The sequence below is a fragment of the Marinospirillum celere genome, from assembly GCF_900112235.1.
Taxonomy (GTDB): Bacteria; Pseudomonadota; Gammaproteobacteria; order Pseudomonadales; family Halomonadaceae; genus Marinospirillum; species Marinospirillum celere.
Genome location: NZ_FOLH01000004.1, coordinates 172,674 through 230,344 on the forward strand (window position 1 = coordinate 172,674; position 57,671 = coordinate 230,344).

The 57,671-nt window shown below is 50.6% G+C and carries 52 protein-coding genes and 1 pseudogene (2 of these 53 cut by a window edge); 30 read left to right on the plus strand and 23 right to left on the minus strand.

Features of this window, described 5'->3' with window-relative positions; translation table 11 throughout:
* Positions 1-833, minus strand: the 5' portion of a protein-coding gene (locus BM185_RS10440) for a hypothetical protein (protein WP_091963198.1). 1,297 nt of this gene lie to the left of the window's left edge; only the first 833 of its 2,130 coding nucleotides appear in the window; it begins with the start codon at positions 831-833; its stop codon lies beyond the left edge, outside the window.
* A gap of 17 nt (positions 834-850) precedes the next feature.
* On the minus strand, positions 851-2,068 hold the full coding sequence (metK, locus tag BM185_RS10445; protein WP_091963200.1) for a methionine adenosyltransferase: 1,218 nt from the start codon (positions 2,066-2,068) through the stop codon (positions 851-853).
* A 187-nt stretch (positions 2,069-2,255) separates the two neighbouring features.
* On the opposite strand from metK, the gene tkt reads away from it, so the two are divergent.
* From tkt to BM185_RS10460, 3 genes are all read left to right on the plus strand, one after another.
* On the plus strand, positions 2,256-4,262 hold the full coding sequence (tkt, locus tag BM185_RS10450) for a transketolase (RefSeq protein ID WP_091963203.1): 2,007 nt from the start codon (positions 2,256-2,258) through the stop codon (positions 4,260-4,262).
* 242 nt (positions 4,263-4,504) lie between these two features.
* Positions 4,505-4,834: a type II toxin-antitoxin system PrlF family antitoxin gene (locus BM185_RS10455; RefSeq protein WP_091963205.1), complete on the plus strand. Its 330-nt coding sequence runs from the start codon at positions 4,505-4,507 to the stop codon at positions 4,832-4,834.
* A complete protein-coding gene (locus BM185_RS10460; protein WP_091963207.1) occupies positions 4,831-5,325 on the plus strand; it encodes a type II toxin-antitoxin system YhaV family toxin in 495 nt (164 codons plus the stop codon). The genes BM185_RS10455 and BM185_RS10460 overlap by 4 nt, the downstream gene beginning before the upstream one ends.
* A 4-nt stretch (positions 5,326-5,329) precedes the next feature.
* Here the strand turns inward: BM185_RS10460 and BM185_RS10465 are convergent, their stop codons facing one another.
* On the minus strand, positions 5,330-6,439 hold the full coding sequence (locus BM185_RS10465; protein WP_091963210.1) for a Fic family protein: 1,110 nt from the start codon (positions 6,437-6,439) through the stop codon (positions 5,330-5,332).
* A gap of 158 nt (positions 6,440-6,597) precedes the next feature.
* Between BM185_RS10465 and BM185_RS10470 the strand changes: the two genes are divergently transcribed.
* From BM185_RS10470 to fba, 4 genes are all read left to right on the plus strand, one after another.
* Positions 6,598-8,787, plus strand: coding sequence for an OsmC domain/YcaO domain-containing protein (locus BM185_RS10470; RefSeq protein WP_091963882.1), 2,190 nt, complete (start codon positions 6,598-6,600; stop codon positions 8,785-8,787).
* A 75-nt stretch (positions 8,788-8,862) separates the two neighbouring features.
* Positions 8,863-9,897 (plus strand): type I glyceraldehyde-3-phosphate dehydrogenase, encoded by a 1,035-nt coding sequence (locus BM185_RS10475; RefSeq protein WP_091963213.1) that lies wholly within the window; start codon positions 8,863-8,865, stop codon positions 9,895-9,897.
* A gap of 21 nt (positions 9,898-9,918) precedes the next feature.
* Positions 9,919-11,085, plus strand: coding sequence for a phosphoglycerate kinase (locus BM185_RS10480; RefSeq protein ID WP_091963216.1), 1,167 nt, complete (start codon positions 9,919-9,921; stop codon positions 11,083-11,085).
* Positions 11,086-11,345: 260 nt separating this feature from the next.
* Positions 11,346-12,410, plus strand: coding sequence for a class II fructose-bisphosphate aldolase (gene fba / locus BM185_RS10485; RefSeq protein WP_091963219.1), 1,065 nt, complete (start codon positions 11,346-11,348; stop codon positions 12,408-12,410).
* A gap of 53 nt (positions 12,411-12,463) precedes the next feature.
* Here the strand turns inward: fba and BM185_RS10490 are convergent, their stop codons facing one another.
* From BM185_RS10490 to BM185_RS10505, 4 genes are all read right to left on the minus strand, one after another.
* Positions 12,464-14,023, minus strand: a complete 1,560-nt coding sequence (locus BM185_RS10490) for a methyl-accepting chemotaxis protein (RefSeq protein ID WP_091963222.1) — start codon at positions 14,021-14,023, stop codon at positions 12,464-12,466.
* A gap of 66 nt (positions 14,024-14,089) precedes the next feature.
* Complete coding sequence (locus tag BM185_RS10495) at positions 14,090-14,524, minus strand: group II truncated hemoglobin (RefSeq protein ID WP_091963225.1); 435 nt, start codon at positions 14,522-14,524, stop codon at positions 14,090-14,092.
* Positions 14,496-16,265: a putative bifunctional diguanylate cyclase/phosphodiesterase gene (locus BM185_RS10500; protein ID WP_091963228.1), complete on the minus strand. Its 1,770-nt coding sequence runs from the start codon at positions 16,263-16,265 to the stop codon at positions 14,496-14,498. The genes BM185_RS10495 and BM185_RS10500 overlap by 29 nt, the downstream gene beginning before the upstream one ends.
* 37 nt (positions 16,266-16,302) lie before the next feature.
* Positions 16,303-17,229 carry an acyltransferase gene (locus tag BM185_RS10505; protein ID WP_091963231.1) on the minus strand — a complete coding sequence of 309 codons (927 nt, stop codon included), beginning with the start codon at positions 17,227-17,229 and terminating at the stop codon, positions 16,303-16,305.
* Between the two features lie 95 nt (positions 17,230-17,324).
* On the opposite strand from BM185_RS10505, the gene BM185_RS10510 reads away from it, so the two are divergent.
* From BM185_RS10510 to BM185_RS10520, 3 genes are read left to right on the plus strand one after another with little or no spacing between them, the layout of a single operon-like run.
* A complete protein-coding gene (locus BM185_RS10510) occupies positions 17,325-17,699 on the plus strand; it encodes a translation initiation factor Sui1 (RefSeq protein WP_091963234.1) in 375 nt (124 codons plus the stop codon).
* A 54-nt stretch (positions 17,700-17,753) separates the two neighbouring features.
* A complete protein-coding gene (locus BM185_RS10515; RefSeq protein WP_091963237.1) occupies positions 17,754-20,003 on the plus strand; it encodes a sensor domain-containing protein in 2,250 nt (749 codons plus the stop codon).
* 5 nt (positions 20,004-20,008) lie between these two features.
* Positions 20,009-22,411, plus strand: a complete 2,403-nt coding sequence (locus BM185_RS10520) for a mechanosensitive ion channel domain-containing protein (RefSeq protein WP_091963240.1) — start codon at positions 20,009-20,011, stop codon at positions 22,409-22,411.
* Here the strand turns inward: BM185_RS10520 and uvrD are convergent.
* Positions 22,408-24,654 carry a DNA helicase II gene (gene uvrD, locus BM185_RS10525; protein ID WP_091963243.1) on the minus strand — a complete coding sequence of 749 codons (2,247 nt, stop codon included), beginning with the start codon at positions 24,652-24,654 and terminating at the stop codon, positions 22,408-22,410. The two genes, BM185_RS10520 and uvrD, sit on opposite strands and share 4 nt — an antisense overlap.
* Before the next feature lie 151 nt (positions 24,655-24,805).
* Between uvrD and BM185_RS10530 the strand changes: the two genes are divergently transcribed.
* Positions 24,806-27,544, plus strand: a complete 2,739-nt coding sequence (locus BM185_RS10530) for a putative bifunctional diguanylate cyclase/phosphodiesterase (RefSeq protein WP_177203532.1) — start codon at positions 24,806-24,808, stop codon at positions 27,542-27,544.
* Here BM185_RS10530 and hexR read toward each other — a convergent pair whose 3' ends face one another.
* Complete coding sequence (hexR, locus tag BM185_RS10535) at positions 27,545-28,399, minus strand: transcriptional regulator HexR (RefSeq protein WP_091963249.1); 855 nt, start codon at positions 28,397-28,399, stop codon at positions 27,545-27,547.
* A gap of 188 nt (positions 28,400-28,587) precedes the next feature.
* Between hexR and BM185_RS10540 the strand changes: the two genes are divergently transcribed.
* From BM185_RS10540 to BM185_RS10550, 3 genes are all read left to right on the plus strand, one after another.
* A complete protein-coding gene (locus BM185_RS10540) occupies positions 28,588-28,788 on the plus strand; it encodes a PA3496 family putative envelope integrity protein (protein ID WP_091963252.1) in 201 nt (66 codons plus the stop codon).
* A 93-nt stretch (positions 28,789-28,881) separates the two neighbouring features.
* Positions 28,882-29,385 (plus strand): disulfide bond formation protein B, encoded by a 504-nt coding sequence (locus tag BM185_RS10545; protein WP_177203533.1) that lies wholly within the window; start codon positions 28,882-28,884, stop codon positions 29,383-29,385.
* Between the two features lie 103 nt (positions 29,386-29,488).
* On the plus strand, positions 29,489-30,055 hold the full coding sequence (locus tag BM185_RS10550; protein WP_091963257.1) for an Hsp20/alpha crystallin family protein: 567 nt from the start codon (positions 29,489-29,491) through the stop codon (positions 30,053-30,055).
* A gap of 47 nt (positions 30,056-30,102) precedes the next feature.
* Here the strand turns inward: BM185_RS10550 and BM185_RS10555 are convergent, their stop codons facing one another.
* Positions 30,103-31,449, minus strand: a complete 1,347-nt coding sequence (locus BM185_RS10555) for a sodium-dependent transporter (protein WP_245751749.1) — start codon at positions 31,447-31,449, stop codon at positions 30,103-30,105.
* A gap of 352 nt (positions 31,450-31,801) precedes the next feature.
* Here BM185_RS10555 and argH point away from each other — a divergent pair, with 352 nt between their 5' ends.
* The 5 genes and pseudogenes from argH to BM185_RS10580 all read left to right on the plus strand — a co-directional run bounded on the left by argH (position 31,802) and on the right by BM185_RS10580 (position 36,084).
* On the plus strand, positions 31,802-33,196 hold the full coding sequence (gene argH, locus BM185_RS10560; protein ID WP_091963259.1) for an argininosuccinate lyase: 1,395 nt from the start codon (positions 31,802-31,804) through the stop codon (positions 33,194-33,196).
* A 3-nt stretch (positions 33,197-33,199) separates the two neighbouring features.
* A pseudogene (gene lptM, locus BM185_RS10565) lies at positions 33,200-33,289 on the plus strand (LPS translocon maturation chaperone LptM); the annotation flags it as partial.
* A gap of 44 nt (positions 33,290-33,333) precedes the next feature.
* On the plus strand, positions 33,334-34,590 hold the full coding sequence (lysA, locus tag BM185_RS10570; protein WP_091963265.1) for a diaminopimelate decarboxylase: 1,257 nt from the start codon (positions 33,334-33,336) through the stop codon (positions 34,588-34,590).
* 7 nt (positions 34,591-34,597) lie between these two features.
* Positions 34,598-35,428 (plus strand): diaminopimelate epimerase, encoded by an 831-nt coding sequence (dapF, locus tag BM185_RS10575; protein WP_091963267.1) that lies wholly within the window; start codon positions 34,598-34,600, stop codon positions 35,426-35,428.
* Positions 35,425-36,084 carry a DUF484 family protein gene (locus BM185_RS10580; RefSeq protein WP_091963270.1) on the plus strand — a complete coding sequence of 220 codons (660 nt, stop codon included), beginning with the start codon at positions 35,425-35,427 and terminating at the stop codon, positions 36,082-36,084. Before dapF ends, BM185_RS10580 begins: the two co-directional genes overlap by 4 nt.
* Here BM185_RS10580 and yihA read toward each other — a convergent pair.
* A complete protein-coding gene (gene yihA, locus BM185_RS10585) occupies positions 36,047-36,757 on the minus strand; it encodes a ribosome biogenesis GTP-binding protein YihA/YsxC (RefSeq protein ID WP_091963272.1) in 711 nt (236 codons plus the stop codon). The two genes, BM185_RS10580 and yihA, sit on opposite strands and share 38 nt — an antisense overlap.
* Positions 36,758-36,972: 215 nt before the next feature.
* On the opposite strand from yihA, the gene BM185_RS10590 reads away from it, so the two are divergent.
* From BM185_RS10590 to BM185_RS10605, 4 genes are all read left to right on the plus strand, one after another.
* Positions 36,973-37,584, plus strand: a complete 612-nt coding sequence (locus BM185_RS10590; RefSeq protein ID WP_091963275.1) for a c-type cytochrome — start codon at positions 36,973-36,975, stop codon at positions 37,582-37,584.
* A 59-nt stretch (positions 37,585-37,643) separates the two neighbouring features.
* Positions 37,644-38,255 carry a thiol:disulfide interchange protein DsbA/DsbL gene (locus tag BM185_RS10595; RefSeq protein ID WP_177203534.1) on the plus strand — a complete coding sequence of 204 codons (612 nt, stop codon included), beginning with the start codon at positions 37,644-37,646 and terminating at the stop codon, positions 38,253-38,255.
* A gap of 151 nt (positions 38,256-38,406) precedes the next feature.
* Complete coding sequence (locus BM185_RS10600) at positions 38,407-39,315, plus strand: hypothetical protein (protein ID WP_143089512.1); 909 nt, start codon at positions 38,407-38,409, stop codon at positions 39,313-39,315.
* A gap of 72 nt (positions 39,316-39,387) precedes the next feature.
* Positions 39,388-39,951: a chalcone isomerase family protein gene (locus BM185_RS10605; RefSeq protein ID WP_091963284.1), complete on the plus strand. Its 564-nt coding sequence runs from the start codon at positions 39,388-39,390 to the stop codon at positions 39,949-39,951.
* 23 nt (positions 39,952-39,974) lie between these two features.
* Here the strand turns inward: BM185_RS10605 and BM185_RS10610 are convergent, their stop codons facing one another.
* The 5 genes from BM185_RS10610 to BM185_RS10630 form a co-directional block, all read right to left on the minus strand.
* Entirely contained in the window at positions 39,975-41,687 is a 1,713-nt protein-coding gene (locus BM185_RS10610; protein WP_091963286.1) for a potassium/proton antiporter, read from the minus strand.
* 90 nt (positions 41,688-41,777) lie between these two features.
* Positions 41,778-42,218 (minus strand): universal stress protein, encoded by a 441-nt coding sequence (locus BM185_RS10615; RefSeq protein ID WP_091963290.1) that lies wholly within the window; start codon positions 42,216-42,218, stop codon positions 41,778-41,780.
* 12 nt (positions 42,219-42,230) lie between these two features.
* A complete protein-coding gene (locus BM185_RS10620; RefSeq protein ID WP_091963293.1) occupies positions 42,231-43,517 on the minus strand; it encodes a TRAP transporter large permease in 1,287 nt (428 codons plus the stop codon).
* A 3-nt stretch (positions 43,518-43,520) separates the two neighbouring features.
* Entirely contained in the window at positions 43,521-44,096 is a 576-nt protein-coding gene (locus BM185_RS10625; RefSeq protein WP_091963296.1) for a TRAP transporter small permease, read from the minus strand.
* A 51-nt stretch (positions 44,097-44,147) separates the two neighbouring features.
* On the minus strand, positions 44,148-45,203 hold the full coding sequence (locus BM185_RS10630) for a TRAP transporter substrate-binding protein (RefSeq protein ID WP_091963299.1): 1,056 nt from the start codon (positions 45,201-45,203) through the stop codon (positions 44,148-44,150).
* Between the two features lie 170 nt (positions 45,204-45,373).
* On the opposite strand from BM185_RS10630, the gene dtd reads away from it, so the two are divergent.
* Positions 45,374-45,817 (plus strand): D-aminoacyl-tRNA deacylase, encoded by a 444-nt coding sequence (gene dtd / locus BM185_RS10635; RefSeq protein WP_091963301.1) that lies wholly within the window; start codon positions 45,374-45,376, stop codon positions 45,815-45,817.
* A 19-nt stretch (positions 45,818-45,836) separates the two neighbouring features.
* Entirely contained in the window at positions 45,837-46,613 is a 777-nt protein-coding gene (locus tag BM185_RS10640; protein ID WP_091963304.1) for an SDR family oxidoreductase, read from the plus strand.
* A gap of 13 nt (positions 46,614-46,626) precedes the next feature.
* Here BM185_RS10640 and BM185_RS10645 read toward each other — a convergent pair whose 3' ends face one another.
* A complete protein-coding gene (locus BM185_RS10645) occupies positions 46,627-48,549 on the minus strand; it encodes an ATP-binding cassette domain-containing protein (RefSeq protein WP_091963307.1) in 1,923 nt (640 codons plus the stop codon).
* Between the two features lie 44 nt (positions 48,550-48,593).
* Between BM185_RS10645 and BM185_RS10650 the strand changes: the two genes are divergently transcribed.
* Entirely contained in the window at positions 48,594-49,163 is a 570-nt protein-coding gene (locus BM185_RS10650; protein WP_091963310.1) for a TIGR02444 family protein, read from the plus strand.
* A gap of 65 nt (positions 49,164-49,228) precedes the next feature.
* A complete protein-coding gene (gene bamJ / locus BM185_RS10655; RefSeq protein ID WP_091963313.1) occupies positions 49,229-49,927 on the plus strand; it encodes a BamJ family beta-barrel-assembly machinery protein in 699 nt (232 codons plus the stop codon).
* Between the two features lie 79 nt (positions 49,928-50,006).
* Here bamJ and dnaJ read toward each other — a convergent pair whose 3' ends face one another.
* The 3 genes from dnaJ to grpE all read right to left on the minus strand — a co-directional run bounded on the left by dnaJ (position 50,007) and on the right by grpE (position 53,857).
* Entirely contained in the window at positions 50,007-51,146 is a 1,140-nt protein-coding gene (dnaJ, locus tag BM185_RS10660) for a molecular chaperone DnaJ (RefSeq protein WP_091963316.1), read from the minus strand.
* A gap of 97 nt (positions 51,147-51,243) precedes the next feature.
* Positions 51,244-53,178, minus strand: coding sequence for a molecular chaperone DnaK (gene dnaK, locus BM185_RS10665; RefSeq protein ID WP_091963319.1), 1,935 nt, complete (start codon positions 53,176-53,178; stop codon positions 51,244-51,246).
* 94 nt (positions 53,179-53,272) lie between these two features.
* Positions 53,273-53,857 (minus strand): nucleotide exchange factor GrpE, encoded by a 585-nt coding sequence (grpE, locus tag BM185_RS10670; protein WP_091963322.1) that lies wholly within the window; start codon positions 53,855-53,857, stop codon positions 53,273-53,275.
* A 193-nt stretch (positions 53,858-54,050) separates the two neighbouring features.
* On the opposite strand from grpE, the gene recN reads away from it, so the two are divergent.
* Entirely contained in the window at positions 54,051-55,709 is a 1,659-nt protein-coding gene (recN, locus tag BM185_RS10675) for a DNA repair protein RecN (protein WP_091963325.1), read from the plus strand.
* A gap of 28 nt (positions 55,710-55,737) precedes the next feature.
* Here the strand turns inward: recN and fur are convergent, their stop codons facing one another.
* Positions 55,738-56,145: a ferric iron uptake transcriptional regulator gene (fur, locus tag BM185_RS10680; RefSeq protein WP_091963328.1), complete on the minus strand. Its 408-nt coding sequence runs from the start codon at positions 56,143-56,145 to the stop codon at positions 55,738-55,740.
* Positions 56,146-56,360: 215 nt separating this feature from the next.
* Here fur and BM185_RS10685 point away from each other — a divergent pair, with 215 nt between their 5' ends.
* A complete protein-coding gene (locus BM185_RS10685) occupies positions 56,361-56,723 on the plus strand; it encodes an outer membrane protein assembly factor BamE (protein ID WP_177203535.1) in 363 nt (120 codons plus the stop codon).
* 5 nt (positions 56,724-56,728) lie between these two features.
* Here BM185_RS10685 and BM185_RS10690 read toward each other — a convergent pair whose 3' ends face one another.
* A complete protein-coding gene (locus BM185_RS10690; protein ID WP_342713697.1) occupies positions 56,729-57,013 on the minus strand; it encodes an RnfH family protein in 285 nt (94 codons plus the stop codon).
* Entirely contained in the window at positions 57,006-57,446 is a 441-nt protein-coding gene (locus BM185_RS10695; protein ID WP_091963337.1) for a type II toxin-antitoxin system RatA family toxin, read from the minus strand. The genes BM185_RS10690 and BM185_RS10695 overlap by 8 nt, the downstream gene beginning before the upstream one ends.
* Before the next feature lie 104 nt (positions 57,447-57,550).
* On the opposite strand from BM185_RS10695, the gene smpB reads away from it, so the two are divergent.
* Positions 57,551-57,671, plus strand: the 5' end (the start) of a protein-coding gene (gene smpB / locus BM185_RS10700) for an SsrA-binding protein SmpB (RefSeq protein ID WP_091963340.1). 362 nt of this gene lie beyond the right edge of the window; only the first 121 of its 483 coding nucleotides appear in the window; its start codon is at positions 57,551-57,553; its stop codon lies off the right edge, out of view.

The following is a 57,671-nucleotide window of genomic DNA, read 5'->3' on the forward strand; positions in this document are numbered from 1 at the left end:
TAGCGGGATACAGAGCGCTGTTGCTCAATACGTTTTAACAATGCAGCTTCAGCATTATTTTTTTCCAGCGCTGGCCGAAAAGGTGCCAGAAGCATTTCCATCCATTGCTGCAAGCGCTGCTGAGTCACCGGAGCATCCAGGGGCAGCTCATCAAAAACCTGAAGAAGCAGATCCGCATTACAGCCCAGCACTTCAATTTCAGTAATCCAGGCATCAGTTAGCAGTTGAAAATCCAACCAAAAAATCTTGGGTTCCAGTGCATCAACCGGCAGATAAAGCAGACAAACCGGCGTTCGCCGCAAAAGTGCTTCACGAATCATCAGCGAAGCCCCACTTTGCAGGTAACCCGGCTCGTCACCATCCCAAACCGCTATCAGTAGATCGCTAAAGCTTAAAGCCAAACGGTCTCTCAGGCGGTAATTACTTTCACTAAGATCGCCCTTGCCTTCTTCCGGCTGCATTTGCATGGCAACCCCTCGGGCAGCCTTGGGAGCATCTACTGCAACCTGGCTGGCTCGGGGCAAGAGATAATCCAGCTCATAGCCACAGGGTTCAGCCAGCTTGGCCGCCAAGGCATCGGTTCCTGTCGCTGAGCCAGTAATCATACGACAGCGGGGGGTTAAATCCGCATAGATCCCATCAACCGATGCAAAGCTAGTCTCAGCGGCCTGCTTTAGTGTTGTTAATAACTGCTGTAACTGAGATTCCAGAGCTTGCCAGCGGGCCTGCTTAGCCTCTGGAGTCTGCCCATCAGGTTCTAAACGGGCCTGACGATGGCCCGCCACTGCAACACTAAAAACAGGCTGCAATTGCGGCACCTGGGATTCGGGCATAGCCAAACTTCCTTATTTTATAAGCCAGCCTCTGTCCTTAAGAGTTCCGCCTTGTCGGTTTTCTCCCACGGGAAGGCTGTAAAGGTTTCAGTAAATGCCTTGCCTTCAGTATCTGTCCAACTGTAGCTGCTTTCAAAAGGTTCACGACCCAGATGCCCGTAAGCAGCCGTCAATTGATACATGGGATGGAGCAGATCCAGCATCCGCGTAATGGCATAGGGACGCAGATCAAAGTGCTGACGGATCAATTTGGTAATCACCTCGTCACTCACCTTGCCCGTGCCAAAGGTGTTTACAGACACAGAGGTGGGTTCAGCCACACCGATTGCATAAGAAACCTGGATTTCGCAGCGATCAGCAATGCCCGCAGCCACCAGATTTTTTGCGACATAGCGGCCAGCATAGGCAGCAGAACGATCTACCTTGGAAGGGTCTTTACCAGAAAAAGCACCACCGCCGTGACGCGCCATGCCACCGTAGGTATCAACGATAATCTTGCGCCCGGTCAGACCACAGTCACCCACAGGGCCACCAATCACAAATTTGCCGGTGGGGTTAATATGGAACTGGGTATCCTTGTGCAGGAACTCGGCGGGTAGCGTTTGCTTAACAATCAGCTCCATTACCGCTTCTTTCAAATCTTTTTGCGAAACTTCAGGGTTATGCTGAGTGGACAAAACCACCGCATCAATACCCACTACCTTGCCATTTTCATAGCGACAGGTGACCTGGCTCTTGGCATCCGGGCGCAGCCAATTCAACAGGCCGCTCTTGCGTGCTTCAGCCTGACGCTCAACCAGACGATGGGCAAAGGTAATGGGCGCAGGCATCAAAACATCGGTTTCATTGGAAGCATAACCAAACATCAAGCCCTGATCACCTGCACCCTGATCTTCAGGCTTTTGCCGATCGACACCCTGGGCAATATCCACCGACTGCTTGCCGATAATATTGATGACCCCACAAGTATCACCATCATAGCCAACGTCAGAAGATGTGTAACCAATCTCTTTGATAACACCGCGTACCAGGTCTTCCAGATCCACCCAGGCGTTGGTGGTAATTTCACCGCCAACGACTGCCACACCCGTTTTCACCAGCGTTTCACAGGCAACACGAGCCTGCTTGTCACGCGCCAGCAAAGCATCCAAAACAGCATCGGATATCTGGTCAGCCAGTTTGTCGGGATGACCTTCGGAAACAGATTCGGAGGTAAATAGGGCGTACTCGCTCATAATGGCCTGAGGCTCCTGATGGCTTATTGAATAATAAAGACATTCTAACCATGCAATGCCTAGCTTGCACATGAAAATAAGCCAAGATCAGTTGAAGTTTGCTACTGAAGGGAAGATGCGGGAAAATAGCGCCCAAATTATTTGATCCCTTCAGAGCAAACACCCCTAGGTGAGGAGAGCAACACCCATGACTTCCCGTTTTGATCGTGCCAATGCCATACGTGCGCTGGCCATGGACGCCGTACAGCAAGCCAAATCTGGCCACCCCGGTGCACCCATGGGCATGGCAGACATTGCCGAAGTGCTGTGGAATGACTACCTGAAACACAACCCGCAGAACCCGAACTGGGCTGATCGTGACCGTTTTGTGCTCTCCAATGGTCACGGTTCCATGCTGATTTACTCGCTCTTACACCTGTCCGGTTACGACCTGTCCATTGACGATCTGAAAAACTTCCGTCAACTGCACAGCAAAACCCCAGGCCACCCAGAATACGGCTACACCCCAGGCGTTGAAACCACCACTGGCCCCTTGGGTCAGGGCCTGGCTAACGCTGTGGGCATGGCGCTGGCTGAAAAAACTCTGGCAGCACAATTTAATCGCCCCCACCATGAGATCGTGGATCACCACACCTACTGCTTTTTAGGTGATGGCTGCCTGATGGAAGGTGTTTCCCATGAAGTTTCTTCCCTGGCGGGCACTCTGGGCCTAGGCAAGCTGATTGCCTTCTATGACGACAATGGCATTTCCATTGATGGTGAAGTGGAAGGCTGGTTTACCGACAACACCGCTCAGCGCTTTGAAGCCTACAACTGGCAGGTACTGAAGGTTGACGGCCACAAGCCAGATGAAATCAAAGCTGCAATTGAGACTGCCCGTCAGGAAGAAGAGCGCCCCACGCTGATTATCTGCAAAACCATCATCGGTTTTGGTTCGCCCAACAAGGGCGGTAAGGAAGATTGTCACGGTGCCCCTTTGGGTGACGACGAAATTGCCCTGACCCGCAAGGAGCTGGGCTGGGATCATGGCCCCTTTGAAATTCCTGAAGACATCGCCGCCGAGTGGAATGCCCAGGAAAAAGGCCAACAAGCAGAGCAAGCCTGGAAAGACAAGTTTGCTGCTTACCAAAAGGCGCATCCAGAATTAGCCGCTGAATTCCAGCGCCGCATTCAGGGCGACCTACCCGCCAACTTTGCTGAGAAAACCAGCCAGTACATTAAAGACCTGCAGGAAAAGGGCGAAACCGTCGCTAGCCGCAAGGCCAGCCAGAATGTTCTTAACGAGCTGGCTCCTGAACTGCCGGAACTGCTGGGTGGCTCGGCTGACCTGGCCCCCTCTAACCTGACTTTCTGGAAGGGTGCCCAGGCCATTACCCGCGAAGATGCCTCCGGCAACTATGTGCACTATGGCGTGCGCGAGTTTGGTATGGCTGCAATCATCAATGGTGTCGCTCTGCACGGTGGCTTTATTCCCTACGGTGCAACCTTCCTGATCTTTATGGAATACGCCCGTAATGCCCTGCGCATGGCCGCGCTGATGAAACAGCAGCACATTGAAGTCTTCACCCATGACTCCATTGGCCTGGGTGAAGATGGCCCCACCCACCAGCCGATTGAACAGCTCGCCAGCCTGCGCGGCACCCCCAACATGAGCGTCTGGCGTCCTGCGGATGCGGTAGAAACTGCCGTGGCCTGGCAGTCTGCTTTACAACGCAAGGATGGCCCCACCGCACTGATCTTCTCGCGTCAGGGGCTACCCCACCAGCAAAGGGATGCCAACCAGCTGGCCAACATTGCCCGTGGTGGTTACATCCTCAAAGACTGTGACGGTGAACCCGAAGCCATCATGATCGCTACCGGCTCTGAAGTCGGCCTTGCCATGCAAGCCGCTGAACAGCTTAGCGCCCAAGGCAAAAAAATCCGCGTGGTCAGCCTGCCGTCTACCGATGTTTTTGAACAGCAGGATGCCGCCTACCGTCAGCAGGTTCTGCCTGCCGAAGTCGGCACCCGCGTTGCTATCGAAGCATCCCACAAGGACTGGTGGTACAAGTATGTTGGTCTGGAAGGGGCTGTTATCGGCATGGAAACCTTTGGTGAATCGGCACCCGCAGGACAGCTCTTCGAAGAGTTTGGCTTCACCGTTGAGAACGTCGTTTCAACCGTGGAAGAACTGCTGGAAAGTATTGATGACTGAAGGTTAAGTCATCACTAAACAGCTGAAATAAAAAACGGGGCCCTGGATTACTCAAATCCAGGGCCCCGTTTTTTATACCGAGTACACATCAGCCGATTAGGCGGTATATTTGACTCATCCTCGTACCTTGCTGACTCCTGGGAAATAGACACAATTGAAAGGTCAGCCCAACCCTTGCCCAAGCAATGCGTATGCATTACGCTTAATAAATTACTTTTGCATTACCTACAGAGGTGCTGGCCATGGGCACAATTCTTGAAGAAAACTCCACCCTGACGGATCGTTATCAAACGACGGTGCCAGCTTCAGTGCGCCGTGCGCTAAACCTCCAGCGCCGTGACCAGATTCACTACACGATTCGCGACAATGGAGAAGTCGTCCTTTCGCGCGCACAGCCTGAATCTGACCCAGTAGTTACTCAGTTTCTGGCCTTTCTGGAAAGTGACATGCAAGAGCACCCTGAGCAGCTTCGGGCAGTAACGACACACACTCTGGCTGAAGCCGAGCAGCTAACAGCAGGTATTGAGGTCAATCTTGACGAGGCTTTACCGGAAGATGATGACGAGCTATGAGCCAGCCCCTGAAAATCAATGGCTGGACCATCTACGCACACCCCCTCTTTCTGGAGCAGGTTGAACGGCTAAAGAATCAGGTCAAACGTCTTAAAGACAAAGACCCGGAAGGCTATCGTAAAAAATCAGCCAGCAAACGCCTGGCTGCGATCATCAAGCTGGCCTTGCATGATATTCCCCAGGACCCAGCGGGCGCTCAATATCGTCAAGGTCATACGCTGGGAGCAGGCCACACGCATTGGCACCGCGCCAAATTTTTCCAGCAGTATCGCTTGTTCTTTCGCTATGATCTGGAAAGCAAAATCCTTATTTATGCCTGGGTTAATGATGACAAAACCAAGCGCGCCTTCGAGAGCAAGCAGGATGCTTATACTGTTTTTTACAAAATGCTGAAAAATGGCAACCCACCGAATAGCTGGGCTCAACTAAAGGCAGAGGCTGCTTCTGAGAGCGAAAACGCCAAAACAGTGCTTGCCGGTAAAAGCCAGTAACAGTTTACTTATAAATACTATAGCGCCTACTCCGCCCGCCACCGGGCAGTGGCTGCAAGCAGCCTTTTTCCACCAGGTCGCTCAAATCACGGGTTGCTGTGGCTTTACTGACTTTAGCCAGGGACTGGTATTTGCGGGCATTGATGCCTTCTTGAAATTCTTCACCGGCGGTATCCAGCAGGCGGTTCAGCACCTTGATTTGCCGCTGGTTCAATAGCGTCTGGGCGTGGGCCTGCCAGAAACGGGACTTTTCCAATACTCGATCCACTCGTATCAGCGCCTGCTCCAGGGCTTCCTTCAGGGTGTCGATAAACCAGATCAGCCAAGCAGTGATATCCAGTTCCCCTTTCTGGGTTCGCTCCAGGTAAGTGTAGTAATCAGATCGTCTGGCCATAATGGCCGCGCTCAGGGAATAAAAACGCACCGATTGACCTTCGGCCTGCGCCAGCGCTCGATCTGTAACTGCGCGAGTAACACGGCCATTGCCGTCATCAAAGGGGTGGAGCGTGATCAACCAAAGGTGAGCAATAGCAGCTCTTAGCAGTCGGTCCAGGTCTGCGGGCGGCTGATTGAACCAATCAATAAAGCGGTCGAGTTCTGCATCCAAACGACTGCGTGGTGGTGCCTCAAAATGAACAGTAGGGCGATCTAGGCGGCCTGAGACCACCTGCATAGGCTGCTCGCCCCGCAAGTCACCAACACGAATTTTCGATACCAACCCTGCCCCTTCAGGAAAAAGCTGGGCTTGCCAGCGGCAGAGTAGCTCAATAGAGAGAGGGGCTTCGGGCTGATGGGTTGCTTCCAATAGCAGCTGCACCAGAGACTCGGATTCCGGGGTGGTTCTGCCGGTTAGACCCGCTTTTTCCAGGCCCAGGTGCCGAGCAACCGAAGACCGCACCGAACCCACATCCAGATGTTCACCTTCAATCTCACTGGTACGAATAGCATTCTGAATCAGGGCATCCATTTCTACATCCAGATCCACTGCACCAGGAGCCGCTTGGGTCAGCCCTAAAAGCCGACCCTGCAGCAGCCGGATTTCATCAAGGCGCGGCTTGAGGGCCCTTTCATCCCATCGGAATTGAGGCCAGTCCTGTTTTTCCCAAATATACATGAGCCGAATACACCGCCTAATTGGATCAGATAATGAGCCGATTATGCCGATTATTCGGCTCATAAGCCAGCACCCAAGACGCAGCCTGTCAAAAAATGGATAATGGCGGCCATCAGCTGATACAGCGAACGCACACACCCAAGCAGGCTCTTTACCCCATGGAAATCAAAGTTAATTTTCTCGACAACCTTCGCCTTGAAGCCAAGTTTGACGATTTTACAGTTATTACCGACCAGCCGATTCGTTACAAGGGTGATGGCTCAGCGCCCAGCCCTTTTGATTACTTTCTAGCCTCTTCGGCAATGTGTGCCGCCTATTTCGTCAAGGTCTACTGTAATGCGCGGGATATTCCCACGGATAATATTCGTCTGTCGCAGAACAATATTGTTGATCCTGAAAACCGCTACAACCAGATTTTCAAAATTCAGGTGGAGCTACCAGAAACGCTTTCTGACAAGGATCGCCAGGGTATTCTGCGCTCTATCGAGCGGTGTACGGTGAAGAAGGTGGTGCAAACCGGCCCGGAATTTCAGATAGAAACCGTGGAGAATCTGGATGAAGATGCTCAGGCCCTGTTGATGGCCGAGCCTAATCCCGACCAGCAAACCTGGATTGAAGGCAAGGATCGCCCGCTGGAAGAAACCATTGCCCGCATGTCGAAAATTCTGGCTGACCTGGGCATGAAGATTGAAATTGCTTCCTGGCGCAATATCGTTCCCCATGTTTGGTCGCTGCATATTCGGGATGCCGCCTCGCCCATGTGCTTTACCAATGGCAAGGGCGCGACCAAGGAAGCAGCTCTCTGCTCGGCACTGGGAGAGTTTATCGAGCGCCTGAACTGCAACTTCTTTTATAACGACCAGTTTTTTGGGGAAGAAATTGCTCACAGTGATTTTGTTCATTACCCCAATGAACGCTGGTTTCAGCCCGGCCCTGAGGGCGAACTGCCCAAAGAAATTCTTGATGACCACTGCCTGAGCATCTACAACCCGGAAGGCGAGCTGCTAGGCACACACCTTTTCGATACCAACTCGGGGCGCAAGGATCGTGGCATCTGCTCGCTGCCCTATGTGCGCCAGTCCGATGGCAAGGCGGTTTACTTCCCTTCCAACCTGATTGAAAACCTTTACCTGAGTAACGGCATGAGTGCAGGTAATACTCTGGTCGAAGCCCAGGTGCAGTGCCTTTCGGAAATTTTCGAGCGGGCGGTGAAAAAAGAAATTCTGGAAAATGAGCTGGCTCTGCCCGATGTGCCAAAAGAAGTCTTGGACGGCTATCCTGCCATTCAGGAGGGCATTCGTGCCCTGGAAGATCAGGGCTTTCCGGTGCTGGTTAAGGATGCCTCTCTGGGCGGCCAGTATCCGGTGATGTGCGTGACCCTGATGAATCCACGCACCGGCGGGGTTTTTGCCTCCTTTGGTGCCCACCCCAGTTTTGAAGTGGCACTGGAACGCAGCCTGACCGAGCTTTTGCAGGGTCGCAGTTTTGAAGGCCTGAATGACCTGCCGCCGCCGACCTTCAACTCCATGGAAATCACTGAGCCGAATAACTTTGTTGAACATTTCATAGATTCCAGCGGCCTCGTCTCCTGGCGTTTTTTCAGCAGCAAAGCGGATTATGAATTTGCCCACTGGGACTTCTCGGGTAGCAATGAAGAAGAAGCCGCCACCCTGTTTGGGATTTTGGAAGAACTGGGGTACGAAGCCTATATGGCGGTTTATCAAGACCTGGGAGCTCCGGTCTGCCGGATTCTGGTGCCCGGTTTTTCAGAGGTTTATCCAGTGGAAGACCTGATTTGGGACAACACCAATCAGGCCCTGGATTACCGCGACGATCTACTCAACCTGCATCGCCTGAATGATGAGCAACTGGCTGATCTGGTCGAGCGTCTGGAAGCAAGCCAGCTCGATCCCTATATGGACATCGTCACCCTGATCGGCATCGAGTTTGATGAGAATACCCCCTGGGGGCAGCTCACGATTCTGGAATTGAAACTGCTGATTCACCTGGCTCTTCAGCAACATGAAGCTGCCCTGGATGAAGTTGAAACCTTCCTGCAGTTCAACACCAATACTGTGGAACGACAGCTCTTCTACCGTGCCGTTCAAGCAGTGCTGGAAATCACTCTGGATGACGAGCTACAACTGGAAGATTTCCAATACAATTTAGGACGCATGTATGGCGAGGAAGTGATGGCGGCGGTCGTCGGCTCAGTACAGGGTGAGGTGCGCTTTTATGGCCTGGAACCCACCAACCTGCAACTGGAAGGCCTGGACCGCCACCTGCGCCTGATTGACAGCTATAAAAAACTGCATGCGGCCCGCGCCAGGAGTGCAGGCCAGGCTTAAACGAAAGAGGTTTGCGACTTGGGCCCGGATGCGGGAAAATAGCGGTTTTTATTCAGGAAAGGCGTTCACCCTCTTATGCCCCAGCAGCCTCGTTTGGCGATCAATGGTTATGGCCGTATTGGCCAATGCATTCTGCGTGCTTTTTTTGAGCGCGAAGACTGCCGGGGTATGCAACTGGTCGCACTGAATGAGCTATCGGACCTGGAAACCGTTGCCTATCTGACTCGCTATGACACCATTCATGGGCGCTTTCCTGGCAAGGTAAGCACGGCTAGCCAGCAGCTACTAATCAACGACCAAGCTTTACAGGTATTCTCACAAAGCCAGCCTGAAGATCTGCCCTGGCAAGAGCTGGATATCGACCTACTGCTGGAATGCTCGGGCAGCTTTCGTGACCGTGCCACAGCCGAACGCCACCTGGCCGCAGGGGCCAAGCGACTGCTATTTTCCCAGCCTGCCGAAGCGGATGTTGATGCCACTATTATCCACGGCATTAACCAGCAGGAACTAAGTGCAGACCACCAGGTGGTTTCTGCAGGCTCCTGCACCACCAACTGTGTCGTGCCTGTTTTGAAGCTGCTGGATGAGGCTTTTGGCATTGAACATGGCACCACGACCACCATTCACTCAGCCATGAATGACCAGCCGGTGGGGGATGCCTATCATCAGAACAATCTGCGTCTGACCCGTTCGGCTATGGCCTCGATTATTCCGGTGGATACGGGTCTGGCCAAGGGTGTTAGTCGCCTGCTACCGCATCTGGAAGGACGCCTTGAAAGCCTGCACCTGCGCGTTCCCACTCTGAATGTTTCGGCCATGGATATGACGCTCTGTCTGCAAAGAGATACCGATATCGCCGAGATTAACCAACTGCTCAAGGATGCCAGCCAGGGCTCACTCCAGGGCATTCTGGGCTATACCGAAGAGCCGCATGCTTCGGTTGATTTTAATCATGATCCCCACTCAGCGATCCTGGATGCCACTCAGACCCGGGTTTCAGGCAAACGCCTGGTCAAACTTCTATGCTGGTTTGATAATGAATGGGGCTTTGCCAACCGAATGCTGGATATCGCACTTCATTGGCTGAACACACCTTCTTCTAAAAACTAATAGCGACCAAGAGGACTACCCATGCAAGTCACCAAGATGACCGATCTGGATTTGAAAGGTAAGCGCGTACTGATTCGCGAAGACCTGAATGTGCCTGTCAAAGAAGGCAAGGTCACCTCCGATGCGCGTATTCGCGCCAGCCTGCCTACCATCAAAGCCGCGCAGGAAGCCGGAGCCAGCGTACTGCTAATGTCGCATCTGGGTCGCCCGGAAGAAGGTGTTGCCGATGACAAGAATTCTCTGGCACCTGTAGCCGAGCATCTTTCTGGCCTACTGGGCAAAGAAGTCAAACTGGTCAAAGACTATCTGAATGGCGTTGAAGTCCAGCCCGGTGAAGTAGTGCTGCTGGAAAATGTTCGCTTCAACAAGGGTGAAAAGAAGGACGATGAAGCCCTCTCGAAAAAATACGCTGCGCTTTGTGATATCTATGTGATGGATGCCTTTGGCACCGCTCACCGCGCCCAGGCCTCGACCCATGGTGTCGCGCGTTTTGCGCCAGTGGCCTGCGCCGGCCCCTTGCTTGCAGCCGAGCTGAGTGCCTTGGAAAAAGCCCTGGCCCAGCCCGCCCGTCCGATGGTTGCCATCGTCGGTGGCTCCAAGGTTTCCACCAAACTGGAAGTTCTTAACGCGCTTTCTGATCAGTGTGACAAGCTGATTGTGGGTGGCGGTATCGCCAACACCTTCTTGGCAGCCGCTGGTAAACCTGTGGGCAAATCCCTCTATGAAGCTGACCTGCTGGATCAAGCCAAGACGCTGCTTAATAAAGTGGACATCCCTCTGCCTTCGGATGTTGTGGTTGCCAAAGAATTCTCAGAAACAGCTGAAGCCACCATCAAGTCCGCCGATGATGTGGCTGAAGATGACATGATTCTGGATATCGGCCCCCAATCAGCCGCTGCCCTTTCTGCCTTATTAAAAGATGCTGGAACCATCCTCTGGAATGGCCCTGTGGGTGTCTTTGAAATTCAACAATTCAGCAGCGGCACCGAAGTGCTATCCAAAGCCATTGCTGAAAGTGAAGGTTTCTCCATTGCCGGTGGTGGTGATACCCTTGCCGCCATTGATAAATATGGTATTGCTGAGCAGGTTTCCTATATTTCCACTGGGGGCGGTGCTTTTCTGGAATATGTAGAAGGCAAGGTGTTGCCAGCTGTGGCTGCTTTAGAAGCTGCGGCCGCTAAGAGCTAGCGATAACCCGTACAAGGAATTCGGATGTTGCTTTTCAGGCTGTCCGCAACAGGACGTTGCGGCCGACCCACAAGGAAGTGGGAAGTGCAGAGATTCATCTGGAATGAATTCTGCCAGAGCTTACAGGGACGTATTTACGCGTCCTGAAAAAGCAACTCCGAATTACGTTTGCCGAGCCACAAGGAAACAGCTGCCTTGCTAAAACAGACATAATTAACCGATCAAACTAATTTAAGTAACCAACGAAAAGGTAAACAATCATGGCTCTGATCTCCATGCGCCAGCTGCTGGACCACGCCGCCGAATATGGCTATGGCGTTCCAGCTTTTAACGTCAACAACCTGGAACAGATGCGCGCCATCATGGAAGCAGCCAACCGCACGGATTCCCCCGTGATCGTGCAGGCTTCCGCCGGTGCCCGCAAATACGCCGGTGCGCCCTTCCTGCGCCATTTAATTCTGGCTGCTATTGAAGAATTTCCTCATATCCCCGTGTGTATGCACCAGGATCACGGCACCAGCCCCAGCGTTTGCCAACGCTCCATTCAACTGGGCTTCAGCTCGGTGATGATGGATGGCTCTTTGGGTACAGACGGTAAGACTCCCACCAGCTATGAATACAACGTTGATGTTACCCGTCGCACTGTCGAGATGGCGCATGCTTGTGGTGTTTCTGTGGAAGGTGAGCTGGGCTGCCTGGGTAGTCTGGAAACCGGCCAAGCGGGTGAAGAAGATGGTATTGGTGCCGAAGGCACACTTAGTCACGAACAGATGCTGACTGACCCGGAAGAAGCGGCTGATTTCGTCAAAAAAACGGGTGTGGACGCTTTGGCTATTGCCATCGGCACCAGCCACGGGGCTTACAAGTTCACCAAGCCACCCACAGGTGACACCCTGGCCATCAGCCGCATCAAGGAAATCCATGCGCGGATTCCTCACACCCATCTAGTTATGCATGGTTCTTCTTCTGTGCCACAAGAATGGCTGGAAGTTATTAATGAATTTGGCGGCAAGATTCCAGAAACCTATGGCGTTCCCGTTGAAGAAATTGTTGAAGGCATTAAGCACGGCGTTCGCAAGGTGAATATTGACACCGACCTACGCCTGGCTTCCACCGGTGCAGTGCGTCGTTTCCTGGCTGAAAATCCAGCTGAATTCGACCCACGCAAATTCATGAAGGTCTCTCAGCATGCCATGGCTGATGTCTGCATCGATCGCTATGAAGCCTTTGGCACAGCCGGTCATGCCAGCAAAATCCGTGCACTGAGCCTGGATGAAATGACAGAGCGCTACCTGAGTGGCGAACTGGAGCCGAAGGTCAACTAACTCCGCTAGCTATCAAGAAGTGTAGTCATTTTAGATGGCTGCACTTCTTGAACTTATGAAACCTGCCGAAAACGAATAACCAGCTCGTGCAGGTCATCAGAAACTTCCTTTGATCTTTCTATCTTCTGGCTAGCCTGCTGATTTTTTTCCTTACAACTGGTAGCCAGATCAGCAATCTGCTCAATTTGAGTATTCACATCTTCCGCAACATGGCTTTGCTCTTCCACTGCTGTTGCCATCTGGGTCGCCATTTCTGAAATTCTTTCTACTGCATCAGCAATGGACTCAAGCATTTCTTCAGCTTCAGCAACCTGCCTGACACTTTGCTCAGCCTCTTCCGTACCCTCACGAGCCACCACAACCGAGCTTTTTGCTTGAGTCTCTAAGCTAGCAACAATGGAACGTATGGTATTTGTTGATTCCTGGGTACTGGTTGCCAAATTCCTCACTTCATCAGCTACCACGGAAAAACCACGACCATAATCTCCGGCACGCGCAGCCTCAATCGCCGCATTTAATGCCAATAAATTAGTTTTCTCAGCAATCTGTTCAATAATTTCTGCTGCCGCTGCTATCTCATTCGTTTGTTCAGCCAAATTATCCACTGAATGACTAATCCCAAACACCTTGGCCCTTAGATTCCCTATTGCATCCCGACTAGCTGCAGCCACTTCACGTCCTTTTACTGCCAGCAGTCTGGCTCTATCCGCTGTTGATGCGGTTTCCTGAACATTATTTGAAATATCATTAATTGCCGTAGTCATTTGATGCATTGCCGTTGCAACCTGCTGACTTTGATCATGCTGTTGCGTGATTTCGTGTCGTGCATTCTTGGCCAAACCCAGTCCTTGATGACACTGATGGGCCACTTGCCCCGAAGCATCTTCCATGCGAGTTAACACCGCATCCAAGTGTGCTTTCATACTTAAAATGCCAGCATAAACCTGGCCGCTCGTTCCTTTACTTGATGTATAAGTAGCGGCCGCCAAAGGGTGCATAAACATTCCTTTAAGAACGGCTTGTAGATTTTTCAAAGTTTGGTGATGTTTTAAGTGTAAAAAGGCAATCAAGATAGGCAAAAGTAGAATTTGACTGCCAAATCCCCACCAGGGATTTAGCATAAAAGACAGCAGAAAACCGAGTAACCAAGCAATTGAAATTAGCCCGAAGGCTAAGCTTAAGGGGGGCAGTGCCCAGCTTGGTTTTTTTTGTTTAAGTTTGCTATACAGACGTTCTGCACGCTGAACATCTTCTCTATTGGGACAGGAGCGCACTGATTCATAGCCGACAACTTTGCCTTTATCAGTCACAGGAGTGATATAGGCACTGACCCAGTAATAATCACCGTTTTTACAGCGGTTTTTGACCAGGCCCATCCAAGGCTGTCCTGCCTGTATAGTCTTCCAAAGCAGCTCAAAAGCTTCTTCAGGCATATCGGGGTGACGAACAATATTATGGTTCTGACCAATTAGCTCTTCCCTGCTAAAGCCACTAATTTCTGCAAAGGCATCATTACAATGAACAATGATGCCACGTAAATCAGTACTGGAGATCAGTTTCTGATCTGGTTTCATCAAGGCTTCATTTTGGGTAATAGCTCCGTTATTGCGCATTTTAATCTGACTCCTCAAAGCTCTTTATAAAATAAACTAGAGCACTTGAGTCAGATAAGCCAGGAGCTACTCTTTAGTGCGACACAACTCTGCAGGCATCCACAGGCTTTGCATCATGTAAGCTTTGAATTCCTGGGTGTAGTTCTGTTGATCCAGGGCCACTTGCATGCACTTCAGCCAGGCGTCTCTTTCTTCTGGGCCTATATCTAAGTGAGCATGCGCTTGGGGAATGACGATAGGTCCGTATTTATCACGGTAGCGGATGGGACCACCCAGCCAGCCGCACAAAAACAGGCTGAGCTTATCTTCCAGCTCACTTAGATCCTCTTTATGCATGGCCCGAATAGTAGCAGCCTCCGGCAATTCATCCATGGCTTGGTAAAAGGCCTGACAAAGTTTGCGAAGCCCCTGTTCACCACCAGCGGCCTGGTAGGAAACATCCTCTTCTCCAAAGTAGCGCTGTGAAAGGGGATCAAGTATTCGAGGCGGCGTTTTGCGCATCTTTCAATAAACCTATAAGTTGCGGCAAGGGTAGTGGATAGCTGAAGTGGTAACCCTGGCCAACATGGCAGCCAGCTTCTTCCAAGAGCTTGCGCTGGAGGGCTGTTTCCACACCTTCGGCAACCACTTGCATGCCCAACCCCTTGCCCAAACCGATGACTGCAGAGATGATGGCCGTATTACTGTCATCTTTAACCAAATCCTGAACGAAGCTTTGATCGATCTTCAGGGTATTAACAGGAAAATTACGTAAATAGGCCATGGAGGAGTAGCCGGTTCCAAAGTCATCAATAGCCAATCTAACGCCCAAGCTTCTGAGTTCTTGCATGGTGTTGATCGCTTTTTCCACTTCTTCAGCAACCATGCTCTCAGTAATCTCTAGTTCTACTTGCTCAGGTTGAATGCCAGTAGCTTGAATGGCTTCCTGAATCAGGCTACCCAAACCGGGACGTTGAAATTGGCGCATGGACAAATTAACTGCAACTTGCAGCGGGTAGCCAACAGCTTTGCTCGCAATCTGTGTATCTTGCAAAGCTTGGAATAGAATCCAGCGCCCCAAGGGGTTAATTAACCCTGTGTCTTCTGCCAGCGGAATGAACTCCCCGGGGGTGATCATTCCCTCATCAGAGGGCCAACGGATCAGAGCTTCCATCCCCGTTATCCAACCAGTAGTTAGGTCTTGTTTGGGCTGGTAGTAGAGTACAAACTCTTGATTAGCAATAGCATTGCGCATGCGGGTTTCCATACGTACCCGGCGTGCACTGCTGATATTCAAATCTTCCGAGAAGAAGCGGTAACCACCTTTACCATCTCTTTTCACCTGTTTGAGAGCAGACTCAGCGCACTGCAGCAAAGCATCTTCGTTATCGGCATTATCTGGATAGACAGCGAGACCCAGACTTGCTGAGATATAAACTTCTTCTCCTTCTATATAAAAAGGAGTCTCAAAACAACTTAATAGGCGCTCTGCAACAATACCTGCATCGTCTGGTTTGCGTAGCTCACTAAGGATAAATGAAAAGTCATCACCACCCATGCGAGACAAAAGATCAGCATCTCGTTCTTGCCTTTGCTCCTGACGAGCCAGCAAGTCAGTACATCGGATCGCACCCTGTAATCGATGGGCAATTTCAATAAGTAAGCAATCACCAGCCGCATAACCAAAGGCATCATTGATGAGTTTGAAACGATCCAGGTTCAACAAGACCAAACCGGTTCTTGAGTTATGGCGGTTTGAAATATTGAATTCATGACCAAGACGGTTACGAAATAGCAAGCGATTGGGCAAGTCTGTCAAGGGGTCATAGTGAGTTAAGTGCTCCAGTTCAGCCGCACTGGAATCCTGTTCCGTTAAATCACTGAATAAGGCAAAAAAGTTTTCAATGTTGCCTTTAGCATCCTTGATGGCCTCCAAGCTCAAATGCTGGAGATAAGCGGTGCCTTCAGCCCGATAGGCCCAGATCTCACCTTCCCATACCCCTTTTACTTCCAGCTCTTTCCAAACCTTACTGTAGAAATCAGGATGATGGCGTCCAGAAGGGTTAAGGTCTGTAATCTGACCCAAGGCTTGCTTTTTATCGATACCGGTTAGCTTTTGATAAGCTGGGTTTACATAAAGGATGCGCCTATCAGCATCAGTAATAACTAACGCGTGGCGCAACTTATTTGCTAGAGCAACCAACAAGGGACTCTTCACTGGGTCGTCATGCCGCTGCTCTGTTGGCAATCTTTCCATGCTCATTTCTCTATAATCCTTGTGGTCAAGTCAGACCAAGTTATCAAGCTTTAGACTGACTGTCATTGATCTCAGCCAACTGCTGTAGCTCTTCCTTAAAATGCGCTATTTTTTCATCCTTATGCTTCCAAATACCGCCGATCCAGTCATGAAATTCCTTGCGAAAATCCCTGTCTTCCTGGTAATTGCCTTCACAAATTCGGGTCGGCAGTGGCTGCTGCTCAATATCGATAATAACGCGTCCTACCTGTCCACTTAAGAGCTCCCAGAAACTGGGCGCGCGCTTACCTGGGTAGACAACGGTAACATCCAGGAGGCTATCCAGCTGTTTACCCATAGCATTCAGGGTAAAAGCCACTCCACCGGATTTGGGCTTCAACAAATACTGATAGGGCGAGTTCTGGCGCTGGTGTTTTTGAGGGGTGAAACGCGTGCCTTCCAAATAATTCACCAGAGCCACTGGCCGTCCCTGCAACCGATCGCATGCCTTGCGCGTGATGTCCAAATCCTTGCCCCGCAACGCAGGATTTTTAGCTAACTGCTCCTTAGTGTAGCGGCGCATAAAAGGATACTCCAGTGCCCACCAGGCCAAGCCCAAAAAGGGAACATAGAGCAGTTCACGCTTTAAGAAAAAAGTAAAAAAAGGTGCCTTGCCATGGATGGCGGCAATCAAAGCAGGAATATCCACCCAGCTTTGGTGGTTACTGATCACCAGTACTGACTTATCACGACTCAACTGTTGTTGACCGCGTATATCCCAGTGAGTTGGTGTACAGGCCTTAAAAATGAAGACATTGATTGATGCCCAGGTACTGGCAATCCAGCGTACGGCTTCAAAGCAAAAGTCTCTGAAAGCAGGCACGGGAACCAGCAGCTTCAAAAGGGCAAACACCATCAATGGGACAATACCCACCAAAGTATTGATCAAGAGCAAAACAGACGTCAGGGTTCCAGTCAGGAGATATCGCATCTTTATCCTCAAAGCGTTATTCTATTTTTATTAAGTGTCCATTAACAAAAGCACTTAAGCCTACAAAAAGTATGTTATTTTGTTACGGAGTCAGCATGGCATCTTTACAAGACCAATTAAGTCGTCTGGTCTATTCTACCGAGCAGGGCGATCTATGTCCTGCTTGCAATGAACCAAAAAATGCCTGTAAGTGCGAACAAATCGCTGATCAGGAACGCCTCAGTCAATTAGACGGCATTGTCCGTATCCGCCGTGAAACGGCTGGACGCAAAGGTAAAGGAGTCACAACGGTTACCGGTGTCCCACTAAGCCGTCCAGACCTAAAGAAGCTAACTGCTGTACTAAAAAAACAATGTGGCACAGGCGGTGCACTTAAAGATAATGTTATTGAAATTCAGGGCGATCAAAGGGACAAAGTTCGCGAACTTCTGCAAGCCAGAGGCTTCAAGGTCAAGCTAGCTGGCGGCTAAACAAATCGAGCTCCTGTTGTGAGATTCAAGCTTTTTATTGTTATTGGTCTAGTTATGATCACCGGTTTCCTACTGACTCAGGCAACTGGACAGATTCTTGCATCCCAATTACCGACCCGTTTTTTTGAAGAATATGGTGCGGTAATGCTCGTCATTGATCCGGAAACAGGGGAAATACGCCAAGCCAACCGGGCTGCAGCCAATTTCTATGGTTACAGTATCGAAGACCTGCAACGCATGCGTATCCAGGATATCAATGCTCTGGACCCTGAAGATGTTGCCTTAGAGCGTGAGCTGGCCCGCCAGGAGGATCGTAACTATTTTGTTTTCCCGCACCGTTTGGCCGATGGTGAAATACGAACCGTTGAGGTGTATTCCTGGCCTTTGGAAACCGATGAGGGTGAAACCTACCTCTTCTCGGTAGTTATCGATATTTCCGGCAAAAAGATCGCAGAAGCCAGTATTCTGGAATATAAGGATCGTTTGGAGCGTTTAGCCGAACACCGCTACCAGGCTTTAGCTGCGTCCCAGCAACGCAACTTACAGTTTATGTGGCTGGCAATTCTGACCCAGTTGCTGGTAATTTCTTTACTCGTTTGGAATATTCTCCATCGCCGCCAGGCCGAAAAAAACCTGCAAGAAAAAACCATAATACTAGAAGGATTGCTGAACTCTATTCCTGACTTGATCTTTTTCAAAGACAAACAAGGCAAGTACCTAGGCTGCAATCAGCAATTCGCTAATTTCCTGAAGAAGAATCCTGAACAAATCCTGGGCAGCTCTGATTACCAATTGTTTGAAGATAAGCATGCCAAAGCTTTCTACCAAACAGATACCCAGGTTTTAGCAAACCGCCAACAAGTCCATACCGAAGAATGGACACGCTTTCCTGATGGGAGCAATCGATTGTTAGACAAAATCAAGGCTCCTCTCATTGATAGCCACCAGGATTTCATTGGTGTACTTGGTATCAGTCGAGACATTACTGAACGGCACGAAAGTGAGCAGCGCATTAAGTTTTTGGCTTATTTTGATCCCTTAACCAATTTGCCCAACCGCTACCTATTCCAAGAAAAATTTGCCGAAACCTGCAAGCGTCTTAGTAGTAGTAATGAGCTGGCTGCGCTGGTAATTATCGACCTGGATCACTTCAAGAATATCAATGATGCGCGCGGCCATACCACAGGCGACCGTTTATTAATAAGCCTGGCCAATCGCCTTACTGAACTCTTGCAGGAGCATGAAGCCCTTGCTCGCTTTGGTGGCGATGAATTTGTTCTCTTACTAACCGAAGACATCAGTGAATCCCTTGAACAAAGCAAACTCAAGTTGCAGCAGCGCCTGGAAGACTTCCAAACTGCCTTGGCACAACCTCTTGAGATTAATGATCAGGGAGAGTTCTTACTCAGCAGCAGCTTAGGTGCCACCCTCTTTACCAATGCTGAACCTAGTTTTGACGCTCTACTGAAAGAAGCTGACATAGCGCTTTATGCCGCCAAAGAAGCAGGTCGTAGCACCTGGCGTTGCTTCGAGCCCAGCATGCAAAAACAGGTTGAAAAACGTTTTGAGCTGGAAGGGGAGCTGCGCAAAGCACTGGAAGCCGAGCAGTTTGTGCTCTATTTACAACCTAAAACCAATCGTGATGGACACGTTTATGGAACTGAATCTCTTGTCCGCTGGCAGCACCCTGAAAAAGGCCTGATTCCACCCGATGCTTTTATCCCCTTGGCTGAAGATACCGGCTTGATACTGCCACTGGGTGAATGGGTGTTAAAAGAAACTTTGAAGCTAATGCCCACACACCCCCAGCTTTGTTTTGCTGTTAACATCAGCCCGCGTCAATTTAGAAACCCCGATTTTGTCAACCGTGTTAAGACTCTACTTGAAGAAACAGGTGCTGATCCTAACAAACTGACTTTAGAGGTTACCGAAGGCCTGCTAATTACTGATTTCAAACAGTCTTCTAAACGCATGGCAGCCCTTCAGCAGCTCGGTATTAGCTTCTCAATTGATGACTTTGGTACCGGTTATTCTTCACTTTCTTATTTGAAAAAGCTGCCCATCAATGAGCTGAAGATAGATCGTTCCTTTATCAAAGACCTTCCAGAAGATACCAGTGATGCCCTGCTGGTAGAAACCATGATGGCCGTAGCCCAACACCTGGATTTAGCCGTGGTTGCTGAGGGAGTGGAAACCCAGGCTCAACGGGATTTCCTTTATTCATTGGACTGCAACCTACATCAGGGTTATTTTTATGGGAAACCCGAACCAGCTGCACAACTTCTGGCCCGCTTGAAGGATTGAGATCTATGCCAGCAACCCCTTTGCAATCCCTGCTCAAGGGATTGCTAATCTGTGCTTTGTTATTAGTGCTACCGGTAAAGGCTTCAGGCCCCGTGCAGTCAGCAGAAGCTGACCTGCAACAACAGCTAGCCGATCTACGTCGCCAACAACAACAGCTGGAAGCCCAATCAACTGAGCTTGAAGAACAATTGGAAGCCCTGGGCAATAGCCCTCTGGTCTACCAAGTGCTACAGCAGCAACGCGCCAACTTGCCACGTCTGGATGCTCAACCCGACCTATCTGAAGCCTTGGCCGAGTTACGACTCAGGGAGTTTGCGCTTAGCCAGCAACTACGACTGACTCGAGCACAGGATGAAGATATTTCTCACCTCTTGTTGCAACAACAGCATTTACAGCAACAACGTAAACTGCTGATCAGCCTGCAACAAGAGCAGATAGAGCTACTGGAAACCACTCAGCATCTCAAACAGGACATTGATGAGCGCCTCTTCTGGATACCCAGCAATCCACCCATGACACTGGGTTGGTGGCAACAGCTGCCGGGTAACTTTGTGCAATTAGGAAAAAATCTGGACGATTATCTAGCCCAACCCGAAGAGTTCAGTCCTCGTTGGTCACTATTTTTGCTCTTAGCTATACCAGCACTGGCTTTGTTGATCTGGCGAAAAAAGATCCGGGCCTATTTGGATCAGTTGAATGACCAAGCCTCTGCAGTAGCTGAAGTCCCCGTGTCTCCTTGGCTCACTTCCCAAGCTCTGGCTCTGAATTTTGGGCAACTACTGCCCTTGCCACTGGCTCTTCTGGCCTTAGCCCAGCTCTTGCAACCTCCCTCAGAAAGCAGCTTTGCTCTAGCTGATGCTCTGGTTGCTTTGGCATTGAGTGGCTTGGTGGTTAGCCTGGTTCACCAATTGATTAAACCTTCGGGCCTGGCAGAGCAGCTATTAAACTGGTCACCGGATACCCTGGCTCATTTACGTAGCTTTATTGCCCCCCTGGGCTGGCTACTGATCCCGGCCAGTTTTATTTTGGCTATCCTGGAAAAGCAATACCTGATGCTGCCCGAAGACCCTCTAGGGCCTTTGATTCTGATCGCTTTGGGATTACTGCTGGCCGAACAGTTTGGGCGCCTTATGTGGCGGCTACCCCCGCTCTATTCATCTCCTTTACTGCACTGGCTGATTACCTTACCGCTGGTGACTTTACCCCTGACTCTGGCCACTATCACCAGCCTGGGGTACTACTACTCGGGTTTGCAATTAACGACCCAGCTTCTGGCAACCCTCTATTTACTGGTTGCCTGGGTCATTACCGAAGCGACTCTTTACAAGATCATTCACCAAACCACAGCCCGTTTGGCGCATGAGCGTGAGTTGGAAGAAGAACAGCTGCGCTTGGTTACAGAGCAAGCAGGCTCAGGTGAAGAAATGGCCCTAACCACCAGCCCGCTGCCCAGACTGGAAGTTGACCAGATTCACCAGCAGTCTTTGCGTCTTGCCCGCTTTTTGTTACTGATAGGTTTTGGCAGTCTTTTTTATTGGGTTTGGTCGGATCTTTTCACGGTCTTCAGCTACCTGGACACCCTCAATCTGCCCTTTAGTATTAACGACCTGCTGTTGGCTGCTTTTATTCTGGTGTTCACTCTGTTTTTAGCAGGCAACCTGCCCGGTCTGTTGGAAATTCTGGTCCTTTCCCGCCTGCAATTACAGCAAGGTAGCGCCTATGCAATTACCAGCCTGCTGAACTATGCAATCACGGCTACCGGGCTCGTCTTGGTCCTGGCAACCCTGGGGGTAAGTTGGGATAAGCTGCAATGGTTGATTGCAGCCTTGAGTGTCGGTCTGGGCTTTGGCCTTCAGGAAATTTTTGCCAACTTCATTTCCGGGTTGATTTTGCTGTTTGAGCGCCCGGTACGCATTGGCGATGTCGTCACTCTGGGCAATCTATCTGGGCGGGTGCGTCAGATACGAATTCGAGCCACCATCATTACTGATTTTGACCGTAGAGATATTATCGTTCCCAACAAGAATTTTATCACCGGGCAATTGGTTAACTGGTCACTAGCAGATACGGTCACCCGAATTATTGTGAAGGTTGGTGTGGCCTATGGCTCGGATCTCGATAAGACCCGAGAAATTTTGCTAGAAGCAGCTCAAGTCAATGAGCGGGCGCTCACTGATCCGGCTCCCCAGGTGCTCTTCCTGGAGTTTGGAGATAGCACTCTCAATCATGAGCTGCGCCTTCACGTTAAAGAGCTGAGTGACCGCAATCCGGCCATTGACGAAATCAACCGCTTTATTGATCGCCGTTTCAAAGAGGAAGGCATTGAAGTAGCCTTCCGTCAGTTGGATATCCACCTACGCAACTCTGAAGGTGTCGAAAAGCTGGTTGCAGTCAAGACCCCTAACTAATCCAGAGGGGTCAGGGGCGCAAAGCCTAGCACCAGCCACTTTTCGCCAACGCCATCAAAGTTGATCAGTAGGCGGGTCCGGTCACCTTCACCTTCGGCATGCAGGATAATACCCTCGCCGAATTTTTTGTGGCCAACCCGCTGACCCACACGCAGACCGGAAGTGTCGGCTGAGCCACCAGGGGCCAAAGGGTTGCCAGCACCACCCAGAGTCGCAGGGCGTGGCCGACCACTGGGTGACTGCATGGGGCGACTAACGGCAGCGCGCAGACGCACTTCTTCCAAGAGTTCGACCGGCAGTTCATTCAAAAAGCGGGAGGCCCGGTTAAATTGATCGCGACCAAAAATGCGTCGATTTTCAGCATAGGTCAGGTAGAGGGTTTTCATAGCCCGGGTAATACCGACATAACAAAGCCGCCTTTCTTCTTCCAGACCATCCGGGGAGCTCTCCATCGCCATCATATGGGGAAACAAGCCTTCTTCCATACCCACCAAAAAGACCAGAGGAAACTCCAGGCCTTTGGCCGTGTGTAGGGTCATCAGCTGCACTGCATCCTGGTTCTCTTCAGCCTGGTTATCTCCTGCATCCAGGCTGGCTTCCGTCAGAAAAACCGCCAGAGCTTCCCGGCCTTCCAGATTGACCAGTTTGGCATCCTGGTCCTCTTCAAAGGGCAACACTGGCTCATACTGCTGAACGGCTGAAACCAGCTCTTTCAAGTTTTCTACCCGAGCCTGCCCCTTCTCACCTTTTTCCTTGGCATGAAAATCAATCAATCCGGATTTTTCAATCACCGTATCCACCGCTTCATGCAGCGTCAGACTCAGGGTTTCTTCATCCAGGCTTTCAATCAGCTCAACAAAGGCTTTGACTTTATTCGTTGCCCGCCCCAGCTGTTCTTTTGCCAACAGATCCAAAGTGGCATCCCAAAGGCCGCTGCCTTCATCACGGGCATGCTGACGGAGTTTATCGAGACTGGTATTGCCTATGCCGCGTGTCGGAGTGTTGATCACTCGTTCGAAAGCAGCATCATCCTGGCGATTTACCAAAAGGCGCAGGTAACCCAGAGCATTTTTGATTTCCAGGCGCTCATAGAAACGCTGACCGCCATAAACCCGGTAGGGCATTCCCTGACGCAAAAAGGCTTCTTCCAGAGCGCGTGATTGAGCATTGGAACGATAGAGGAGGGCACATTCACTACGCAGCCCTCCCTCACTCACATGCTGTTGAATAATATCGACAATAAAGCGGGCTTCATCCTGCTCATTGAAGGCCGCATAAACACGAATGGGGTCACCTGCCTTATCATCTGTCCAGAGGGACTTGCCCAGACGCCCGGCATTATTTTTGATCAGTGCATTGGCTGCATCCAGAATAGTCGAAGTAGAGCGGTAGTTTTGCTCCAGTCGCAACAGTTGGGCTTCTGGAAAATCATCCGTGAAGCTTTGAATATTTTCAATTTTTGCACCGCGCCAGCCATAGATGGACTGGTCATCATCACCCACGGCCATAATTCGCCCTTCTTTACCCCGCAGCAGGCGCAGCCAGGCGTATTGCAGACCATTGGTATCCTGAAATTCATCGACCAGCAAGTGGGCAAAGCGCTGACGATAATGACGCTGTAAGGGTTCATTATCACGTAGCAACTCCAAGGCCCGCAGGAGCAACTCAGCAAAATCAACCAGACCCTGGCGCTGACAGATATCTTCGTAAATTTGGTAGAGCTCCAGCATCGCCCGCTCAAATTCGCCCCGAGGCAGAACATGGGCTGCTCTTAAGCCTTCATCCTTCCAACCATTGATCATGCCCTGCAACTGCTTAGGTGGGTAGCGTTCAGAATCCACACCCTGATCTTTTTGGATGCGCTTAATTAAACGCAGTTGATCATCCGAATCCAGGATTTGGAAAAACTCAGGCAACCTGGCTTCCCGCCAATGGGTTCGCAGCAAACGGTGAGAAAGGCCGTGAAAAGTACCCACCCACATGGAACGCAGGCTCATTCCCAATAAAGCTTCCAATCTCAGGCGCATTTCCTTGGCCGCTTTGTTAGTAAATGTAACCGCTAAAATTTCATAAGGCGAAAAACCATCATTACGAATCAGCCAGGCAATACGCTGGACCAGTACTCGGGTTTTGCCACTACCCGCTCCAGCCAGTACTAGCAGATCCTGAGGAGGGGCCGAAACAACTTCCGCCTGAGCAGGATTAAGGTCTTTCAATAGGGGGGAATCGAGCAATGAAGGCATGGATTAGACCTGAAACTTAGCAGAAATGAATGGAAGCTTAGAACGAAATAGTAACATAGTCTGCATAGCCAGCTTGTTTAGCATCTGTTATATATCAGGGTTCAGTGACAACCATTACAAAAATCTGAGCTGCAGAGACACCCTCTTTATTATGGATACACAGCAAGACCTACTGCAGGAGCGCTTAACGTCCTCCTATAGGGATGCCGATCTTTTTTATCGAATTTCCCTGCTTGCCGCGAGTCTGGCACTGCCTTTACTCTGGAGCACTCTTCCAGGTGGTTATTGGCTACCGGCTTGGTGGGCAGGCATGGCACTCCTGTTTGCTGGTGGAAAAACGCACTTTCTACTCCTCCAACAGCGACAAAATACCCATAAGCAGCATCTTGCCTGGCTGCGTTTGGGTGCACTCCTCATCGGTTTTTGGTGGGCGCTGCTGTTGGGCTGGTCTTTACCCCTGCTGCCATCCAAGCCTTTGATTATCAGTCTAGCTTTGGTGCTCTGGGCATCCACCCTGATCACAGCAACCAGCATCTATGCTCATTTTGTTAGTGTTAGCTTTCTTTTCGCCCTACCTGGCGTTGTCACTCTTCTCGCCTTTTCGGGTTTTCACCAACTGCTGCTCCCACCTTTGGTGATGGCACTGCCTCTACTTGCCCTGGCTTTTAATGCCTGGCAAACCCGAAAAACCTTGATTCAGCTGCAAGCGGGTAACCAGCAAATCCTCCAGCTCAATCAGGAACTCGAAAACCAGCACCTTTACCTGGAACAAGAAGTGATGAATAGAACCCAGGCGCTGCAGGAAGAAGTCAGTCGCCACGAAAAAACCAGCAAGGAACTAGAGCATCAACGCAAACGCATCAGCCAAGCAATTGAAGCCAGTCGCCTCGGCCTGTGGGATTGGGATCTGGACACCGACTCCATTTATCACTCTCATTTTGAAGAGATATTTGGCTATGCCGATGATGAAATCCCTCATTTCATGGGCCACCTGAAACCCCTGGTTCATCCTGATGATTACCCACAAATGCGGCGTACTTTGATTAGCGCACTGAAAGGACATAGCGAGCATTATCAGTGCCGTTTCCGCATTCGTCACAAATCAGGACAGTGGCGCTGGATAGAAGATCATGGTGAGGTTGTTGAACGCCATGAAACTACTGGCAAGGCACAACGAATGCTGGGCACCCGCCGGGATATTACTGAAGAGCAGGAAAAAGATGATTATCTGCAACTGGCTTGGCGCGCCTTTGAAGCTTCTGGTGAAGCCACCTATATTGTTGATTCAGATAGCCAGGTCATCTTTGTTAACCAAGCCTTTGTAGATATCACTGGCTACTCGCGTCAGGATGTTCTTGAACAAAGTTTTTGGGATCATCCCTGCTTTGCCGAATATACCCGCATTTACAAAGGCATTTCACGCAGCCTAAGGCATGAAGGGCGCTGGGAAGGCGAATTGACCCAAAAAAGGCGTACTGGAGAAACCTATCCACAATGGTTGCGAGTGATCCGCGTCACCAGCGGCTTTAAACAGGATGCCTACACCATAGGTATTTTCTCGGATCTGACCCACAAAAAAGAAGTTGAAGCCCGCCTTACCTATCTCGCCGAGTATGATGAACTCACTGGCCTAGCTAACCGTAATCAGTTCTATGACCGCCTGCATCAAAGACTGGCAGAAGCACGAATCACCGGGGATGAGCTGGCTTTGCTCATGTTTGATATTGATCGCTTCAAGGCCTATAACAACTCCCTAGGGCACCATGCGGGCGACCTGCTGCTGAAAAAGGTAGCTGAGCGTCTGACCGAATGCCTCACTGATGCTGAAATCCTGGCACGTACAGGCGGTAACGAATTTGCCGTTTTGTTAAGAGCCAATGAGCAGCAGGCCTTGCAGCAAGCTGAGGCCTTCCATGAAAAACTACATCTACCCTTTTATATTGATCAGCAGGAACTGCGCCTGACCCTAAGTGCCGGCTTAAGCTGCTACCCCGAGCATACCCATGAGTTACAAGTGCTCATTAATCAGGCGGATCAAGCCCGCTTGAGGGCCAAAGCAACCGGCGGTAACCGTCTACAGGTTTACAACGAAGACATTCGTCAAAGCAGTCTGGAACAGCTGCGTTTGGAACAGGATTTAAGACGTGCACTGGATGCCGGTCAAATCCAAGTGCATTTTCAACCCAAGCTGGATTTACACACTGGCCTGCTAAGCTGTGCTGAAGCCTTGGCCCGCTGGGAGCATCCGGAAGAAGGCCAGATCCCACCCTCTGTTTTTATTCCTTTGGCTGAGCGCACTGGCCTTATTGGCCAACTGGGCAAGCTGGTACTGCGCATTGCCTGTCAGCAGGCGGCCAGCTGGTATCAAGCGGGCTACAATATTCAAGTTGCAGTGAATATAGCGGCTCAGCAAGTTGAAAGCGGCCATCTGGTGGAAGAAGTCAGCCAGCTGCTGGATGAATTAGCCTTACCTGCCCGCTTGCTACAGTTGGAGCTTACCGAAAGTACCCTAATGGAAGATGCCGAGGCAGCCACCCTGGAAATGCAAAACCTGCGTGCACGCGGCATTTCTCTGGCTATCGATGACTTTGGCACCGGCTATTCATCACTTAGTTACCTGCAGCACTTTCCGCTGGATATTCTAAAAATCGACCGCAGCTTCCTGATGTCCGAGAATGCTCAAACCACCGAGGGCACACTAACACGAGCCATTATTGCCCTGGGCCATGGCCTCGGTATGCAGGTAGTTGCAGAAGGTGTGGAAGATGAAGATCAGCTAGTAGTTCTTAAAGAGCTAGGCTGCGACTATGCACAGGGGTTTGTAATCAGCAGGCCTCAGCCAGCTGAACTGCTGGAAGGCCTGTTTGCTGAACAGAAAAAAAAGCTCTAATCAACGCAGACGGTCAGGCAGCCTCAACCCTTGGAGGCTACGCTTGACGGCTTGCAGATGCTCAACCAGTTTGGGGCCGCGCATTTTGGCGACACCCACAGCCAAGACATCGATCACCACCAGGTGAACGATGCGTGAACTCATCGGTGTATAAATTTCCGTATCTTCAGGTACGTCCATATGCAGGGGCAGGGTTACCATCTCAGCCAGAGGTGATCCCGAAGGGCAAAGGCCAATCACACTAGCACCCGCCTCCTTGGCCAATTGAACACTTTGCATCAAAGCTTTGGTCCGCCCGGTCTGGGAAATTGCCACCACCACATCACCAGCCGTCAGCGTAACAGCCGACATATTCTGCATATGCGGGTCCGAGTAGGCTGCTGTCGACATCTGCAAGCGGAAAAACTTGTGCTGGGCATCAACGGCCACTGCGCCCGAGGCACCAAAGCCGTAAAACTCAACCCGGTTGGCATTGGTTAATAGCTGAATCGCTTCCTGCAGGCTAGGGGTGTTCAGTTTATCCCTGACCTGCAAGAGCACCCCAATCGTGGAATCAAAGATACTGCGTGAGAATTCAGCAACCGTGTCGCCATCATTCATTGAAAACTGGGTAAAGCTACTGTCAGTAGCCAATACCTGGGCCAGTCTTAGTTTGAAATCCTGAAAACCATCACAGCCCAAGGCCCGACAGAAGCGCACTACTGTTGGTTCGCTGACATGGGCTTCAGTCGCCAAATCCACAATTCGCATATGGATCACTTCATTGGGGTTCTTCAATACGTAGTTTCCGACCTTTTGCTCGGAACGACGAAAGGAATCCAGAGTTTTGCGCAGATGTTCCAGAATATTTATCACGGCACTTCGATCTTTAAAGGACTTTAATTTCCCTATTCTACCTGCCACTGGCCGTCAGCATGAACCCATTTTTACACCTTTGGTCAAAAAGAAGTCCAGGCATTGCAATCTTGGCGTAAAAAATGCTATGTAAATTACTAGGTGCTGCTTGTATCTGTTACCTGCATAGCTTCTGGGAGGAGGGTTCCATGAGTCATCATCCATCAGTCGACCAGGTTAAAGCCGACATCCTTAATGTCTTCAAAAGCATCAGCGAAGGAGAGACCCAAAAACAGCAGAGGATAGCTGCAGAGCGCCTGCGTAAGGCCCGGCAGTATATTGAGAACCTGCGTGAACAGAAAAGGTTACGCGAAGAGTTGAGCGATGGCTGGGATCTCGAGCTTCACTAAACGCCATTAATCACGAACAAAGGCAGGGAACTTCCCAGTCGCTTTAAAGTTTAATAAGCTGACTGTATTAATGATACTCAGAAGGAAACTGCCTTGACTGCTTTATCGCTGCGAACTCTATTGGTGCGCCACGGCCTACTATTGGTCTGCGCTGGTGCACTAACCATAGTTGCTCTTGCCTTTCTGTATGAGCAGCTGACCGGCATTCAGCCTTGCCCCCTCTGCTGGCTGCAACGCTGGATCTTTATTGGTTTTGCTGCTCTTAGTCTTCTGGCTTTAGTGTTAGGACGCCTTCCTGGATTACGCTGGCTGTTCATTGCAGCTTTTGCCCTCCTCACCCTAACAGGTATCGGTATTGCCCTTCGGCACCTCTATATCAAACTCAACCCCCAAAGTGTCAGCTGCGGTATGGATGTCGAAACCCTGCTGGACTTCTTTCCGCTACGTGAAGCCCTAACCCAGATGCTGGCAGGCAGTGCCGACTGTGCCCAGCAAGCAGACTTTCTGGGCTTACCACTACCTTCCTGGAGCCTCAGTGGCTACTTACTACTGGGCAGCTTGGCTATCCTCGCTCTCTGGGCCAACAAAAAACGTTAAAACAACCTCTTGAAAAAAACCTCCGCAACCACTATTTAATCCTTATAAAAACCAAGTGATTGCAGTTTCTTAATCAAGATCCCAAGTGGTTAAGGAGGTTGTTATGGACCTTGCAAAACTCAATCCCTGGAACTGGTTCAAACACGAAGAACCTCACCAGCAGGAAGCGGCTGTTCCGGTAAAGCGTGAAAACTATCCAGAAACCCAGCGCCCATCAGGGTTTCCTGAAGATTTTTTCCAGCTCCACCGGGAAATGGACCGCCTCTTTGCGGAAACTTTTAAAAATCTGGGTTGGCCAACAAGAAGCTTAGGGCTTAAACCTGAAGCTTCACTGTCTTTTAGCCCCAAACTGGATGTAGCCAGTGCGGACAAGGAGTACACCATCACTCTGGAAGCACCTGGCCTGGAAGAAAAGGATATTCAGCTGGATTTGCAGGAGCGGACCTTGTTTATCCGCGGAGAAAAACGGCAGGAAAAAGAAGAGCAAGACAAGCACTTCTACCGGATGGAGCGTAGCTATGGTCAATTTCAACGCGTGCTGGAAATTCCCACCGATGTTGAGCTGGATGGGATTAAGGCAAAAATGAACAAGGGGCTCTTAACCCTTACTCTACCACGCCAAACCAAGAGCGAATCAACACATCAGAGACGCATTGAAATTCAGCCCTAAACGCAAGAAGGCGGCTTAAGCCGCCTTCTTTTTGTCTGTCCTTTGCCTTACAGATTGGCAAAGAAGACCACAATAACACCGACAGGGGCCAGGTAACGAACGATCAAATTCCAAAGGCTGAAATCATAAACATCCAGGCCCAACTCCTTACGAACTGCTTCTTTATCCAAACGCCACGCCAAGAAGACGATGACACCCAGACCTGTTAGCGGCAAGAAGAATTTGCTGGTTAAAGTATCCAGGAGATCAAAAACATTCAGACCCAGAATCAAGAAATCACCCAGCACATTAAATGATAAGAGCGCCAGAACACCCAGGGCCCAGGCAGCACAGCCTGCAACAAGGGTTGAACCAACGCGGCCCCAGGGGGTTCTTTCTTCAACAAACTCGACTACTGGTTCCAGCAGGGAAATCGCTGAAGTAATCGCAGCAAAGGTTAAAAGAACAAAGAAAGCCAGACCCACGAGCCAGCCAGCGGTGATATTACCAAAGGCAACCGGCAGGGTGACAAAAATCAGTCCCGGACCTTCACCCAGATTCAGGCCTTCTGCAAAAACGATGGGGAAGATCGCCAGGCCTGCTGCCAAAGCAATCACGGTATCCATGATCACGACAGTACGGGCCGATTGCAGCAGATTCACATCTTCACCCAGATAGGAGCCATAAGCCATCATGATCCCCATGCCCAAAGACAGGGTGAAGAAGGCATGACCCAAAGCAGCCAGAATAATGCCACCATCAACCTGGCTCCACTCAGGCTTGAACATAAACTCCAGCGCCTGACCAAAACCACCGGTGGTCATGCCATAGATAACCAAAAGCAGTAGCAGTACACCCAGAGCAGGCATCAACAGGGTGGCGGCTTTTTCCAGACCACCAGTTACACCGCGAGCAACAATTCCTATCGTCAACAACATAAACAGGCTGTGCCAAAAAATAAGGGTAACAGGGCTAGCCAGCAAGCCTGTAAAGAGGGCACCTATGCCATCGGCATCTTGGCCAGCAAAGCTACCTATTAAGGCGTCTTTGATATAAGCCAGTGACCAGCCACCGATGACACTATAAAACGATAAAATCAGAAAGGCGCCCAGCACACCACCCAGACCGACCAACACCCACAGCTTGCTGCTACCACTGACCGCAGCCATTTCCTGCATGGTGTTAATTGGGTTCTTTTGGCCACGGCGACCCAGGAGCCATTCACTCACCAGGATGGGCAGACCGATCAGAAAAATACACGCCAGATAGATGAAGACAAAAGCAGCACCGCCGCTATCGCCAACCATATAAGGAAACTTCCAGATATTACCCAGACCAACGGCTGAACCCGTTGCGGCCAGGACAAAACCCATACGCGATGACCACTGCGCATGCCCTTGTTTTGCTGTAGACATAGACACCTCATGTACCCCGCTATTTTGTTGTTTAAAGGCTGCCAGACTCCAGTCACCAACCAGCAGACAATAATCAGCAAAACCTTCCGCTTCCCTGGGGTAACAGGAAACAGAAATGTCAGGCAGGATCACTGCTGCTAACAGGGGCGGTGCCAGAAGATAACCCAGCGCGCTAACCTTTTCCTGGATAAGGATGACTCATCCATACATGCGTTTGAAAAGGCTGATATAGGCATTTTCCCAGAAATCTGCGTTCAGGTCACCTTCAATAAGCCTTTTTCAGCGACTTCCCGGCGTCTGCTCTGGTAAACTTGAGTGTATTCCTGTTGTTATTTATTGGAGCCAGCACATCATGACGCAACCCTCTTCCCTGTCTTCCGGTGGACGTTTCAGCGAACCGACAGACGCTTTTGTTGAAGCCTTTACAGCCTCGGTCAGCTTTGACCAACGCCTTTATCGCCAAGATATTCAGGGCTCCATCGCCCATGCCAGCATGCTCGCCGAAGTGGGTGTACTCAGCAGCGATGAAAGGGATGCCATCATCCAGGGCTTAACGGAAATCCGTGAAGAGATCGAAAAGGGTCACTTCACCTGGTCCGTTAGCCAGGAAGATGTCCATATGAACATCGAAGCCGCCCTAACCGCAAAAATCGGCATCACGGGCAAAAAGCTACATACCGGTCGTTCACGGAATGACCAGGTGGCGACAGATATTCGCCTCTACCTGCGTGATGAAATTGATGTCATCGCTGCAGAGCTGACTCGCCTGCAACAGGGCCTGATTGATCTGGCCAGCCGTGAAGCCGACACCATCATGCCGGGTTTCACTCACCTGCAGACCGCTCAGCCGGTGACTTTTGGCCATCATCTGTTGGCCTGGAATGAAATGCTTCAGCGCGACTATGAACGCCTTATGGATACGCGTAAGCGGGTCAACCTTTCACCCTTGGGCGCTGCCGCCCTGGCCGGGACCACCTATCCAATTGATCGGGCGATGACAGCCCGCCTTTTGGGTTTTGAGCGACCTACTGAAAACTCCCTGGACTCAGTGTCCGACCGCGATTTTGCCATCGAGTTTTGCAGCTTTGCCAGCCTCTTGCTGATGCATTTGTCACGCATGAGCGAAGAGCTGATTCTCTGGACCAGCGCCCAATTCAATTTTATTGACCTGCCGGATCGCTTTTGCACTGGCAGCTCAATCATGCCGCAGAAGAAGAACCCCGATGTCCCGGAGCTAGTTCGTGGCAAAAGTGGCCGGGTTTATGGTCATCTGATGAGCCTTTTAACGCTGATGAAATCTCAGCCGCTGGCCTACAACAAAGACAATCAGGAAGACAAGGAACCCTTGTTTGACACCCTAGATACGGTCCAAGGCTGTCTGCGCGCTTTTGCCGATATGGTTCCCGCTCTGGAGCCCAAGCGAGAAGCCATGCGCGAAGCAGCAAGACGCGGCTTTGCAACAGCAACCGACCTGGCCGACTATCTGGTTCGCAAAGGCCTGCCTTTCCGGGATGCTCATGAAGTGGTTGGTCAATCCGTTGCCTATGGTGTTGCTGAAGGCAAGGATCTGTCAGAAATGTCCCTGGGTGAGTTGCAGCAGTTCTCTGCAAGCATTAGCGAAGATGTCTTTGAAGTATTGACTCTGGAAGGCTCAGTTGCAGCCCGCGATCACCTGGGTGGCACTGCCCCCGGACAGGTACGTGCAGCAGCCGAGCGTGCCCGCCTGCATTTGCAATCAAGAGGTTAAGCCATGTCACTGATCTCCAAGCCTTTGGCTATCCTGTTTTTTTGCCTGCTGTTAATAGGCTGCGGGCAGAAAGGTGATCTCTATCTGCCAGAAACCTCACAAGTATTCACTGCCACCTTATCTAGAGGTTAAACGCCATGGACTTTTTCAACTATCACAATAACCAGCTGTTTGCCGAAGAAGTCAATATCAAGACACTGGCGGATGAGCTAGGCACGCCCCTCTATGTTTATTCCCGAGCCACTTTGGAAAGGCACTTCAAGGCCTATGCTGACCCCCTGGCCGACCAGCCTCACCTGATTTGCTATGCCGTTAAAGCCAACTCCAACCTGGCCGTTCTGGATGTACTGGCTCGTCTGGGAGCAGGCTTTGATATCGTTTCAGTGGGTGAACTGGAAAGAGTGTTGGCTGCTGGTGGCGAACCTGACCGCATTGTCTTTTCTGGAGTCGGCAAGCAAGCCCACGAGATACGTCGTGCTCTGGAAGTAGGCATCAAGTGCTTTAACGTAGAATCGATTCCAGAACTAGAGCGAATTGAACGCATTGCTGAAGAAATGGCTGTCAAAGCACCCATTTCCTTACGCGTCAATCCGGATGTTGACCCCAAAACCCACCCCTACATCTCAACAGGCTTGAAAGCCAACAAGTTTGGTATCGGTTTTGAGCTGGCTCGGGAGGTTTATCGCCAAGCAGCCGCCATGCAGCATTTGGACGTTGTTGGCGTTGACTGCCACATAGGTTCTCAGATCACCCAAATTGATCCCTTCTTGGATGCTCTGGATCGTTTGCTGGTACTGGTTGATCAGCTCGCTGAAGATGGCATCCAACTGCAGCACCTGGATTTAGGCGGTGGCCTGGGTGTGCGCTACAGCGATGAAACCCCGCCCTTGCCTTCGGCTTATGTCAGGGCCTTGCGTGAACGCCTGGCTGACCGCAGCTATGAACTCATTTTTGAGCCGGGTCGGGCCATAGCCGCTAATGCTGGCATCCTGGTAACACGGGTCGAGTATCTGAAAGCAGGCCAGGACAAGCATTTTGCCATCGTTGATGCAGCAATGAATGACCTGCTGCGGCCTGCCCTCTATGATGCCTGGCAGGAAATTATTCCCGTGACACCCCATCCCGAAAATCACCCCAGTAGAGTTTGGGATATAGTCGGCCCGGTTTGTGAAACTGGCGATTTTCTGGGTAAAGACCGTCAACTGGCATTAGAGCCCGGCGATCTTCTGGCCGTGCGCTCAGCCGGTGCCTATGGTTTTGCCATGGCGTCCAACTACAACAGTCGTAATCGCCCAGCTGAAGTGATGGTGGATGGCAGCCAGTGGCATCTGGTCCGTCAGCGCGAAAGCTACGAACAACAGATGGCAGGGGAATTCACCCTGCCCAGTCAGTGAGGTAGGCATGCTGCTTCATTTCACCAAAATGCATGGCCTGGGCAACGATTTCATGATGGTCGACCTGATCAGTCAAAAAGCCCGGATGCGACCTGAGCAAATCCGTCGCCTAGCTGACCGCCATTTTGGCATTGGCTTTGATCAACTGCTCACTGTCGAAGCGCCGACTACGCCTGAGGCTGATTTTCGTTACCGTATCTACAATGCAGACGGCACCGAAGTGGAAAACTGTGGCAATGGTGCCCGCTGCTTTGCTGTTTTTGTTCGTGACCGCAAGCTGACCAGCAAGCATTTGATCAAGGTGGAAACAGCTGGCGGCCCTCTCTCGCTGCATGTCCATGATGACGGCCAGGTCACCGTGAATATGGGCATTCCCCAGCTAACCCCGGAAGCCATTCCCTTTTTGGCGCCCGCAAGGGCAACCAGCTATCCACTGGATCTCAACGGACAAACCCTGCAGCTAGGTGTGCTTTCCATGGGTAATCCCCATGCTGTACTAAGAGTGAACAGGGTGGATACTGCTGAGGTTGAACGCCTTGGCCCCCTTTTGGAAACCCACCCGCGCTTTCCCAACAAGGCCAATATTGGTTTTTTGCAAGTTGACAGCAGAACCCAAGGTCGCCTGCGGGTTTTTGAACGGGGAGTGGGTGAAACCCTGGCCTGTGGAACAGGTGCCTGTGCAGCCATGGTCAGTGGCTGTTTACAAGGCTGGTTTGATTCAGCCGTTGAACTGCAGTTGCTCGGTGGCTACTTGCACCTGGAATGGCAGGGTGAAGGTCACCCTGTGATGATGACCGGACCGGCAAAAAAGGTTTTTGAAGGACAGATTTATCTATGATTGATGCAGATGAAGTGACTGACTGGTTGCAAAACAACCCGGATTTTTTTCATGGACGTGAACAGCTTCTATGCCAAATGCAACTCAACCACCCGTGCGGCGATGCTGAATCCCTACTGAGCTATCAATTGCAACTCCTGCGCGGACAGGTTAAGGAGCAGGAAGACCGTTACCAGGAGCTGCTGGCCAATGCCCGTGAGAACGAAAAGCGGCTCAGACGGGTTGAACGTCTTTTAGTTTGCCTGCTGGAAACAGAAACGGCTGAAGAGCTGGTCAGTGTTTTGGCAGAAAGGTTGCAAAATGATTTTGGCTTGCCCTATCTCAAGTTCTGGAGCTACACCAACCTCAACAGCCTGCCAAGAGCCGATGAAGAGATCCAGAAAAAACAACGCCAGCTTCTGGGTAAGCAGCAAGCCTGCTGTCTGAGTCTTCAAGAAGAAAATTTGCAAGTCCTGGGTCTGGAAGACAGCCAGGCACGCTCAGCAGCCCTCTGCCTGCTCAGCCATACCCGGCCCCTAGGCTTAATGGTGCTGGCGCACCCTGATCCTCTGCATTTTCGTTATCATCAGGATACGCTCTTTGTTGAATATCTGGGCAGCGTAGTCAGCCGTCTACTCTCTAAAGATCGTCGGCAGTTTGCTGCTCGTCAGGCTTAACTGGCGGCCAGGCCAACCAGGTATCTAGTTTTTTCCAAGCCTCACCACAACCCTCTCCTTTCAAGGATGAAAAGAGCTGGACACTAAAATCACCCTGCATTTCCTTTAACTCCTGGCGGACAGCCAACAGCTGATTCTTGGCCGGACCCCGCTTGAGTTTATCAGCCTTGGTCAAAAGCACATGGACAGGCAGGTCACGGCTTGCTGCCACTTCCAGCAGCTGGCAGTCAAAGTCCGTCAACGGATGACGGGCATCCATCAGCATCACCATACCTATCAAGCACTTGCGCTCGCTAATATAGGCCCCCAAGTGCTTACCCCATTCACGACGCATGGCTTCAGGCACCTTGGCATAGCCGTAACCCGGCAAATCCACCAAACGCCTCTGTTCATCCAAGGTAAAAAAATTAATCAGCTGGGTTCGACCCGGTGTTTTACTGGTTCTGGCAAGGCGAGGGCTGGTGAGACAATTTAACGCACTGGATTTGCCAGCATTGGAGCGTCCGACAAAAGCTATCTCCAAACCCTCGTCATCCGGGCATTCACGCAGGGTTGGCGCACTAATCAAAAAGCTGGCCTGGGCGAAATGCGCGGGCTGAGCGGCAGGTTTAGCCTTCTTTTCCGGTTCATAAACAATTTTTTGCTGCGTTTTTTTCTTACGGGCTTGGCGCATGAATAACCCCTGGCGGGCAAATTAAACAGAAGGGATAAGGCGAGTAGCATTCCAGTTAGCCCTAGGCTTAGCTATAATGCGTTTTACTTTATACGGTGATAGTTTATCACTGGACGTCCGTAGGTGCTAAGTTCACCAGTGTGCTGGAGTCTTTTGCCAGCCATCGGGCGGCAGCCGCTTTCCAAAGACTAGCAAATGATGAGACTGGACGAACGATGAAAAAACTACTTTTTGGCTTGACCCTGGTAATCAGCACTGCTGGTTTCGTTCACGCTGGCGATCCTGCAGCAGGCGAACAAAAAGCACAAGTCTGTGCAGCCTGTCACGGTGGCAATGGCATCAGCACAGTGGGCCAGTGGCCTAACCTTGCTGGTCAAGGTGAGCGCTACCTGACGAAACAAACCATCGATATTCGTGATGGCCGCCGCAATGTACCTGAAATGACCGGCATAGTGGACAACCTGAGCGACCAGGATATCCGCGACATTTCGGCTTTTTATGCCCGCAAGTCCGCTAACATCGGCCAGGCCAATGAAGAACTGGCAATGCGTGGTCGCGACCTTTACCGTGCCGGCGACCTTGCCAAGGGTATTCCAGCCTGCGCAGCCTGCCATGCACCCAATGGTGCTGGTAACGCTCCCGCTGCTTTCCCTGCAGTTTCAGGCCAGCACACCACCTATGCCATCAACCAGCTTAAGGCTTTCCGCAGCGGTGAGCGGGACAATGATCCCAACTCGATGATGCGGATTATTGCTGAAAAAATGAGTGATAGTGAAATAGAAGCCGTTGCTGAATACATGTACGGCTTGCATGGAACCAATCGCTAAGTCCAAGGATCATAAAAGGGGCTTAATGGCCCCTTTTTTTATTAATGGAGAAGAATAAAATGTTCCTGTTTCGAGCCCTGTTACTGAGTTTGATTGCCATTCTTTCCTCGAATGCAATCGCCGAGGGTTACACCACCCTCAATGAGCGCGTCAGGCCTCAGGTGGGTGGTGATAAAATAGAAGTGACCTCCATCTTTTCCTATACCTGCCCTTTTTGCTATCAACTTGAGCCCCAAATTGAAATCTGGGCTTTAGACTTAGCAGAAGATGTTGAGCTGGTTCACCTGCCCGCATCCTTCAATGCCCAATGGGAACACCTGGCTCGTGGCTATTACATTATGGAAGCTCTGGATTTAACAGAGCAGGCTCACATGGCACTATTTGATAAAATTCATCAGGATAGAGCCAATATGGGTAGCCAAAGAGCGTTGCGCAACTTTTTTGCCGATTTTGGCGTAGATGGTGATGAAGTAGACAGCCTCTACTCCAGTTTTGGAATAGAAAGCCAAATCCGTCAAGACAAGTCACGTTTGCGCAGCTACCGGGTAACCGGCGTACCTGCACTGATCGTTGACGGCCAATATGTCATTGATGGCAATTCTGCAGGCAGCTTGGAAAATATGCTTCGGGTTGCAGATGAGCGAATTGAAAGCGTTAGAAACAGTCGCTAAGCTTTTATGGGCCTGGATACAGGCCCAACAGCCTATCCCTAATAAACCCAATGCTAAAAAATGACAAGAGTTACAGGTTGAAACGGACAAAAACCTTGCCAGCCACTATTATGGCTACATCTACCTTCACCAGGACACAGTGGCCTTAACTGTGAACACCTCAGACGACTTATATGGACAAGAGCAACCCGGCAGGGGCGCTCAACAGAGTGAATCCCTGACTTCGCGGCAAAAAACAGCCGAAGAAGAGGTCAAGGAGAGCCGTGCTGCTCGTGAAAGGGAGCGCCTGCAATGGGAAGAAGAAGAGCGTCAGCGTAAAATTGAAGAGCGTGAAAAAGCCGAACAGGAGCGCCTGGAAGCTGAAAGACGCGGTCTCTATGCTGAGTTGGAAGGCATGGATTATGACCTTCTCTCACTGATTGAATACCCTACAGATCATGAAATCTTTGCCGCCAAGCGGGCTCGAACCCTGTGGTTCGTTGCTTTAGGTTCTGCTTTGTTTCTTTTTTTAGCGAGTTTACTAAGTTTGACCAGCCCCTGGGTAGGGGGAATCGCAGGCGGTATCGCCTTTGTTCTCTGGTTAACCCACGGTGCGGGCATGATGTCCTACTTTCCCTCTCTTAATCGCTATCCTGCCCTGGTGACCCAGCGTAAGAAACTTAAGCGTGAACTTATCGAGTATATTCGCAATATTGAAGGACGCCTCGGTTATATTCACCGCATCTACCCACTGGTTGAATACAATCCACGTCTGGGTGCCCGACGCTTCAAACGCCTTGCCCTTATGTCCAGAGAGCACACCCTCCTGGCTAACCTGCGTACCCTTCAGGATACCAAAACCTACTACGAATTCATGGTTGAAGCCCTTAAAGGCTATCAAGAGCTTTTACAAAAAGAAAAAGAAGATGCTTTTGTTGAATCCATGGACTTCAATCCCGATCAACTGGAAGAAAACGCCCAGGAGCACGAAGCTGCCGAACAACAAGCTGATACTTCAAAAAGCTCCGAAAGCAAAAAACCGGAAGCACCTGATCCCAGCCTGTTTACGCCTAAGGAATAAACTAGGCCTAGCCGTAAAAGCCTGCTAAGCTTGTACAACATATCTGTACACTAACGATGCGCACGTGACACCATGATCCCAAGATTGATCCCCACAACTCTGCTGTGTTGTTTGCTTTTGCTGGCTTTTCCACTGCTTGCCAAAGTTGAAATTGAAGGGGTTTATTTTGATCGCCAAGTGGATACAGAACCCCGCCTGGAACTCCAGGGCTATGGCCTGCTTCGTTACCGCCTAATCATTAAAGCCTATGTCGCTGCCTACTACCAAAGTGAGCTGGATGCTCCTCTAACAGATATGAACGTTAGCCGTAAGCTGGAAATCGAATATTTTCACGCTATCAAAGCTGAAGACTTTGCGCGTGTCACTCGGGATGGCGTGAAGCAAAACACAGATTCAGTAACCTATGCCGCAATTGAGGAAAACCTGGAAGAATTTCTGGCCCTCTACCAAAGCGTAGAACCGGGTGATCGCTATGCGCTGACCTGGTTACCAGAGACAGGGATCAGCCTGCTTCTTAATGGTGAGTCCCTGGGCAGCTTTGACAATGCCCAGCTGGCGCAGGCCCTTTTTGCCATCTGGATAGGTGATAACCCGGGCGATCGCCGTCTTAAAAATGCGCTTTTAGGGCAAAGTTAGTCACTCAATACTGGCACATGGTTTTAAAGGGGCTTCAAACCCACTTTGACGATGACATCCCCTTCAACCTTAACAACTACCCAATGAATGCCGTGCCAATCCATCTGGTCACCCACAACCGGGTGACCACCAAAACGCCGGGTTAGGAACTCACCCAGAGAAAGCTCGGCTTGATCAGCACTAATAGTCAGACCATAAAGCTCAGCCACATCTTTAAGTGGGGCACTACCATCAAGAGTAAAGTCCCCAAAAAAGCTTCTGGCCTTCTCCTTTTTCGGTGCCGGTTCTTCATTAAACATTTTATTAAACACGGGCAAATCCGTATCCCGACCAATAATGCACAGCAAATCCTTATACTGCAGCCGGGTGCTCCCTGAAGGGTGGATCAGCTGCTTATCACGAAAGAGTGCACCTATGCGCGCCCCGGATGGGAAACGTAGGCGACGCAGCTCAACGCCATCCAGGGTTTCGCTTTTAACCGTATAAACAAAGACTTCGTAATCATCTTCTGGGAAAATTCCTAACTGACTTCGCCTCTTAGGAGCAAACTCGGGGGGTACTTCTACTTTTAGTTTTTTCGCGGCCCAGGGCAGAGTTGCGCCTTGCAGTAGCAGTGAAATCAAAACCACATGAAAGGCAATATTAAAATAAAGGCCCGCATTTTCAGCCCCGGCAATCACCGGGAAGATGGCTAAAACAATAGGCACAGCACCGCGCAGACCTACCCAGGAAATAAAGGCCAGTTCGCGGATATTGAATTTGAAAAATGGGAACAAGCAAACCAACACAGCCAAGGGCCTGGCAATAAAAATCAGGCCGATTGCCAGTAAGGTTGCCGGCAAAGCAATAGCCAGCATTTCATGCGGAGTTACTAGCAAGCCCAGAATCAGGAAAAGACCTATTTGGCTTAACCAAGCCAAACCATCATGGACGGGCAGGATATGTTGCAATTGAGGGCTACGACTGTTGCCCAACATCAGACCGGCCAGGTAAATGGCCAAAAAGCCACTGCCACCCAAGAGATTGGTCGCTGCAAAAAGCCCCAAACCGGCACCCGTGACTAATAAAGGATAGAGGCCCGTCGGCAGGCTAACCGACTTCAAGATACGGGCAAACACCCAGCCTGCGGCCAAGCCCAAGGGCAAACCCAAACCAAACTGCTTGATAAATAAGATAGCAGCAGAAGTCAGGTCAGCTGCATCCTGCGTAATCAAGGTAATCAGGGTAATGGTCAGGAAGATAGCCATAGGGTCGTTGGTACCCGACTCTATCTCCAGGGTTGCACTCACCCGCTCATTGAGATGCACCCCCTTACCGCCCAGCATTGAGAAAACCGCTGCCGCATCGGTTGATCCAACGATGGCACCCACCAGTAACCCTTGTAGAAGGGTTAAGTCAAACAGCCACATTGCCAAAAGGCCGGTTAGACTGCTAGTCACCACCACGCCCAGAGTTGCCAGGGACACTGCTGGACGCAAGCCTACCCGGAAGGTCTTCATCCGAGTGCGCATCCCACCATCCAACAGAATAATCGCCAGGGCCAAATGGCCGATCACATAAGCAACTTCAAAATCCTGAAAGTTCAGGCCTCCCAGGCCATCTTCTCCGGCCAGCATCCCTATGCCCAGGAAAACAAAAAGCAAAGGCATGCCAACCCTGGCTGAAATAACACTAGCCAGGATGCTTAGGCACAGTAGTGCTGAGGCAATCAGAAAAATTGAATTTAGGTTATCCACAGGGGCAAGTCATCAGATGGTCAGGGTACTCTTATTGTGGCACAAAAGTACCCTGATAAAGCAGTCAATGCAGATCTTTGCAACCAAGAGTTAAACCACAAGTGTTGGACACTTGGCGCGGCTGGCTACTCGCTGAGAGACACTCCCCATAAAGTAGCCTTCCACATCACCATTAGTGCCGCGTGAGCCCATAACGATCAAATCCACATCTTTGGATTTGGCAAATTTAACGATGGTTTTTGAAGGGCGGCCACCTTTAACAAAAGCCCGCACCTTTTTTGAACCTAACTCCTTGGCTCGGTTTTTAGCATGTTCAGCAACCTCGGTCGCATATTCTTTAAGGGCATCATCAGGAATCTGAACATTATCGGGCCGCACCATCGACAGGGAGGCTTCAAAAAGGCTGTGATGCTTATAAACACACAGCAACAAGAGTTCAGCCCCGGTTAATTTCTGCAGTTCTACCGCTTTTTCCAGAGCACCCAAAGCGCCCTCAGATCCATCCACGGGCACTAAAATATTTTTGAACATGCCAACCTCCTGTCACTTAATATAGGCCAGGTCACGCAGGAATAAGGCGATCTGCGGGAACATAATAATTAAGGCTGCGGCCAGTACCAGCATGAATACAAAGGGTGGAGTTCCCTTGATGACTTCCCAGTAGGGACGTTTGAAAATCGCTATCGCCGTAAAGATGTCACAACCAAAGGGTGGTGTCGCTGAACCGATTGCCACCATCAAAGTAATAAGGACACCAACCAACACAGGGTCCAAACCAGTTGACGCAATTGCTGGAGCAAAAATCGGGGTTAGCACCAGAATAACCACAATGGGGTCAACAAACATACAGGCAATAAAGAAGGCTACAGCTATGGCAATGAGTACCCCGGTCGGGCCAGCCTCATTGATACCCAAACCACCCAGCACTGCCTGGGGAATTTGCGCAAAAGAGATAATCCAGGAAAAGCCATTACCGACGGCCACCAAAATAAAGACCACGGCAGTAATTAGGCCAGTGGATTTGGCAATTCTGTAGATGTCCGGCAATTTCAACGAACGAAAAACAATAAACTCAAGAATCACCGCATAGAGCACACAAACGGCTGCTGCTTCAGTCGGACTGAAGATACCGCCGTAAATACCACCAACAATAATCACAGGGAAACCCAGGGGCCAAACCGCCTGCTGGATAGAGACAGCTCTTTCTTTCCAGCTGGATTTGGGTTCAGTAGGAACCTTTTTAATGTAGGCGTAGGCGACACAGTATAGAGAAAACATGAATAGAATCAGCAGACCAGGGCCTATACCTGCGATAAACAACTCACCAATCGAAGTGCCGGAAATAACCCCGTAAATAATCATCCCGATACTGGGCGGAATCAAAAAGGCAATGTCACTGGAGTTGATGATCAAAGCCAGAGTAAAAGGGTCTTTATAACCGGCTTTCAGCATTCTGGGACGCAATGGTGAACCCACAGCCACCACTGTTGCTTGAGTGGAGCCGGAAACCGCTCCAAACAGCGTACAGGAAGCAGCGGTACTCACCGCCAAACCGCCTTTTATATGGCCAATAAAAGCCATAACCATATTGATTAAACGGCTAGCTGACTGCCCCCGCGTCATAATATCCGCTGCCAGAATGAACATGGGCACGGCGATAAGGGCCGCAGGGCGTATACCGCCCATCATCTGCTGAATAAAGGTATTCACTTGGCCAAAGCCATCAAACATCATATAGAAGCCAACCAAAGCGCCTATGGTTAGCGGAATCATCATTGGAAAGCCCAGCATCAACAGGCCAACCATAACGGCAAACATTATCCAGGCCATAGTTTATACCTCGGTTTCCGTGTCTTCATAGCCGTCCAGCACATGGGTGGACAGATAAACATCTTTGGAGACAAAGTTCTTAATCCCCGTCATAAAATACTGGATCGCTGTGACAGTCAGGCCTATAGGTACCCAGAGGTAAATCATGTAGATGGGAAAACCCAGTGTGGGCAGTACCCGTCCGGTCTTGTACATGCTTAGGATATAGCCAACCGCAAACCAGGCCAGAAAGAGCATGACCGCACAGGTGAAAAAGGCAATGAAAATCATCAGGTAGCGACGCACTTCAACGGGAAAAGCATCATAAAGCGCAGACATCCGGATATGGCGCCCATGGCGGGCCGCATAGCCGATACCGGCAAAGGTAATCATAATGATCAGGATACGATTCACTTCTTCAGCAAAGTGAAGACTTTCACCAAAGACAAAGCGTCCCACCACATTGGCAATCGTATTCACAGCCATCAGTAATACACCCAAAGCCAAGATAACGGCTTCAACGCGACTAATACCTGTATCGATAGTGCCGAGAATACCGGGTAAAGATGACTCAGTGTGAGTCGGCAGGTCATCCTTCATGATGCATCTCCTGTAGCAAGGGCCGTCCCTGGCCCAAATTGTTATGCTGGTTTATTCACCAGTAACCGCTTCCAGGTCAGCTTTAAACTGCTCCAGCAGCTCAGCACCACGATCACCAGTCATTTCAATGAAGCGCTCTTCAACTTGCGGAGCACGCTCTCTAAAGCGCTGAATCTGCTCTTCATTCAGACGGGTAACTGTGACTTCATCGCTGGATTCCAGAATTTTTTCCAGCATGTCTTCGCCAAGGCCAGGTACATAGTTAATGATGTACTCATAGGCATGGGCAGTAGCATCTTGGACCAGTTGCTGATCTTCAGCAGACAGCCCCTGGTAGAACTCCTGGTTTGCCATCATCGCCGTAGTGAACCAACCGTGGCCGGTAAAGATCAGGTTAGGCGAAACTTCATAAAGGCCACCGGATTGAATCCAGAAAATGGGATTTTCCTGACCCTGGATGATGTTGGTTTGCAGACCACCATAAACTTCACCCCAGGGCAAAGGCGTGGGCGTAGCACCAAAGGCACGGTAGGTTTCTGACAACAAGGGGTTGGTCATCACACGGATGTTCTTGCCACGGAAATCTTCAGGCCGGGTCACTGGCTCATCAGCAGTAACGACCATTTCCCCTTCAGGGTACATGCTCAGAAGTTCCAGGCCTTGCTCAGCATAGAGCTCAGGGAACATTTCATGAATCGCACGACTGGTGTTGAAGAACTCAACAACGGTTTCTTCATCAGTCGGCAGCAGGTAGGGCACAAAAAAGATTTGCGCTTCAGGAATCAAGGAGCCAGTAAAACCGGGAGACTGGTTAACGAATTGCAGGATGCCAGCCTGGGTTTGCTCCATAATATCATCCGACTCACCCAGCTCACCAAAGCGGAAAACCTGTACAGTGTGATCAGAATTCTCTTCAACATATTCTTTGAATTTATAGGCAAACACATCCTGAACATCGCCTTCAAACTCTTCGTGGGCATAGCGCCAATTCTGGCCAGAGGGAGCAGCTGCCGCAGTTTCAGCATCATCCGAGTCACTGCCACAAGCGACCAGGGAGGCCACTAGGACACCGGCGACCGCCGTGCCCAGCACTTTTTTCAACATCATTGCTGTTATCCTCGTTCTAGGTTTGACCGGGCTAAATTTCCCGGCCCGGGGTTCTACACACTTTTTGCAGTTATTTCAGAATGGCAAAGGAAATTATAGATATCAAGGCCTTTGATTATTTTTTATTATGCTAATAATTACATGTGTGTTGAATTCAAAGAGGCGTTTTGATGAAAGCTTTGCTGCAGCGCGTTAAATATGCGAGGGTCCTTGTAGAACAAGAAGTTGTTGGTGAAATAGGCCCCGGCCTGCTGGTTTTTCTCGGTGTGGATAAAGAAGACGATGAAAAAACAGCAGAAAAATTACTGGATAAAGTCCTTTCCTATCGCGTCTTCGGTGATGATCAGGATAAAATGAATCTTAGCCTAAAGGACACTCAGGGTGGACTCCTGGTGGTATCCCAATTCACTCTGTCAGCCAATACGCAAAAGGGATTAAGACCCAGCTTTTCTTCAGCGGCCAGTCCGCAGCAGGGCGAATTTCTCTACAACCACTTTTTGAAACAGGCGCATCAGCATCAAGGAAAGGTGGCCAGTGGTCAGTTTGCTGCCAATATGCAGGTCGAACTCACCAACGACGGCCCCGTAACCTTCTGGCTTGAAGTGTCCAGTTGAATCTTGAGGAGACAACATCTTGAGTGAAGCCAAGCGCAAACCCGTTGCTCTGGTTACCGGTGGGGCCCAGGGTATCGGACGTGCCATCACGGGCGCCCTCTTGCAGCAGGGATGGCAGGTTATGATTGCTGACATTGATGGTGAAGCAGGTACAGAGTGCACGCATCTGTTTGACACTATCGGCAAGCTTGCCTTTCAAGTGGTTGATGTTGCTCAAGAAGATCAGGTTCGTAAGCTCATGCAGGTGACCGAAGAAGAGCTGGGCCCGATTTCGCTACTAATCAACAATGCCGGGCTGGCCAATCCTTTTACTGGCGCTTTGGAAGACCTGGATTTGTCGACCTGGCAGCGCTATTTGGATGTCAATCTGACGGGTACTTTTTTGTGCAGCAAGCATGCGGCCACTCAGCTACGCTCAACCCGCGGCAGCATTATTAACCTGGCATCCACCCGAGCGCTTCAGTCCGAACCCGATACCGAAGCCTACTCAGCCAGTAAGGGGGGTGTTTTGGCTTTGACCCACTCTTTGGCAATGAGTCTGGGGCCTGATGTTCGTGTTAATTCCATCAGCCCTGGCTGGATCGAAGTGGGTGACTGGCAAAAGACCAGCTCTCGCTACCAACCCTTTCATTCACATGAAGACCACGAACAACACCCTGTCGGGCGGATCGGCAAACCGGATGATGTCGCCGGACTGGTGCTCTGGCTGGCCTCAGACTTGGCCGGCTTTGTGACCGGCCAGAACTTTGTTGTTGATGGTGGAATGAGCCGTAAAATGGTTTATCAGGCCGACTGAGCGGTTCGGCCTTTTAAAGGCCCAGCTCAGCTGTCTGCTGCTCTAAAGTCTCACTGGCTTCCAGCCACTGCATTTCCAGGTCTTCCAGAGCCTGCTGCTGATTGCCTTGCGCCTTTAGCAAGGCCTGGAGTTCATCCTTGCGGGCAGCATCGGTATAAAGGGCGCTGTCTGCCAAGGCCGTTTCCGTGACCTCCAACTCCTGACGGGCTTTGTCCATGGCTTTCTCTAACTGATCCACCTGCTTCCTTAGTGGCTTAAGGGCTTCTCTCAGGCGCGCAGCTTCCTTACGATCCTGCTTTTTATTAACGCTATTGGCTTGGGGTTGTCCGGATTTTTTATCTTCTTTTTCATCCCGTTTTTGACCGCTTTGACGCTCTTTCAACCAGGCTGCATAACCATCCAGATCACCATCAAATTCCTGGACCTGACCATCCGCAACCAGCCAAAAGTCATCCACCGTATTTTTCAAGAGATGGCGATCGTGGGAGACCACCAATACGGCGCCTGCAAACTCCTGTAGAGCCAAGGTCAAGGCGTGGCGCATTTCTAAATCCAAGTGGTTGGTCGGCTCATCCAGCAAGAGTAGATTGGGTTTTTGCCAGGCAATAATAGCCAGAGCCAAACGGGCTTTTTCGCCACCAGAAAAACGCCCCACCTGTGATAGCGCTTCATCACCCTGAAAACCAAAACCGCCCAGAAAATTGCGCAGGCTTTGTTCTGATTCCTTGGGTGATAAGCGTTGCAGGTGCAACAGGGGCGTGGCTTGAGTATCCAGGGCTTCAAGCTGATGCTGAGCAAAATAGCCAATATAGAGGTGTTCTCCTGCCACCCGCTGACCACTGACTAGAGGCAGGTCACCCACCAGACTTTTGATCAGCGTTGATTTACCGGCCCCATTAGGGCCCAAAAGGCCTATGCGCTGATCAGGGTGTAAAGTGAAGCCAACATTTCTTAATACCGGATTCTGGGCATAGCCCAAGTCAGCTTCACGCATCACCAACAGGGGGTCAGACGACTTGGATGCTTCAGGAAAACTAAAATGAAAAGGGGAGTCGACATGGGCCGGGGCAATCTTTTCCATACGCTCCAATGCCTTGATTCGGCTTTGCGCCTGCTTGGCTTTGGTGGCCTTGGCTTTAAAGCGGCGGATAAAGTCTTCCATGTGGGCCACTTCCCGCTGCTGCTTTTCAAACATCGATTGCTGTTGCGCCAGCCGCTCTGCCCTTTGTTTTTCAAAGTCCGAATAGCCGCCCTTATAAAGATTCAGTTGCCGGTGCTCCAAGTGCAACAAGTGGGTGACAACTCTATCCAGGAAATCCCGGTCATGGGAAATCAGCAGCAGGGTTCCTGGGTAAGCCCTGAGCCAGGCTTCCAACCAAAGGGTGGCATCCAAGTCCAGGTGGTTGGTGGGCTCATCCAGAAGTAAAAGGTCTGAAGGCATAAACAGGGTACGCGCCAGATTCAAACGGATGCGCCAGCCCCCGGAAAAACTATTGACCGGATTTTTGAAAGTATCTTCAGCAAAACCCAAACCAGCCAAGAGCTGTTCGGCTTCCGCCTTTTTAGAGTAGCCGTGCAGCAGGTCATATTCACCGTGGAGTTCAGCCAAGCGCTGGTCATCACCTGCAGCTTCAGCCGCTTTCAGTTCTGCCTCCACTCGCGTGAGCTGCTCATGGCCTTCCATTACATAATCCAGGGCAGGCAAGGTCAGGTCAGTAATCTCCTGCTGCATATGCGCAATACGGTCATAGCCGGACATTTGCAGCTCACCGCCTTCTGGGGTAAGTTGACCTAATAGCAACTTGAACAGTGATGACTTGCCCGCGCCATTCGCCCCGGTTAACCCCACTTTCCAGCCTGAATGCAGGCTGACACTGGCGTTTTCCAGCAGGCGTAAAGGGCCCCTTTGTAGGGTTAAATTTTGAAAGGTCATCATAATACTAGCTGCTCCGATCGACTTTCCTCGGGATGGACTGAAAAATGCTGCTGCATGATAACCCTTTCTGGCGCTTTTCGCTGAGTCTCTATCATCTCAAACGGATCAAAGATGCCTGCCTGCAACTTCAAGATTCCAGTGATGCCAATGTTAACCTGTTGTTTTTCGCACTCTGGGTTTCCCAGCAACAACTCCGCTTCAGCCCGGATTGGCCGCAGGTTTTCCAGCAGTTGGAAAACTGGCACAGGGATTACACCCTTCCTCTGCGCCGACAAAGGCGCGAGCTGAAGCATTTGGCTGAAAAAGCGGACCGTCATGAACATGGTCCACTGCACCAGATGCATGAACACATTACCAAGGCAGAGTTGCTGTCTGAACAGCAGGAGCAGGCTGTTCTTTATTACTATTATCAAGAGCGTATGGGATTGATCCCCTGTGAAGACAAGCAAGCAGCCCTGATTGAAAACCTGACCGCCTGTATTCAAGACCCAACCAAAATTGACAATGAACCCCTAAAAGTATTGCTGGGTGTCATGCTGGAAGAGCAGGATGTGGACCAGGCAACAGTTAAGCTGCGCGAGCAGATAGAAAAACGCTTTTTACGCAGCCAATGAACTTCTATATCATTTCGGCTACTAAAAAGATTCAAACAATGACCTCGAACTATAAAGGAGTAAGCATGTTGAAACCACTGAGCCGGGTTGCTCTGGCCACGTCCCTGAGCCTAACACTGGCCTTGCCTGCAACCCTTATGGCTGCACCCAGCACTGAGGAAGAACGTATCGGCTATAGCCTGGGCATTATGGTGGGTCGCCAACTGCAGCAGGATGTGCGTGATCTTGATATTGAAAGCTTCAGTCAAGCTCTGCAAGACCTTTATAGTGGAGAAACACCTCGCCTGAATGATCAGGAAATTGCTGAAGTTTTAGAAAACTTGCAAGAGAAACTGATGCAGCAGGCTGAATTGGAAGCAGAAAGCAGTGCCCGAGAAAACCTCGCCAGGGGCCAGGAATTTCTTGAAGAAAACGCAACCAAAGAAGGCGTTGAAGTCACCGAAAGCGGTCTTCAGTACCGAGTCATTAGTCAGGGTGATGGCGAAATTCCTTCCAGCAGCTCCACCGTTAAGGTTCACTACGAAGGCTCTTTGATTGATGGAACGGTATTTGACAGCTCTTACCAACGTGGCGAGCCGGTCAGCTTTCAGGTCAACCAGGTGATTCAAGGCTGGCAGGAAGCTCTACAACTCATGCCAGCAGGCAGTGAGTGGGAACTCTATATTCCTGCAGAACTGGCTTATGGACAAGCGGGCGCAGGTGGTGCCATAGGCCCCAATGAAACCCTGATTTTCAAGGTTGAGCTTCAGGAAGTAACTGATTAAAAAGTCCTGACTAACTCACTTGTTTACTATAAAAAAACCCGGCCTTGATAGCCGGGTTTTTTTTATTTCCAGTCAGCCGTTAAGGCTTCATATCTTCAAAGAACTTTTTCACACCATCAAACCAATGGCTTTTCTTGGGTGAATGCTTCTCAGCACGGGTTCCTTCATGAAATTCACGCAGCAAGTCCTTTTGTGATTCGGTCAGGTTCACAGGAGTTTCCAGTACAACCCGGCATAAGAGATCACCGCGCGGACCACCTCTGACCGGTTTAACACCCTTGCTGCGCAAACGGAAAAGCTTACCCGTTTGGGTTTCAGCAGGGATTTTCAGTTTCACCCGACCATCCAGAGTGGGCACTTCCAATTCGCCACCCAGGGTTGCATCAACAAAACTAACTGGCACTTCACAGTAGAGGTTGGCTCCATCCCGTTCAAAAATGGGATGAGGGCGAACATTGATCTGCACATAGAGATCACCTGTAGGGCCACCCATACGACCCGCTTCACCTTCACCGGACAGGCGAATGCGATCGCCAGTATCCACACCTGCCGGAATTTTGACTTCCAGCGTTTTGGAATTCTGCACCCGGCCTTCGCCATGACACTTCTTACAGGGATTCTTAATCACCTGGCCCGAACCGTGACAGGTGGGGCAGGTTTGCTGAATAGCAAAAAAGCCCTGTTGCATCCGGACCTGACCCATACCATTACAAGTACCACAGGTTTCGGCACGACCATCTTCAGAGCCACTGCCATGACAGTGATCACACTCTTCTAAGGTGGGCACCTTGATCTTAACGGAAGTACCACGGACGGCATCTTCCAAATCTAGATCCAACTGGTAGCGAAGGTCCGAGCCTCTTTGAGCACCGCCACGGCCACCACGTGCACCGCCGCCGCCACCAAAGATATCACCGAACATATCGCCAAAAATATCACTGAAGTTGCCAGCTCCGCCGTGGAAACCACCACCGCCGCCAGCACCCATTTGGGGATCAACGCCAGCATGACCAAAGCGGTCATAGGCCGCTCTTTTTTCCTGGTCAGCCAGGACTTCGTAGGCTTCCGTTGCCTCTTTAAATTTATCCACTGCCTCGGGGTCATCCGAGTTACGATCCGGGTGGTATTTCATCGCCAGACGACGGTAGGCCTTTTTAATCGCCTTTTCGTCGGCGTCGCGTTCGACCCCCAGGATTTCGTAATAATCACGTTTTGCCATGGTTCTCTGTCACCGCAAGTTTATCCACCCTTTGCAAACGCGAACGCGGGAGCTTAAGTCCCGCGTCGCGCTTACCTAGTGAAGTTAAGGTCGCCTATTACTTCTTGTCGTCTTTAACTTCTTCGAACTCAGCGTCTACTGCATCATCCGGGCCCTTGGCAGCATCTTCCGCCTGAGCTTCTTCAGCGCCAGCAGCACCTTCAGCCTGCTGGGCCTGTTCAGCGTAGAGCTTCTGCGCCAGACCACCGGAAGCTTCAGTCAGTGCCTGCGTCTTGGCTTCAATCTGCTCTTTGTCATCTGACTTAAGCGCTTCTTCCAGTTCAGTAATCGCCTTTTCAATGGCTTCCTTCTCACTGGCTTCGGCCTTATCGCCGACATCAGCAAGAGTCTTGCGTGTAGCGTGAATCATGCCATCGGCCTGGTTACGGGCCTGAACCAGCTCTTCAAACTTCTTGTCTTCTTCAGCGTGTGCCTCGGCATCGCGTTCCATCTGCTCGATTTCTTCATCAGTCAGACCGGAAGAAGCCTTGATCACGATGGACTGCTCTTTGCCTGTAGCCTTGTCTTTGGCAGAAACATTCAAAATACCGTTGGCATCCAGATCGAAGGTGACTTCAATCTGAGGTACGCCGCGGGGTGAAGGCGGAATATCAGCCAGGTCAAAGCGGCCTAGCGACTTGTTTTGTGCCGCCTGCTTGCGCTCACCCTGAAGGACGTGAATGGTCACGGCATTCTGGTTGTCTTCTGCAGTTGAGAACACCTGGGACTTCTTGGTAGGGATGGTGGTGTTCTTCTCAATCAGAGAAGTCATCACGCCACCCATGGTTTCAATACCCAAAGTCAGCGGCGTTACGTCCAGCAGAAGAACATCTTTAACATCACCGGACAGAACCGCACCCTGGATGGCAGCACCCACAGCCACGGCTTCGTCAGGGTTCACGTCTTTACGTGCATCCTTACCGAAGAACTCAGCAACCTTGGCCTGAACCTGAGGCATACGGGTCTGACCGCCGACTAGGATCACATCATCAATTTCTGATGCGGAAACACCGGCATCTTTCAGGGCGGTACGGCAAGGTGCCAGAGAGCGCTCAACCAGCTCTTCAACCAGGGCTTCCAGTTTGGCACGGCTGACTTTGACATTCAGGTGCTTAGGCCCAGACTGGTCAGCAGTGACGTAAGGCAGATTCACTTCAGTTTGCTGGCTGGCAGAAAGCTCAATCTTGGCTTTTTCTGCGGCTTCTTTCAGGCGCTGCATGGCCAAAGGATCGCCTTTCAGATCAATGCCACTGTCTTTCTTGAATTCATCAACCAGGTAGTCAATCAAACGCAGGTCGAAGTCTTCACCACCCAGGAAGGTGTCACCATTGGTGGCCAGAACCTCAAACTGAGTTTCGCCATCAACATCGGCCACTTCGATAATGGAAATATCGAAAGTACCACCACCCAGGTCATAAACGGCAATGGTTTTGTCGCCGCGCGACTTGTCCATACCATAAGCCAGCGCAGCTGCGGTTGGCTCGTTGATGATACGTTTGACTTCCAGGCCGGCAATACGACCAGCATCTTTGGTGGCCTGACGCTGGCTGTCGTTGAAGTAGGCAGGTACGGTGATAACCGCTTCTGTCACTTCTTCGCCCAGGTAGTCTTCAGCGGTTTTCTTCATCTTTTTCAAGACTTCCGCAGAAATCTGGGGAGGAGCCATCTTCTTGCCTTTTACTTCAACCCAGGCGTCATTGTTGTCGGCCTTGACGATCTTATAAGGCACCATCTTGATGTCTTTCTGCACAACTTCTTCGTCAAACTGGCGACCGATCAGGCGCTTGACGGCATACAGAGTGTTATGCGGGTTGGTGACAGCCTGGCGCTTGGCACTTTGCCCAACCAGGATTTCACCTTCCTCGGTGTAAGCAATGATGGAAGGTGTCGTACGACCGCCTTCACCATTTTCAATAACCTTGGGCTTGTCGCCATCAAGTACAGCAACACAAGAGTTGGTTGTACCCAAGTCAATACCAATAATACGACCCATAATTCTTTCTCCAATAAATCGATTCAAAAAAACGAGCTGTCAAAAACTTTTAACTGCGTGCTTGCTTACTTTATTTGTGCGCGGTTAGCTATTTTCAAGCCGTTTCGTCAATTTTTTTTGCCGCGCCGCCCGTGGCAACCACGACCATTGCCGGACGCAACAAGCGGTTATTCAGAACATAACCCTTTTGCAGAACATCCATGACTGCATTAGCAGGCAGGTCAGGGTTAGGCACCATGCTCATGGCTTCATGAAACTGGGGATCAAAGGTTTCTCCCATGGGATTAACCTGCTCAATATTGAATTTGGACAGTACATCTCTAAACAGCTTAAGGGTCATTTCAACCCCTTCTTTTTGAGACTCTTCCACTTCGCCCAAAGCCTCGGTTGCCTTTTCCAGGCTATCCGCAACGGGCAGAAGTTCACGTGCAAATTTTTCCAACGCAAACTTGTGTGCCTTTTCAACATCGGCTTCCGCACGACGTCGCACATTCTGAGCTTCAGCTGCCGCTCTTAGCATCTGGTCCTTGGCATCATTCAATTCCTGCTGAAGACTTTCTACTTGCGCACTCAGTCCAGCAATTTCTTCTTCCGGGCTGACTTCTGAAGCTGTTGCTTTTGCAGCCTCCTGAACTTCAACTTCTTCCTGTTGCTGCTTGAGCTCCTCATCTTTGCTCATATCTCACTCCGGGTAAGCGGGGCGAATCAGCGCCGCCCGATCAAAAATCAATTAAGTAACCAATAAAGGGTGAGTTAATAAATATGGGCACTCACAGCCAGTTTCAAGGGCCGATAAAAATTTAATCCGGTACTTGCTACCTGAAGACGACTGAGTTATAAATCTACTGTATAAAAAATCAGGGGGAAGACCCATGCTGATCAGCTTGAGTATCCAACAACTGGCTATAGTCGAACAGCTTGAACTCGAATTCAGGCCGGGAATGACCGTCATCACCGGGGAAACCGGTGCCGGTAAATCCATCCTGCTCCAGGCTCTAGGGCTTGCTTTGGGTGATAGGGCCGATAGTGACAGCGTTCGCCATGGTGCCAAACGCGCTGAAATTTCGGCGCGCTTTGATCTCAGCCAACTTCCCCAAGCCCGCGCCTGGCTTGAAAGTCATGACCTGGATAGCGATGAATGCATATTGCGCCGCAGCCTCTTGGCCAATGGCCGCTCCAAGGCCTGGATCAATGGCCAGCCTTGCCCAGTCAATCACCTGAAAGAACTGGGTGAATGCCTTCTGGATATCCATGGTCAGCATGCCCATCAATCCCTGTTGCGCAAGGAAACCCACCTTCCTCTACTGGATGACTATGCTGGCCTGCAATCAGAAGCCGAACACCTGTCCGCCTGCTATCGGCAATTACAGCAGACACGTAGACGCCTGGAAAGCCTGCGCCAGGAAGACGACGCCCAGCGTGCCCGCATTCAGCTACTGCGCTACCAGGTTGAAGAACTTGATCAGCTTGCACTAGGTGAAGAAGAGCTGGCTGAGCTGGAAGCCGAGCAACAGCAGCTGGCCAATGCAGAAAACCTGATTCGCACCAGCCAGGAAGCCCTTTATTGTTGCGATCACCAAGAAGAAGGAGCCGCCCTGCAACAAATCAATCAGGCTCTACAGCTCATTGAAAACCTAAGCACCCCAGCACTGGATAATGTCAAAGGCTTGCTCAATGAAGCACTGATCCAGGTTCAGGAAGCCAGCCATGATCTGGAAGTCTACCTAAGTCGCCTGGAAATTGACCCGGCACGCTTGCAGTGGGTCGAAGAACGTCTGAATAGCATCTATCAAACCGCCCGCAAACATCACCTGCCCGCGGAGGAACTCCCTGAATTTCACCAGCAGCTGCGTCAGGAACTGGCCGCTACTGAAGGTGGGGAGGGCAGTCTGGAAACGCTGACGGCTGAACTGGAAGCCCAAACCGAACTTTACCGGCAGCTGGCTGATGAAATCAGTCAAAAACGCCACCAGGCTGCAGAACAACTGGAAAAATCCATTGATCAACAGCTGGGTTATCTGGGCATGGAAAAAAGCCAATTCCGGGTTAGCTTCCAACCCTTGAAAACAGCGCAACCCCAGGGCAAAGAGGAAGTGGAATTTCTGATTGCACCCAATCCAGGGCAACCACCCAAGCCCCTAGTTCGCATTGCTTCCGGTGGCGAGCTTTCCAGAATCAGTCTCGCCATTCAGGTGGTCACCGCTGAAACCAGCAGCATTCCCACGCTGGTGTTTGATGAGGTCGATGTGGGTATATCCGGTGCTGTTGCCGAAATCGTGGGACGCCTGCTCAAACAGCTTGCTGAACGCGGCCAAATTCTTTGCGTTACCCACTTGCCTCAGGTTGCAGCTCAGGGGGATCAGCATCTGCATATTCATAAGACAACCCAGGCAGAAAGCACACTAACACAGATGCAGTTACTGGATGAACAGGGCAGGGTAGCGGAGCTGGCCCGCATGCTTGGTGGGGTTAAACTCTCGGATTCAACTCTGGCGCATGCCAGAGAAATGCTTCAGGAAAGCCGTCACTAAGACGGCTCTATCCAGCAAGTGTTAAACCTTAACGCTTCTTTCTGACATAAAGCACCAGCGCATGGTCGACCAAGTCCAGACCCTGCTCTTCAGCCAGCTGGTGCTGACGGCGCTCTATCTCTTCGTCATAAAATTCAATCACTTCACCTGTTTCTACATTCACCATGTGATCGTGATGATCTTCCTTGGATAGCTCAAAAACAGCGTGGCCACCATCAAAGTTGTGCTTATCGACCAGGCCCGCTGCTTCAAACTGGGTCAAGACACGGTAGACCGTTGCCAAGCCGACATCTTCTCCAGACTCAATCAGGGACTTATAGACATCCTCAGCACTCAAATGATCATCAGAGTGGCGCTCCAGGACCTGTAGAATCTTGATTCTCGGCAAGGTGACCTTGAGGCCAGCCTTTCTTAATTCCTGATTTTCGTCAGCCATTGGAACTCTCTATGCTAAAGTGATCAGAAGACTTCGCAGATGTGCGAAGTTTTGAGTATCATTAATCCCCTATTATTGACTGAAGCGAACCAGAGTTAAACCCATTTGTTATGAAAAAACCCACTAAAATACTCACCTTTGTTCTTGTAACACTCTTTATCAGTGGGTGCAGCTGGCTTGCCCCTCATAAAAGGGATATCCAGCAGGGCAACCTGATGGATCAGGAAAGTATAGACCAATTAGAAATTGGCATGCGCGAAGACCAGGTTAAATATCTACTGGGATCCCCCCTACTTACGCCCCTGGGTGAGCCCAATCAGTGGGATTACGTCTATCAGCTACGCAGAGGCCAGGACCTGAAAGCCCGTAAGCGAGTCACAGTATTTTTTGAACAGAGTGCAGATAACCAGCTCAGAGTTGCCAGAATTGACCGCCGTGAAGACCAGATCAATGTGGAAAATCTGGACCAGCTGACCCCGAGCGCCGAAATAGGCGCACCTGCGGCTGAAGAAGTACCTACACCGCCTGGGCAACCTGACCCTCAACAAACGGAGCCCCAACAGCCACCCCAGCAATAAGCCTTTCAGCTTTTGGCAGCGGCTGCCCGTTTCGCTCTGACCTCTTTAGGGTCTATCAGCAACGGGCGGTAAATTTCCACCCGATCACCTGCCTGCACTGACTGCTCTTCAGGCCTGGCCACCAGCTTGCCAAAAATTCCCAGTTTTGCCTGACTGACGTCTAAATCAGGAAAAAAGGCCTCCATGCCCGACATTTCGGCTGCTTGGCGAACACTGGTTCCTTCAGGCACCTGAAGCTGCAAGAGTTTTTGCTTTTCCGGCAAGCCAAAGGCCACTTCGATTTCAGGCATTTTTTCCATAGACCTCATCAGCACGTTTGACAAAAGCATCCACCTGACTGGCAGCCATCTGGCTAAACAAAGGGGACAAGGCGGCAGAAACCATTTTTCCAGCTATCTCAAATTCCAATTCAAAACTAACCTTACAGGCCTGCTCATTCAGTGGTGTGAACAACCATTGCCCACGCAGCTTTTTGAAAGGCCCTTCAACTAGTTGTAAATCAATACGTTCCGGTTCATACAGGTCATTGCGGGTAGTAAAGCGATACCTCATCCCTGCCTTGGAAAGCTCCAATTCACCGATCAGAAAATCATCATTTCGCTCGATCAGGCGAGCATCACTGCAACCCGGAAGGAATTTCGGGTAAGATTCACAGTCATTAACCAACTCGAACATTTCTTTTGCCGAGTGCATGACCAAAGCCGAACGGCTGATGCGGCTCATACTTGTCTCCAGTTCACAGCAATTTTGTGAAGGATTCTAACATGAGCCTGCATTTCTGCAGTGCTTGTCAGTGACTCAGGAAAACACATAGGACTCGCCTGTTTATGGGTAAGAAAACGAAAAAGGCACCGGACAGCAACACCATCGCTGTCAACCGCAAGGCGCGCCACGAATATCACATAGAAGAAACAATTGAAGCGGGGCTGGTACTGGCCGGCTGGGAAG

Coding starts and splice junctions, on each gene's coding strand:
- BM185_RS10515 (WP_091963237.1), top strand. CDS start 17,754: ATGATCACCGGTTTCCTACTGACTCAGGCAACTGGACAGATTCTTGCA.
- dnaK (WP_091963319.1), bottom strand. CDS start 53,178: ATGGGTCGTATTATTGGTATTGACTTGGGTACAACCAACTCTTGTGTT.
- BM185_RS10650 (WP_091963310.1), top strand. CDS start 48,594: ATGCTGCTGCATGATAACCCTTTCTGGCGCTTTTCGCTGAGTCTCTAT.
- lysA (WP_091963265.1), top strand. CDS start 33,334: ATGGACTTTTTCAACTATCACAATAACCAGCTGTTTGCCGAAGAAGTC.
- fur (WP_091963328.1), bottom strand. CDS start 56,145: ATGGCTGACGAAAATCAGGAATTAAGAAAGGCTGGCCTCAAGGTCACC.
- BM185_RS10495 (WP_091963225.1), bottom strand. CDS start 14,524: ATGCGCAAAACGCCGCCTCGAATACTTGATCCCCTTTCACAGCGCTAC.
- metK (WP_091963200.1), bottom strand. CDS start 2,068: ATGAGCGAGTACGCCCTATTTACCTCCGAATCTGTTTCCGAAGGTCAT.
- fba (WP_091963219.1), top strand. CDS start 11,346: ATGGCTCTGATCTCCATGCGCCAGCTGCTGGACCACGCCGCCGAATAT.
- BM185_RS10630 (WP_091963299.1), bottom strand. CDS start 45,203: ATGATGTTGAAAAAAGTGCTGGGCACGGCGGTCGCCGGTGTCCTAGTG.
- BM185_RS10550 (WP_091963257.1), top strand. CDS start 29,489: ATGGACCTTGCAAAACTCAATCCCTGGAACTGGTTCAAACACGAAGAA.
- BM185_RS10475 (WP_091963213.1), top strand. CDS start 8,863: ATGCCCCAGCAGCCTCGTTTGGCGATCAATGGTTATGGCCGTATTGGC.
- argH (WP_091963259.1), top strand. CDS start 31,802: ATGACGCAACCCTCTTCCCTGTCTTCCGGTGGACGTTTCAGCGAACCG.
- BM185_RS10505 (WP_091963231.1), bottom strand. CDS start 17,229: ATGCGATATCTCCTGACTGGAACCCTGACGTCTGTTTTGCTCTTGATC.
- BM185_RS10690 (WP_342713697.1), bottom strand. CDS start 57,013: ATGCCTGAAATCGAAGTGGCCTTTGGCTTGCCGGAAAAGCAAAAACTC.
- BM185_RS10540 (WP_091963252.1), top strand. CDS start 28,588: ATGAGTCATCATCCATCAGTCGACCAGGTTAAAGCCGACATCCTTAAT.
- BM185_RS10590 (WP_091963275.1), top strand. CDS start 36,973: ATGAAAAAACTACTTTTTGGCTTGACCCTGGTAATCAGCACTGCTGGT.
- dapF (WP_091963267.1), top strand. CDS start 34,598: ATGCTGCTTCATTTCACCAAAATGCATGGCCTGGGCAACGATTTCATG.
- dnaJ (WP_091963316.1), bottom strand. CDS start 51,146: ATGGCAAAACGTGATTATTACGAAATCCTGGGGGTCGAACGCGACGCC.
- BM185_RS10480 (WP_091963216.1), top strand. CDS start 9,919: ATGCAAGTCACCAAGATGACCGATCTGGATTTGAAAGGTAAGCGCGTA.
- BM185_RS10645 (WP_091963307.1), bottom strand. CDS start 48,549: ATGATGACCTTTCAAAATTTAACCCTACAAAGGGGCCCTTTACGCCTG.
- BM185_RS10500 (WP_091963228.1), bottom strand. CDS start 16,265: ATGAGCATGGAAAGATTGCCAACAGAGCAGCGGCATGACGACCCAGTG.
- BM185_RS10555 (WP_245751749.1), bottom strand. CDS start 31,449: ATGTCTACAGCAAAACAAGGGCATGCGCAGTGGTCATCGCGTATGGGT.
- BM185_RS10595 (WP_177203534.1), top strand. CDS start 37,644: ATGTTCCTGTTTCGAGCCCTGTTACTGAGTTTGATTGCCATTCTTTCC.
- tkt (WP_091963203.1), top strand. CDS start 2,256: ATGACTTCCCGTTTTGATCGTGCCAATGCCATACGTGCGCTGGCCATG.
- uvrD (WP_091963243.1), bottom strand. CDS start 24,654: ATGCCTTCATTGCTCGATTCCCCCCTATTGAAAGACCTTAATCCTGCT.
- dtd (WP_091963301.1), top strand. CDS start 45,374: ATGAAAGCTTTGCTGCAGCGCGTTAAATATGCGAGGGTCCTTGTAGAA.
- BM185_RS10470 (WP_091963882.1), top strand. CDS start 6,598: ATGGAAATCAAAGTTAATTTTCTCGACAACCTTCGCCTTGAAGCCAAG.
- BM185_RS10455 (WP_091963205.1), top strand. CDS start 4,505: ATGGGCACAATTCTTGAAGAAAACTCCACCCTGACGGATCGTTATCAA.
- BM185_RS10465 (WP_091963210.1), bottom strand. CDS start 6,439: ATGTATATTTGGGAAAAACAGGACTGGCCTCAATTCCGATGGGATGAA.
- BM185_RS10605 (WP_091963284.1), top strand. CDS start 39,388: ATGATCCCAAGATTGATCCCCACAACTCTGCTGTGTTGTTTGCTTTTG.
- BM185_RS10620 (WP_091963293.1), bottom strand. CDS start 43,517: ATGGCCTGGATAATGTTTGCCGTTATGGTTGGCCTGTTGATGCTGGGC.
- BM185_RS10685 (WP_177203535.1), top strand. CDS start 56,361: ATGGATCAGGAAAGTATAGACCAATTAGAAATTGGCATGCGCGAAGAC.
- BM185_RS10490 (WP_091963222.1), bottom strand. CDS start 14,023: ATGCGCAATAACGGAGCTATTACCCAAAATGAAGCCTTGATGAAACCA.
- BM185_RS10530 (WP_177203532.1), top strand. CDS start 24,806: ATGGATACACAGCAAGACCTACTGCAGGAGCGCTTAACGTCCTCCTAT.
- grpE (WP_091963322.1), bottom strand. CDS start 53,857: ATGAGCAAAGATGAGGAGCTCAAGCAGCAACAGGAAGAAGTTGAAGTT.
- recN (WP_091963325.1), top strand. CDS start 54,051: ATGCTGATCAGCTTGAGTATCCAACAACTGGCTATAGTCGAACAGCTT.
- BM185_RS10520 (WP_091963240.1), top strand. CDS start 20,009: ATGCCAGCAACCCCTTTGCAATCCCTGCTCAAGGGATTGCTAATCTGT.
- BM185_RS10460 (WP_091963207.1), top strand. CDS start 4,831: ATGAGCCAGCCCCTGAAAATCAATGGCTGGACCATCTACGCACACCCC.
- yihA (WP_091963272.1), bottom strand. CDS start 36,757: ATGCGCCAAGCCCGTAAGAAAAAAACGCAGCAAAAAATTGTTTATGAA.
- BM185_RS10625 (WP_091963296.1), bottom strand. CDS start 44,096: ATGAAGGATGACCTGCCGACTCACACTGAGTCATCTTTACCCGGTATT.
- BM185_RS10510 (WP_091963234.1), top strand. CDS start 17,325: ATGGCATCTTTACAAGACCAATTAAGTCGTCTGGTCTATTCTACCGAG.
- BM185_RS10695 (WP_091963337.1), bottom strand. CDS start 57,446: ATGAGCCGCATCAGCCGTTCGGCTTTGGTCATGCACTCGGCAAAAGAA.
- bamJ (WP_091963313.1), top strand. CDS start 49,229: ATGTTGAAACCACTGAGCCGGGTTGCTCTGGCCACGTCCCTGAGCCTA.
- BM185_RS10580 (WP_091963270.1), top strand. CDS start 35,425: ATGATTGATGCAGATGAAGTGACTGACTGGTTGCAAAACAACCCGGAT.
- BM185_RS10615 (WP_091963290.1), bottom strand. CDS start 42,218: ATGTTCAAAAATATTTTAGTGCCCGTGGATGGATCTGAGGGCGCTTTG.